Source organism: Haemophilus haemolyticus, from assembly GCF_001679045.1.
GTDB lineage: Bacteria > Pseudomonadota > Gammaproteobacteria > Enterobacterales > Pasteurellaceae > Haemophilus > Haemophilus haemolyticus.
Genome location: NZ_LYCK01000015.1, coordinates 57,672 through 115,342, shown reverse-complemented (window position 1 = coordinate 115,342; position 57,671 = coordinate 57,672). Strand labels below are relative to the sequence as shown.

Annotated in this window: 52 protein-coding genes and 3 tRNA genes (2 of these 55 cut by a window edge); 19 read left to right on the top strand and 36 right to left on the bottom strand. The window is 39.8% G+C overall.

The features are described 5' to 3' along the window. Window positions 1–802 carry the 3' portion of a bifunctional UDP-N-acetylglucosamine diphosphorylase/glucosamine-1-phosphate N-acetyltransferase GlmU gene (gene glmU / locus A8M50_RS08835; protein WP_005644122.1) on the top strand. The gene continues 569 nt to the left of window position 1, outside the view, so the window shows 802 of its 1,371 coding nt (coding positions 570–1,371); the start codon falls outside the window, past its left edge; the stop codon is at window positions 800–802. 40 nt (window positions 803–842) lie between these two features. Here glmU and A8M50_RS08830 read toward each other — a convergent pair whose 3' ends face one another. The 7 genes from A8M50_RS08830 to A8M50_RS08800 all read right to left on the bottom strand — a co-directional run bounded on the left by A8M50_RS08830 (window position 843) and on the right by A8M50_RS08800 (window position 4,707). Next, window positions 843–1,154: a DUF5389 family protein gene (locus tag A8M50_RS08830; protein ID WP_005644091.1), complete on the bottom strand. Its 312-nt coding sequence runs from the start codon at window positions 1,152–1,154 to the stop codon at window positions 843–845. A 97-nt stretch (window positions 1,155–1,251) separates the two neighbouring features. Continuing rightward, window positions 1,252–1,328 (bottom strand) — tRNA-Arg (locus tag A8M50_RS08825). A gap of 56 nt (window positions 1,329–1,384) precedes the next feature. Further along, window positions 1,385–1,461 (bottom strand) — tRNA-Arg (locus A8M50_RS08820). Window positions 1,462–1,481: 20 nt separating this feature from the next. Beyond that, a tRNA-Ser gene (locus A8M50_RS08815) sits at window positions 1,482–1,576 on the bottom strand. A 116-nt stretch (window positions 1,577–1,692) separates the two neighbouring features. Continuing rightward, on the bottom strand, window positions 1,693–2,631 hold the full coding sequence (locus A8M50_RS08810) for an alpha/beta fold hydrolase (protein WP_005644111.1): 939 nt from the start codon (window positions 2,629–2,631) through the stop codon (window positions 1,693–1,695). A 78-nt stretch (window positions 2,632–2,709) separates the two neighbouring features. Next, window positions 2,710–3,825, bottom strand: a complete 1,116-nt coding sequence (asd, locus tag A8M50_RS08805) for an aspartate-semialdehyde dehydrogenase (protein WP_005644082.1) — start codon at window positions 3,823–3,825, stop codon at window positions 2,710–2,712. Window positions 3,826–3,990: 165 nt separating this feature from the next. Further along, on the bottom strand, window positions 3,991–4,707 hold the full coding sequence (locus A8M50_RS08800; RefSeq protein ID WP_005644126.1) for an MgtC/SapB family protein: 717 nt from the start codon (window positions 4,705–4,707) through the stop codon (window positions 3,991–3,993). 151 nt (window positions 4,708–4,858) lie between these two features. Here A8M50_RS08800 and rimO point away from each other — a divergent pair, with 151 nt between their 5' ends. Then, window positions 4,859–6,196 (top strand): 30S ribosomal protein S12 methylthiotransferase RimO, encoded by a 1,338-nt coding sequence (gene rimO / locus A8M50_RS08795; protein ID WP_005644097.1) that lies wholly within the window; start codon window positions 4,859–4,861, stop codon window positions 6,194–6,196. A gap of 62 nt (window positions 6,197–6,258) precedes the next feature. On the opposite strand, the gene A8M50_RS08790 is transcribed toward rimO, so the two are convergent. Next, the gene (locus A8M50_RS08790; protein WP_005644151.1) at window positions 6,259–6,837 is read right to left on the bottom strand and encodes an NAD(P)H-dependent oxidoreductase; all 579 of its coding nucleotides are present in this window, start codon (window positions 6,835–6,837) and stop codon (window positions 6,259–6,261) included. A 178-nt stretch (window positions 6,838–7,015) separates the two neighbouring features. On the opposite strand from A8M50_RS08790, the gene A8M50_RS08785 reads away from it, so the two are divergent. After that, window positions 7,016–7,906: a LysR family transcriptional regulator gene (locus A8M50_RS08785; RefSeq protein ID WP_005644161.1), complete on the top strand. Its 891-nt coding sequence runs from the start codon at window positions 7,016–7,018 to the stop codon at window positions 7,904–7,906. 142 nt (window positions 7,907–8,048) lie between these two features. Here the strand turns inward: A8M50_RS08785 and A8M50_RS08780 are convergent, their stop codons facing one another. From A8M50_RS08780 to waaA, 6 genes are all read right to left on the bottom strand, one after another. Then, window positions 8,049–9,851 (bottom strand): ATP-dependent nuclease, encoded by a 1,803-nt coding sequence (locus A8M50_RS08780; protein WP_005644174.1) that lies wholly within the window; start codon window positions 9,849–9,851, stop codon window positions 8,049–8,051. 26 nt (window positions 9,852–9,877) lie between these two features. Beyond that, window positions 9,878–11,158 carry an ATP-binding protein gene (locus A8M50_RS08775; RefSeq protein WP_005644153.1) on the bottom strand — a complete coding sequence of 427 codons (1,281 nt, stop codon included), beginning with the start codon at window positions 11,156–11,158 and terminating at the stop codon, window positions 9,878–9,880. A gap of 229 nt (window positions 11,159–11,387) precedes the next feature. After that, entirely contained in the window at window positions 11,388–13,403 is a 2,016-nt protein-coding gene (gene rep / locus A8M50_RS08770; RefSeq protein WP_005644181.1) for a DNA helicase Rep, read from the bottom strand. 5 nt (window positions 13,404–13,408) lie between these two features. Further along, on the bottom strand, window positions 13,409–13,621 hold the full coding sequence (locus A8M50_RS08765; RefSeq protein WP_005644190.1) for a YceK/YidQ family lipoprotein: 213 nt from the start codon (window positions 13,619–13,621) through the stop codon (window positions 13,409–13,411). After that, on the bottom strand, window positions 13,618–14,088 hold the full coding sequence (gene coaD, locus A8M50_RS08760) for a pantetheine-phosphate adenylyltransferase (protein WP_005644057.1): 471 nt from the start codon (window positions 14,086–14,088) through the stop codon (window positions 13,618–13,620). The genes A8M50_RS08765 and coaD overlap by 4 nt, the downstream gene beginning before the upstream one ends. Continuing rightward, on the bottom strand, window positions 14,085–15,368 hold the full coding sequence (gene waaA / locus A8M50_RS08755) for a lipid IV(A) 3-deoxy-D-manno-octulosonic acid transferase (RefSeq protein WP_032826457.1): 1,284 nt from the start codon (window positions 15,366–15,368) through the stop codon (window positions 14,085–14,087). Before waaA ends, coaD begins: the two co-directional genes overlap by 4 nt. A gap of 62 nt (window positions 15,369–15,430) precedes the next feature. On the opposite strand from waaA, the gene A8M50_RS08750 reads away from it, so the two are divergent. After that, window positions 15,431–16,195, top strand: a complete 765-nt coding sequence (locus tag A8M50_RS08750) for a glycosyltransferase family 2 protein (RefSeq protein WP_005644036.1) — start codon at window positions 15,431–15,433, stop codon at window positions 16,193–16,195. On the opposite strand, the gene A8M50_RS08745 is transcribed toward A8M50_RS08750, so the two are convergent. From A8M50_RS08745 to A8M50_RS08720, 6 genes are all read right to left on the bottom strand, one after another. Continuing rightward, window positions 16,192–16,755, bottom strand: a complete 564-nt coding sequence (locus tag A8M50_RS08745) for a DNA-3-methyladenine glycosylase I (RefSeq protein WP_005644124.1) — start codon at window positions 16,753–16,755, stop codon at window positions 16,192–16,194. The genes A8M50_RS08750 and A8M50_RS08745 overlap by 4 nt on opposite strands. A 114-nt stretch (window positions 16,756–16,869) precedes the next feature. Further along, window positions 16,870–17,622 carry a DUF3800 domain-containing protein gene (locus A8M50_RS08740; RefSeq protein ID WP_005644144.1) on the bottom strand — a complete coding sequence of 251 codons (753 nt, stop codon included), beginning with the start codon at window positions 17,620–17,622 and terminating at the stop codon, window positions 16,870–16,872. Window positions 17,623–17,633: 11 nt separating this feature from the next. Beyond that, complete coding sequence (aroE, locus tag A8M50_RS08735) at window positions 17,634–18,440, bottom strand: shikimate dehydrogenase (RefSeq protein WP_005644140.1); 807 nt, start codon at window positions 18,438–18,440, stop codon at window positions 17,634–17,636. Window positions 18,441–18,443: 3 nt separating this feature from the next. Next, entirely contained in the window at window positions 18,444–18,995 is a 552-nt protein-coding gene (tsaC, locus tag A8M50_RS08730; protein WP_005644101.1) for an L-threonylcarbamoyladenylate synthase type 1 TsaC, read from the bottom strand. A gap of 15 nt (window positions 18,996–19,010) precedes the next feature. After that, window positions 19,011–19,547 (bottom strand): DNA topoisomerase family protein, encoded by a 537-nt coding sequence (locus A8M50_RS08725; protein WP_005644128.1) that lies wholly within the window; start codon window positions 19,545–19,547, stop codon window positions 19,011–19,013. A 9-nt stretch (window positions 19,548–19,556) separates the two neighbouring features. Next, the gene (locus A8M50_RS08720) at window positions 19,557–21,473 is read right to left on the bottom strand and encodes an ABC transporter ATP-binding protein (protein ID WP_005644034.1); all 1,917 of its coding nucleotides are present in this window, start codon (window positions 21,471–21,473) and stop codon (window positions 19,557–19,559) included. A gap of 173 nt (window positions 21,474–21,646) precedes the next feature. On the opposite strand from A8M50_RS08720, the gene A8M50_RS08715 reads away from it, so the two are divergent. Beyond that, window positions 21,647–24,400, top strand: a complete 2,754-nt coding sequence (locus A8M50_RS08715; RefSeq protein WP_005644239.1) for a YadA-like family protein — start codon at window positions 21,647–21,649, stop codon at window positions 24,398–24,400. Window positions 24,401–24,470: 70 nt separating this feature from the next. Here the strand turns inward: A8M50_RS08715 and glpE are convergent, their stop codons facing one another. The 3 genes from glpE to ilvY are packed head-to-tail and all read right to left on the bottom strand — an operon-like array spanning window position 24,471 to window position 26,577. Then, the gene (glpE, locus tag A8M50_RS08710; protein WP_005644184.1) at window positions 24,471–24,788 is read right to left on the bottom strand and encodes a thiosulfate sulfurtransferase GlpE; all 318 of its coding nucleotides are present in this window, start codon (window positions 24,786–24,788) and stop codon (window positions 24,471–24,473) included. Further along, window positions 24,789–25,667, bottom strand: a complete 879-nt coding sequence (gene rarD / locus A8M50_RS08705) for an EamA family transporter RarD (RefSeq protein ID WP_005644103.1) — start codon at window positions 25,665–25,667, stop codon at window positions 24,789–24,791. Between the two features lie 31 nt (window positions 25,668–25,698). Next, window positions 25,699–26,577 (bottom strand): HTH-type transcriptional activator IlvY, encoded by an 879-nt coding sequence (ilvY, locus tag A8M50_RS08700; RefSeq protein ID WP_032826458.1) that lies wholly within the window; start codon window positions 26,575–26,577, stop codon window positions 25,699–25,701. A gap of 539 nt (window positions 26,578–27,116) precedes the next feature. Between ilvY and ilvC the strand changes: the two genes are divergently transcribed. After that, window positions 27,117–28,595 (top strand): ketol-acid reductoisomerase, encoded by a 1,479-nt coding sequence (ilvC, locus tag A8M50_RS08695; protein ID WP_005644201.1) that lies wholly within the window; start codon window positions 27,117–27,119, stop codon window positions 28,593–28,595. 118 nt (window positions 28,596–28,713) lie between these two features. Here the strand turns inward: ilvC and glpX are convergent, their stop codons facing one another. Next, window positions 28,714–29,727 (bottom strand): class II fructose-bisphosphatase, encoded by a 1,014-nt coding sequence (glpX, locus tag A8M50_RS08690; RefSeq protein ID WP_032826460.1) that lies wholly within the window; start codon window positions 29,725–29,727, stop codon window positions 28,714–28,716. A gap of 160 nt (window positions 29,728–29,887) precedes the next feature. On the opposite strand from glpX, the gene A8M50_RS08685 reads away from it, so the two are divergent. From A8M50_RS08685 to dtd, 3 genes are all read left to right on the top strand, one after another. After that, on the top strand, window positions 29,888–30,106 hold the full coding sequence (locus A8M50_RS08685) for a cell division protein ZapB (RefSeq protein WP_005629924.1): 219 nt from the start codon (window positions 29,888–29,890) through the stop codon (window positions 30,104–30,106). A 107-nt stretch (window positions 30,107–30,213) separates the two neighbouring features. Continuing rightward, entirely contained in the window at window positions 30,214–30,654 is a 441-nt protein-coding gene (gene mioC, locus A8M50_RS08680; RefSeq protein WP_005644138.1) for an FMN-binding protein MioC, read from the top strand. Further along, window positions 30,651–31,085, top strand: a complete 435-nt coding sequence (dtd, locus tag A8M50_RS08675) for a D-aminoacyl-tRNA deacylase (protein ID WP_005644120.1) — start codon at window positions 30,651–30,653, stop codon at window positions 31,083–31,085. Before mioC ends, dtd begins: the two co-directional genes overlap by 4 nt. 521 nt (window positions 31,086–31,606) lie before the next feature. Here dtd and ispF read toward each other — a convergent pair. From ispF to ftsB, 3 genes are read right to left on the bottom strand one after another with little or no spacing between them, the layout of a single operon-like run. Continuing rightward, window positions 31,607–32,083: a 2-C-methyl-D-erythritol 2,4-cyclodiphosphate synthase gene (gene ispF / locus A8M50_RS08670; RefSeq protein ID WP_005644069.1), complete on the bottom strand. Its 477-nt coding sequence runs from the start codon at window positions 32,081–32,083 to the stop codon at window positions 31,607–31,609. Next, entirely contained in the window at window positions 32,080–32,757 is a 678-nt protein-coding gene (ispD, locus tag A8M50_RS08665) for a 2-C-methyl-D-erythritol 4-phosphate cytidylyltransferase (protein ID WP_005644206.1), read from the bottom strand. Before ispD ends, ispF begins: the two co-directional genes overlap by 4 nt. Next, on the bottom strand, window positions 32,757–33,035 hold the full coding sequence (ftsB, locus tag A8M50_RS08660; protein WP_005627159.1) for a cell division protein FtsB: 279 nt from the start codon (window positions 33,033–33,035) through the stop codon (window positions 32,757–32,759). The genes ispD and ftsB overlap by 1 nt, the downstream gene beginning before the upstream one ends. A gap of 226 nt (window positions 33,036–33,261) precedes the next feature. On the opposite strand from ftsB, the gene hel reads away from it, so the two are divergent. Further along, window positions 33,262–34,086: a lipoprotein e(P4) gene (gene hel / locus A8M50_RS08655; RefSeq protein ID WP_005644142.1), complete on the top strand. Its 825-nt coding sequence runs from the start codon at window positions 33,262–33,264 to the stop codon at window positions 34,084–34,086. Between the two features lie 176 nt (window positions 34,087–34,262). Further along, a complete protein-coding gene (locus tag A8M50_RS08650; protein ID WP_005644063.1) occupies window positions 34,263–34,946 on the top strand; it encodes an rRNA large subunit pseudouridine synthase E in 684 nt (227 codons plus the stop codon). Window positions 34,947–35,009: 63 nt separating this feature from the next. On the opposite strand, the gene ppx is transcribed toward A8M50_RS08650, so the two are convergent. The 6 genes from ppx to rraB all read right to left on the bottom strand — a co-directional run bounded on the left by ppx (window position 35,010) and on the right by rraB (window position 44,217). Further along, window positions 35,010–36,539: an exopolyphosphatase gene (gene ppx, locus A8M50_RS08645; protein ID WP_005644099.1), complete on the bottom strand. Its 1,530-nt coding sequence runs from the start codon at window positions 36,537–36,539 to the stop codon at window positions 35,010–35,012. Window positions 36,540–36,546: 7 nt separating this feature from the next. Continuing rightward, window positions 36,547–40,443 (bottom strand): autotransporter assembly complex protein TamB, encoded by a 3,897-nt coding sequence (tamB, locus tag A8M50_RS08640; protein WP_005644168.1) that lies wholly within the window; start codon window positions 40,441–40,443, stop codon window positions 36,547–36,549. 9 nt (window positions 40,444–40,452) lie between these two features. After that, on the bottom strand, window positions 40,453–42,189 hold the full coding sequence (gene tamA / locus A8M50_RS08635; RefSeq protein ID WP_005644225.1) for an autotransporter assembly complex protein TamA: 1,737 nt from the start codon (window positions 42,187–42,189) through the stop codon (window positions 40,453–40,455). A gap of 152 nt (window positions 42,190–42,341) precedes the next feature. Then, a complete protein-coding gene (slyD, locus tag A8M50_RS08630) occupies window positions 42,342–42,962 on the bottom strand; it encodes a peptidylprolyl isomerase (protein WP_005644067.1) in 621 nt (206 codons plus the stop codon). A 55-nt stretch (window positions 42,963–43,017) separates the two neighbouring features. Then, window positions 43,018–43,740 carry an SIMPL domain-containing protein gene (locus A8M50_RS08625; protein ID WP_005644211.1) on the bottom strand — a complete coding sequence of 241 codons (723 nt, stop codon included), beginning with the start codon at window positions 43,738–43,740 and terminating at the stop codon, window positions 43,018–43,020. Window positions 43,741–43,794: 54 nt separating this feature from the next. Next, entirely contained in the window at window positions 43,795–44,217 is a 423-nt protein-coding gene (gene rraB, locus A8M50_RS08620; RefSeq protein WP_032826463.1) for a ribonuclease E inhibitor RraB, read from the bottom strand. A 106-nt stretch (window positions 44,218–44,323) separates the two neighbouring features. Here rraB and truD point away from each other — a divergent pair, with 106 nt between their 5' ends. The 6 genes from truD (at window position 44,324) to mutS (ending at window position 50,970) form a co-directional block, all read left to right on the top strand. Continuing rightward, on the top strand, window positions 44,324–45,343 hold the full coding sequence (gene truD, locus A8M50_RS08615) for a tRNA pseudouridine(13) synthase TruD (protein ID WP_005644078.1): 1,020 nt from the start codon (window positions 44,324–44,326) through the stop codon (window positions 45,341–45,343). A gap of 9 nt (window positions 45,344–45,352) precedes the next feature. Beyond that, window positions 45,353–46,093 carry a 5'/3'-nucleotidase SurE gene (gene surE / locus A8M50_RS08610; protein WP_005644202.1) on the top strand — a complete coding sequence of 247 codons (741 nt, stop codon included), beginning with the start codon at window positions 45,353–45,355 and terminating at the stop codon, window positions 46,091–46,093. Between the two features lie 29 nt (window positions 46,094–46,122). Then, the gene (locus A8M50_RS08605) at window positions 46,123–46,701 is read left to right on the top strand and encodes a YqaA family protein (RefSeq protein ID WP_005629900.1); all 579 of its coding nucleotides are present in this window, start codon (window positions 46,123–46,125) and stop codon (window positions 46,699–46,701) included. Between the two features lie 8 nt (window positions 46,702–46,709). Next, window positions 46,710–46,895, top strand: coding sequence for a hypothetical protein (locus A8M50_RS08600; protein WP_005644134.1), 186 nt, complete (start codon window positions 46,710–46,712; stop codon window positions 46,893–46,895). Between the two features lie 23 nt (window positions 46,896–46,918). Next, a complete protein-coding gene (gene nlpD, locus A8M50_RS08595; protein WP_005644075.1) occupies window positions 46,919–48,250 on the top strand; it encodes a murein hydrolase activator NlpD in 1,332 nt (443 codons plus the stop codon). Between the two features lie 134 nt (window positions 48,251–48,384). Next, window positions 48,385–50,970 (top strand): DNA mismatch repair protein MutS, encoded by a 2,586-nt coding sequence (gene mutS / locus A8M50_RS08590; protein ID WP_005644220.1) that lies wholly within the window; start codon window positions 48,385–48,387, stop codon window positions 50,968–50,970. Between the two features lie 36 nt (window positions 50,971–51,006). On the opposite strand, the gene xerC is transcribed toward mutS, so the two are convergent. Together xerC and A8M50_RS08580 are read right to left on the bottom strand one after the other, a co-directional pair. Then, on the bottom strand, window positions 51,007–51,894 hold the full coding sequence (gene xerC, locus A8M50_RS08585) for a tyrosine recombinase XerC (protein ID WP_005644230.1): 888 nt from the start codon (window positions 51,892–51,894) through the stop codon (window positions 51,007–51,009). Further along, entirely contained in the window at window positions 51,894–52,328 is a 435-nt protein-coding gene (locus A8M50_RS08580; protein ID WP_005644054.1) for a GNAT family N-acetyltransferase, read from the bottom strand. Before A8M50_RS08580 ends, xerC begins: the two co-directional genes overlap by 1 nt. A 165-nt stretch (window positions 52,329–52,493) precedes the next feature. Here A8M50_RS08580 and tpiA point away from each other — a divergent pair, with 165 nt between their 5' ends. Continuing rightward, window positions 52,494–53,285 carry a triose-phosphate isomerase gene (tpiA, locus tag A8M50_RS08575; RefSeq protein ID WP_005644213.1) on the top strand — a complete coding sequence of 264 codons (792 nt, stop codon included), beginning with the start codon at window positions 52,494–52,496 and terminating at the stop codon, window positions 53,283–53,285. Window positions 53,286–53,369: 84 nt separating this feature from the next. On the opposite strand, the gene A8M50_RS08570 is transcribed toward tpiA, so the two are convergent. Next, window positions 53,370–53,693, bottom strand: a complete 324-nt coding sequence (locus tag A8M50_RS08570; protein ID WP_005644242.1) for a DUF4298 domain-containing protein — start codon at window positions 53,691–53,693, stop codon at window positions 53,370–53,372. Between the two features lie 285 nt (window positions 53,694–53,978). Between A8M50_RS08570 and A8M50_RS08565 the strand changes: the two genes are divergently transcribed. Beyond that, a protein-coding gene (locus tag A8M50_RS08565) for a YadA-like family protein (protein ID WP_005644193.1) crosses the window boundary here: on the top strand, window positions 53,979–57,671 show its 5' portion. 1,209 nt of this gene lie beyond the right edge of the window; the window shows 3,693 of its 4,902 coding nt (coding positions 1–3,693); its start codon is at window positions 53,979–53,981; the stop codon falls past the right edge of the window.

Sequence of the window (57,671 nt, the reverse complement as noted above, 5' to 3'; positions counted from 1 at the left end):
TAATGCTCAAGGCGAATATTACTTAACGGATCTTATTGCTCTCGCGAACCAAGATAATTGCCAAGTTGTTGCGGTACAAGCAACAGATGTCATGGAAGTTGAAGGTGCAAATAATCGCTTACAATTAGCCGCACTTGAACGTTATTTCCAAAATAAACAAGCCTCCAAATTATTACTTGAAGGCGTGATGATCTACGATCCCGCTCGTTTTGACCTGCGTGGAACATTAGAGCATGGAAAAGATGTGGAAATCGACGTTAATGTTATTATCGAAGGTAGTGTTAAACTCGGCGATCGCGTAAAAATTGGCGCAGGTTGCGTATTGAAAAATGTTGTTATTGGCAATGATGTAGAAATAAAACCCTATTCAGTGCTAGAGGATGCTGTAGTGGGAGAAAAAGCCACAATTGGTCCATTTTCTCGTTTACGCCCAGGTGCAGAACTTGCAGCTGAAACGCATGTCGGTAACTTTGTAGAAATTAAAAAATCCACCGTTGGTAAAGGTTCTAAAGTAAATCATCTAACCTATGTTGGCGATTCAGAAATCGGCTCAAATTGTAATATTGGTGCGGGTGTCATCACCTGTAACTACGATGGCGCAAATAAATTTAAAACGATCATCGGTGATGATGTGTTTGTGGGATCTGATACACAATTAGTCGCGCCAGTAAAAGTCGCAAATGGCGCAACTATTGGTGCTGGAACAACAATTACACGTGATGTTGGCGAAAATGAATTAGTGATTACACGAGTTCCTCAACGCCATATTCAAGATTGGCAACGACCAACAAAGAAAAAATAAAATAGCATAAAAAAATCCTACGTTTTATCGTAGGATTTTTTTATAAACCGATTTTACAAATCGTCATCAAAACTACATAAAAAATGACCGCACTTAATACCAATAATTTAAAAGCCAATTTTGGCTTTCTCTGATGTAGGCGATATAACATTCGAGCTACCACCGCAAGAATAATAGGATAAATCCAAAAAAATATTGAGAATAAATTAACTTGCCAAGTTTCTAAGTTTGAATTTTTCTCAAATGTAGTGGAAAGCAACAGAGCCATCGGACATAACAATACAGGAGCACAAAAAATAGCTAATCCCCAAGAAAATAAACTAAAACCACGAGGCAAAGATTGTCTTGTCATAATTTAAAAATTTTACAAATAAAAGATAATTACAATATAGCAAATAGTGTGATTATTAGAAAGTAAGTGGAAATCAATAGACTTGAATAAAATAAAATGGCGCACCCGAAAGGATTCGAACCTTTGACCGCTCGGTTCGTAGCCGAGTACTCTATCCAGCTGAGCTACGGGTGCGTAGATGATGCTTTAATTATTCATGACCATTTTTAGAAGATAGAGCCGTTTTAAAATGGCGCACCCGAGAGGATTCGAACCTCTGACCGCTCGGTTCGTAGCCGAGTACTCTATCCAGCTGAGCTACGGGTGCAGAATAAATAAAACAAACAATGGCGGTGAGAGAGGGATTCGAACCCTCGATGGAGCTTTTTAACCCCATACTCCCTTAGCAGGGGAGCGCCTTCAGCCTGCTCGGCCATCTCACCACAATCGGTGTGATCGGTATAATACGTTTTTTAGAAAATATGTCAAACCATTTTTTGAAAAACATACCTGTTTGAATATTTTATCTACACATATAAATATATTATTGAATAAAAATCTACTCATCATTCAAAAATACTAAAATCTTAGATATTGTTTCCCGTCTTAATTCATCTTGCTCAAATAACACCTCATGTTTAGCGTTCAATACAACTTTACATTGAGCATTCGGAAAAAGTGCGGTTAATTTTTCAAGATTTTTGTTATCTACGATTTTTTCTTTTTCAGCTTGTAAAATTAAGATTGGAATTTCAACCTTAGGAATAACTTTCGGCAAACGTTTAATGGCATTCAAACACAAATGCACCCAACGGAACGTTGGTCCGCCAAGATGAATTGCTGGATTTTTACGATTGACACGATTCATCCATTTCATTCTGGTTTTACAGAAACTTAGTTCATTGTATTCCAAATGGGCTTGTTGATAAGGCCCTTTACCAAAAACATAACGCTCGCCCTGCCCTAACATATTCATCAGGGCAATAATCAGTTCATCTCTAATAGGATGCTTTAAAGGAATACCGTAAAAAGGTGAAGAAAGCACTGCTTTATTAATACCATGATCACAATTTGCCAAATAATAGGTTGCAATCAATGCGCCCATTGAATGAGCAAGCAAATGCTGCGTCGAATAGTTAAAAAGTTCTGTCACTTTTTCGATGATTTTTGCCATATCATCGGTATAAAAACGAAACTCATCTAAATGCCCTTTTTGAGGAATAATACGCTGTGAATAGCCTTGCCCTCGGTGATCGAAAAGTAATACATCATAACCTTGTTGGTAAAAATCGTAAGCCAACTCAGTCCATTTCAACATATTTTCAGCACGACCATTCACTAAAATCATCAATTTTCTATCCGCACTTTTTGAGTGGATTAAATGACGATAAGCGATTTGAACGTCATTTTTACCAGTGAAATATTGCGTTGGAAATTGATTGAAAAAAGGTAACAGTTCGGTAAAGACAAATTGAGTAAAGTTGGATTCTCGATTCATAAGTTTTTAGATGGGATACATCAACACATACAAAAGAAAGAAAAAGTGCGTGAGATTTTACCTCACGCACTCTGCCAATTATGCTACCAATTGTTTTAAGATACGGCGAACTGGCTCTGCCGCGCCCCATAATAATTGGTCACCCACAGTAAAGGCTGCCAAATATTCAGGCCCCATTGCCAATTTACGTAAACGACCAACCGGTACGCTTAATGTACCTGTTACTTTAGCAGGGGTTAATTCACGTAATGTGGTTTCTTTGTCATTTGGAATCACTTTCACCCATTCGTTGTGAGACGCTAAAATTTGTTCAATTTCTTCTAACGGTAAGTCTTTTTTCAGTTTGATGGTAAATGCTTGGCTATGGCAACGTAATGCACCGATACGTACGCATAAACCATCAACAGGAATTGGATTGTCGCTTAAACCTAAGATTTTGTTGGTTTCTGCATAACCTTTCCATTCTTCTTTAGTTTGTCCGGTTTCAGGAAGAAGTTTGTCAATCCAAGGGATTAAGCTACCACCTAATGCTGCGCCGAAGTTATCGGTTGGGTAACTATCAGAACGCATTTCTGCAGTCACTTTACGTTCAATATCTAAAATAGATGAAGCAGGGTCTTTTAATTCACTTGAAACCGCTTGTTCTAATAAGCCCATTTGTGAAAGCAATTCACGCATATTTTTTGCGCCTGCACCTGAAGCAGCTTGATAAGTTGCGACAGATACCCATTCCACTAAATCTTTTTCAAATAAACCACCGATAGCCATTAACATTAAGCTTACCGTACAGTTACCGCCCACGAAGGTTTTAATGCCTTTTTTCAAACCTTCAGAAATCACGTGTTGGTTTACTGGATCAAGCACAATAATTGCATCATCTTTCATACGTAATGCAGATGCGGCATCAACCCAATAACCATCCCAGCCTGTTGCTTTTAATTTTGGATAAACTTCATTGGTGTAATCGCCACCTTGGCAAGTCACGATAATGTCTAATTTTTTGAGTTCTTCAATATCGAATGCATTTTTAAGTTCGCCTGCATCCTTGCCACCAAATACAGGAGCTTTTTGACCCGCTTGTGAAGTTGTAAAAAATACGGGATTAAGATTCGCAAAATCATTTTCCTGCGACATACGATCCATTAATACGGAACCTACCATTCCGCGCCAGCCGATAAAGCCTACATTTTTCATTGTTGTTTCCTTAGCTTGTTGTGTTTGAATAGAATTATTAATTACAAGATAGCGTTAGCAAAATCAAGTATTTTTCATGGAAATTTACATTTTGCAAAAGAAATTAAATAAGAAATAAAAAAGAGCGGTCAATTTAAAAGAAAATTTAACTTGACCGCTCTTTTTCTAGTTATCCACTTCAACACTTATCACGCCTTCTTCCGCTTTCAACAATGCATACGCATCTTTCAACATTGTGGAATCAATGGAAAAACAGCGAATTTGTAACCGCACTTCACCACTACTTTGATCTTTCACCTGTATATGTTCAATACGATACTGATTGTTTACTAACAATTGAGTGACTTTTCCAATGCTTTCTGCACCATTGACAAGAATATTGAATTTTGTGCGACGACGTTGTGATTTACGATGTACCCAACGTTGTACCAACGGACTTAATCGAATAGACACCAAAATCATCACAGTGGCGATGACCGCATCGAATACGAAACCAGCCCCAGCAGCAATACCGATCCCCGCAGAAGCCCAAATAATCGCCGCAGTGGTTAAACCTGAAATCGCATCATTTTTCTTATGCAAAATCACACCTGCACCTAAAAAACCGATGCCACTAATCACTTGAGCCGCAAGACGCATGGGATCCGTACGAATATTTTCTGAAACTTGCGCATAATGCTCTGCGGCTTGAATCGAAACAATCGTTAGCACACAAGTGGTGACGGCAATAATGGCGCAAGTTTTCACGCCCACAGGTTTGCGCTTAAGCTCACGCTCTAAGCCAATAACACTACCAAGTACCATCGCCAATAGCATTTTGCTAAAAATAATCAAATGATAAGGATCGAAAAGTACGGTTAAAAGTAAAGATGAATTTTCCATAATGATAAAAATGAGTCCGACATAATCATCTATTCTACATCACTTAGCTTAAAATCTTTACCTTTCCAAGCCTTTAATTTATCGCCTTTCTTACGAAAATTGAGTAAAATCTTGCGTTTGAAATTTTATAGAGCGAAAGAACGGTTATTTTATGCAAAATTCAACCCCAAGCATTGGCTTTGTAAGCCTTGGTTGCCCAAAAAACTTAGTAGATTCTGAACGAATCTTAACGGAACTACGCACCGATGGTTACAACATTGTGCCAAGCTATGAAAATGTCGATTTAGTGATTGTGAACACTTGTGGCTTTATTGATAGTGCCGTGCAGGAATCACTGGAAGCGATCGGTGAAGCATTAGAAGAAAATGGACGCGTCATTGTAACTGGCTGTTTGGGGGCAAAAGAAGACCAAATTCGTGAAGTGCATCCTAAAGTTTTGGAAGTCAGCGGCCCACATAGTTATGAAACAGTGATGGCGCAAGTTCACAAATACGTGCCAAAACCGACACATAACCCTTACACGAGTTTGGTACCAAAACAAGGCGTGAAACTCACACCAAAACATTATGCCTATTTGAAAATCTCTGAAGGCTGTGATCACCGTTGTACGTTCTGTATTATTCCATCTATGCGTGGTGATTTAGAAAGCCGTTCTATTACGCAAGTCTTGGACGAAGCAAAACGTTTAGCCGAAGCAGGCGTAAAAGAATTACTTGTGGTATCGCAAGACACTTCCGCTTATTCCATGGATTTAAAACGCCAAGAGGGCGGTGTAAAAACGGCGTTCTGGAATGGCATGCCAATTAAAAATGATTTAATGACGCTTTGTAAACAGCTTGGCAAACTTGGCATTTGGGTTCGCTTACATTATGTGTATCCCTATCCGCATGTGGATGATTTAATTCCATTAATGGCTGACGGCACGCTCTTGCCGTATTTAGACATTCCATTACAACACGCCAGCCCGAAAATCTTAAAAGCAATGAAAAGACCGGGCAGTATTGACCGCACTTTAGAACGCATTAAACAATGGCGTGAAATTTGCCCAGATTTAACATTACGCTCCACCTTTATTGTAGGTTTCCCAGGTGAAACAGAAGAAGATTTCCAATTATTGCTCGATTTCTTAAAAGAAGCCCAACTTGATCGCGTAGGCTGTTTCAAATTCAGCCCTGTTGAAGGCGCACCTGCAACAGAGATGGCCGACCAAGTACCAGAAGATGTGAAAGAAGAACGTTTCCATCGTTTCATGCAATTACAACAGGAAATTTCTGCAAATCGTTTAAAACAAAAAATCGGCAAAATTCTTGATGTATTAGTGGATGAAATTGACGAAGAAGGCATTATTGGCCGCTCAAAAGCTGATGCCCCTGAAGTTGACGGGTTAGTTTATGCAGATAACTTAAGCGGAATCAATGTCAAAGTCGGCGACGTGATTAAAGTAACCATCACAAATTCTGACGAATATGATTTGTGGGGAAGTTGTTAAATAACAATAACCTCAACGAAATAAACAAAAAATCCATCTTCGTATTGAAGATGGATTTTTTATTAACCAAACACTTTTTCCAAGTGTGCTTGGTAGTATGCTAAGTATTGTTCTACTTGTGGATTTTTAATCACATCGTTACATAAGAATGTCGGCAGACGGGTCAAGCCGATGAACTCGTTGAGTTTGTGGAAGTGCATATACAACGCATCCACGCCTTTGCCTTCGAAGAAGTCGCCTTCACGGGTGAATGCTTCAATCGGCGCATTCCAAGTAACCGAAAGCATGTGTTTTTTGCCATGCAGCAAACCACCTGTGCCAAATCCTTCGGTCGGGCTGACACGATGGCGGCCATCACTGTGGTAAAGCTTGCCATGTCCGGCGATAAATACTTCATCTATGTATTTTTTCACTGTCCAAGGTTCATGCATCCACCAACTGGGCATTTGCCAAATCACAGCATCCATCCACAAGAATTTTTCGATTTCTGCCTCAACATCATAGCCAGCATCAATCACAGTTTCTTTTACATTGTGTCCAAGTTCGGTCAAAACTTCTTTTGCTTTTTTGTGAAGCGTGTGGTTTAACTCACCATGCGAATGGCCGAAATCTTTACCACCGTTTAATAATAAAATGTTCATTTTTAACTCCTAGAATAAATAATTTATAAAAAAAGGATGTGATGTTTACGGATATTGTCTTCTGTTTACTCTCATGAAAGTGCAGTCATTTTATGATTTGTTTTTATTGAGATAAATATGGTTTAGCTTTATTATGTAATGAATTAAATTCACTAATAAAAGAGAGTTTAAAGAGAAAATGCAGAACTTTAACGAACTGAATTATTTTTTGACGTTGGCGCAAACGCAGAGTTTTGTGAAAGCGGGGCAACTTTTGGGGATTTCTTCTTCGGCGTTGAGCCATAGCATGAAAAATTTAGAAACGCGGCTAAATTTGCGTCTGTTCAACCGCACTACACACAATGTGTCGCTGACCGAAGCCGGGAAGCAGCTTTTCGGCCAACTTTTCCCACTTTATCAAGCCATAAACCAAGAAGTCGATGCATTAAATGATTTTTTGAATACGCCATCGGGATTGATTCGCATCAACGCCTCGGCGATGGCAGCGGAAGCCGTGTTGTATCCAAAATTAAAGCCGATTTTGAACCAATACCCGAAAATCCGCTTGGAAATCGTGGTGGACGATCGTTGGGCAGATATTGTGAAAGAAGGGTTTGATATGGGCGTTCGGTTAGGTAACAAGATAGCGAAAGAGATGATTGCGGTGCCAATTTCTGCGCCGCTCAAAATGGTATTGGTTGCCTCGCCCGATTATTTGGCGCAACATGGATCGCCGAGAAATATTGATGATTTGCAGCAGCACCGTCTTATCGGCGCGAAGCTCTCCGCCGAACACGGCTCGGAGATGCAGTGGGAATTCAAATACAAAAAAGAGCTGATTACGTTCACGCCCAAATCGCAGTTTTCCATCAACAATCATCTGCGCCTGCAAGCTGTTTCAGACGGCCTTGGCATTGCGTGGATAGCACATATGAGCGTAGCGGATGCACTCAATTCGGGGCACCTAGTCGAGCTGTTGCCTGAGTATGCTATGACTTACGAACCGCTTTACCTCTATTACCCCAGCCGCCGCGGGCATTCCAATGTGTTTAAGCTGATTGTGGATGCGTTAAAAGTAAAAGCCGTCTGAGATTTCAGACGGCCTTTTTCATAACAAAGTGGGGCAGTTTCTTAGGTGTTTTTTCAAATCATCTTAAAAATTTGACCGCTTGAAGTCTTAACCCGTCTAAACTACCTATTAAAGAAAATATTAGTGTTTAAGCCCATTCAACTTATTCAATTCCTAATTTCTGATTAATAATTCTTCGTACATCATCATCTTTATTCAAGATAATAGGAAATCCTGTTACATCTAATACCTTGCTAGTTATAGATACTTCTAGTTTCCCTCCCTCATCAATTCGATGATGAAATATTGATGATTGTCTACCTAATGAATTCAAATTTTCTGCCCCTTCAGCATAATGGGCATGAATTGGAGAAATAAAGGATAAAAATTCATCTCGAATCGCTCTTGATTCATCAATGGATTCACTATTTGAAGCATATTTCAAGCACTTTATAATGTCTTGGTATCTGCTTTCAAGATTATCTTCTGATAAAGATAAAATTTTTTCACTTTCAACAACAGAAGCATTAACTTTATCTTCAATTACATTATCATCATAATAGGATTCAATAGCTCCTTTTCTTAAAATAAATAACCCTGTCTTTTCAAGAATATCAAATAATGAAGAGAGTCTACTTTTTAGATTATTCCAATCATCATTTAAATTTTGTTCATTTAATACAATACATAAGGCTAAACGTTTTTTATTCAATAATTCATTTTCTGATGACGTACAATATAAATAGTTCTGAGCAATATCAGCAATACTATCCCAGTTATTTTGGACTAAAGAACAGAAGTCGTCATAAATATTCTTTGCAAAATCTAAAATACCTGAATGGCCTATTTCACTAGACAATCCATCCGCATCTTTCCGCATTTGATCATCATGAAAATAAGCACGAACTAGATCCAAACTATCTGCAAAAGCATCTGAATCAACTAAAACAGTTGGCGTTTTACCCATTAGTCTAAATAATTTAACTGTTTCAGGCATAGCTTCTTTTCCATTAATCGGCAATATCTGTGAACCTGCTGCTTCAAGATTTAAATATAATTTATCTGAAAGTGTATTGCAGATAATAACGTCAGATGGGCCCTCAACTAAAAGTGGTGTTCTAGAAAATAAGGCTAATTTGTGTTCTTGCCCCAATCGAGCAACAAGACCTTTTACTTGTTTATTTTGTAACTCTCCTGCATCTTTAGGAATCTGAATAGGTTTTTCTTTTGAATCATTACAAAAAATGAAAGATAACAAATCATCTGTTTTAGAAATCTTGATCATCTCCGTTGAGTGTGTTGCCATCACAATTATTTTTTTATAGCCATCTTCACCAGGAATTCCTGCAACACGTGTAATTTCTTTAAGTAGAAATGCTTGTAATTGTGGGTGTAATGAAACTTCAGGCTCATCAATAAGTAAAACCCCAACTTCATCATCATATAGTGCAGATAAAATTCCAACAAGATGTAATAAACCGGATGCTTCACGAGCAGATGAGTAATAAGTATTACTATCTCCTCCCCTTGAAAAGAAGACTTTTAGATAACCAGAATCCCATTCTATCTTAATATCTCTTTTGAATAATTTTCGTAATCTCTCTTGAACTTTAATAAGTATGTCAGGGCGTTTATAGAGAGTATAGAGATCTCCAGAAATTGATTCTATTTCATGTCGCTCATTAGCTTCAGATTTATCACCAAATTTAGCATCATCAATATCATAATAATATCGGTTTATTTTTGAACGATATTGTTCTAATGGGGCTAACCGTCCAGCAGAAATAAAACGAACTTTTTTATCCGCGGGAATATTAAAACTTTCTTTTAACCCTTTTAATAAATGAGTTTTTCCCGAACCATTCGGACCAACAATAAATGTTAATGGTGATCTTAATTCAATTTCTCTAGAGAAATTACCTTCATGGCTATTGATATTAGCAGTAATAGATAATGGAAATTCCATAATTTAGTTCCTTATTAATTAACATATTAAAAAGCATACAACGGCACATTCACCAGCCAATCCTGTTCCCGATAATCCGCCATTGTAAAGCGAATTGCTTGCTCCGGCTGAAATTGTTCTACATACACTTTCAAACTTTTTGCTTTTAAATTTTCTTCTGCTTTGACTTCAATTGGAATCACTGCTTGCTTACGTTGCAGAACAAAATCGACCTCTGCCGTGCCTTTTTCAGTTGCCCAATAAAAAATGGGATTTTCTTGAGTGGTAATCAATTGTTGCAAGACATATTGTTCGGTTAAAGCGCCTTTAAATTCGGTAAAAATACGACTACCTTCTAGAAGTATGCAGGCATCCAAATTGCTTTGTGCAGCAAGCAATCCCACATCTAAGCCATACAATTTAAAGGTATTACCTTGATAAGCGGAAAGTGGCAAATATGGTTTCTTCACACGAGGCACGCTATGCACTAAGCCGCTGTCTTTTAGCCATTGCAATGCAATTTCGTAGTCTTTGCTTCTCGCCCCTTTTTGTAGCTGAGCATAGATAAATTTTTTATTTTCTTTGGCAAGTTGCTCAGGAATGGAAGCCCAAATTGACCGCACTTTTTGCACAGTTTGACCATCGTGAATATGTTTGGAAAAATCCTGTTCATACGCCATCAATAAATTACGCTGTATTTGACGCACTTCATCAACATTTTGTGTTTCGATAAATACTTTTACCGCTTCAGGCATGCCACCGACAAAATAATATAGGCGGAGTAAATCAATATAGGTGGTTTTCATGGCTGAAATTAGCGACCAGTCTTTCAGCTCAAGCAATTTCACCAAATCTTGTTTGCCAAGTGCGGTTAAAAATTCATGAAAATCCATAGGATAAAGTGGTAGAAAGTCCACTTTGCCGACAGGAAAAGAGACTTGATGATGTAGCGATACCCCAAGCAATGAGCCTGCTGCGACGATATAAAATTGAGGTGCATTTTCGTAAAAATATTTGAGTGAAGATAATGCTTGCGGGACTTCTTGTACTTCATCAAAAATAATCAAGGTGTTTTCTACTTGAATATCGACACCGCTTTCAATTTTCAAACCAAGTATCAAGCGATCAATATCATAGTCGCCAGAAAATAGCGTTTTCATCCGAGGGTTATTATCAAAGTTGATATACGCCACTTTTTCAAAGGATTGATCGCCAAAGTGTTTCATCACCCAGGTTTTTCCTACCTGTCTTGCTCCTTGAATAATCAACGGTTTGCGGTTTGTTTTGTGTTTCCAATTTTCTAATGATTGTATGATTTTACGCTGCATAATGTTTCTCTAAAACAAGGGATGTAGAGTAATTATACATTTTTTCTAACAATAGACAGGAACGAATTAACATTTTTTTGAATGAAAAATGGTGAATTAATACACTTTTTAAAACTAAATATGTTTTTCAGACGGTCTTTTATGTTCTAAAGTGCTGTCAATTGGCAAAACACCTGAAAATCTAACCGCACTTTTTTATTTCTTATTTTGTAATTCAAAGCCAGATTTTCTAGCCTCCTTTCAAAATCGCCCTCAATCTATCAAGTTGGTTTTGTGTTTTTTCTTGTTTTTGCTCGGTGGTGAGTTTTGGTTTATCACGTTCCCATAACACATCGTCATTGGGTAATTCAGCTAAAAATCGGCTCGGTTCAGGACGAACTAATTCACCATATTGACGGCGCTCACGGCATAAGGAAAAAGTAAGTTCTTTTTGCGCTCTTGTGATACCCACATAAGCCAAGCGACGCTCTTCTTCCACGTTATCTTCATCAATACTTGTTTGGTGGGGCAAAATGCCCTCTTCCATACCAATCAAATAAACATAAGGAAATTCCAATCCTTTAGATGCGTGTAATGTCATCAGTTGAACTTGATCGCTCTCGTCATCGTCTTCGCCTCGCTCTAACATATCCCGTAATGTCAGGCGGGTTACCACTTGATTAAGGTTCATCGGTTCATTGGTTTCATCTCCTTTTAACATATCCGCAACCCAATCAAATAGCGTGGCGACATTCTTACTTTGCATTTCTGCCGCTTTAGGGCTTGTCGCGTATTCGTACAAATATTCTTCATAATGAATCGCGGATAACATTGAACGTACCGCTCGTTCTGGTTCAGAACGTTGAATTTCATCATTAAGTTCTACAATCCAACGGCCAAATTTTTGCAATGAATCATAGGCTTTGGGCGTGATGCGTTGAATAAGTTCAAACTCAAAAATAGCATTAAACAAACTGATGTGTTTTTCTTGAGCCAACTCTCCAAGTTTTTGTAAGGTTGAGGTGCCAATTTCACGCTTCGGTGTATTTACAATACGCAGAAATGCTGCGTCATCATCTTGATTCACCACCAAGCGCAAATACGCCATCATATCTTTGATTTCTGCTCGGGAGAAAAAAGAAGTACCGCCCGAAATTTTGTAAGGAATACGGTTTTGCATCAGTACTTTCTCGAGTAATCGGGATTGATGATTACCTCGATACAAAATCGCATAATCTTTATATTTGGTTTTCCGGCTAAAACGATGGGCGATTAGCTCGGCGACAATCCGCTCGGCTTCGTGTTCTTCATTTTTTGCTTCGATAACAAGCAATTTCTCCCCTTCACCAATGGTTGAAAAGAGTTTCTTATCAAACACGTGCTCATTGTTATCAATCAAAATATTGGCGCAATGCAAAATCCGCTGGGTTGAACGGTAATTTTGCTCTAGTTTAATCACGTTCAAACGAGGGAAATCATCGCGTAAACGCACCATATTTTCTGGTCGTGCGCCACGCCATGAATAAATAGACTGGTCATCATCGCCCACCACAGTGAAACAAGCACGATCACCCACTAAAAGTTTAATCAGTTCATATTGACTGGTGTTGGTGTCTTGATATTCATCCACCAACAAATAACAAATTTTTGCCTGCCATTTTGACCGCACTTCTTCATTTTGCTTGAACAACAATGTCGGCAACATAATTAAATCATCAAAATCAAGGGCATTGTAGGCTCGAATTTGTGTGGCGTAACGCTCATAACATTTTGCGAAAGTTTGATATTTAGCATCATGCGCCAATGCAAATGCCTGTTTTGGTGAAATCAAATCGTTCTTCCAGTTAGAAATCACTGAAATTAACTCACGCAATAAATCCTTATCTTCTTTTAACATATCAGCGGTTAGCTCTTTTAACAACGCAAATTGATCATGTTCATCAAACAAGGTCATATTTGATTTAAAACCCAACGCTTTATATTCACGCTTAATAATGTCAAAACCGAGCGTATGAAAAGTAGATACAAGCAAGCCTTTAGATTGTGCTTTGCCAATGGAATGTGCCACACGCTCTTTCATCTCGCGTGCGGCTTTGTTAGTAAAAGTCACTGCGGCAATTTGTTTCGGAGAATAACCGCACTTTCCAATTAAATGGGCAATTTTATTAATGATTACGCGAGTTTTGCCTGAGCCAGCACCAGCAAGTACAAGGCAAGGGCCTGTCACATATTCAACGGCTTGTTGTTGTTGAGGATTGAGTTTCATAAGAATTATTGGGCCCACGCATAGGGCAGTAATACGGTGTCTAATAAAAATGAGAGAGGCAAATCTAAGATTGGCAATCCCCATTGTTGGGCCATTTCAAGATCATAAGCAGCCCCTGCATAGGCGGTATATTTTTCTGTTGGATCGATAAGTTTGACCACGGAACCACAACCAGATAAAGCGATAAGTGCGGTCAAAAAAATAAAGGTTTTTATCATCGTGCTTTTAACGCATTCAACACTGGCACAGGAACTAGCTCAGCGACATCACCGCCATGCAAATAAATTTCACGCACAATGGTGGAAGAAACAAACGCCCATTTTTCTGCGGGTGGGAAAAACAAACTATCTACGCCTTTTGTGAGTAAACGATTAAGGGCAGCTAATTGAAGTTCATATTCAAAATCTGTTGTCGTGCGTACGCCGCGAATAATAGCGGAAATATTGTGCTGCTTAATCACATTGGCCAACAAATCAGAGAAGCCAAAAACCTCCACATTGGATAAATGTGCAACAGATTGACGCACAAGTTCTACTCGTTCATCCAACGAAAATAGCGGTTTCTTGCTTGGGCTATTCGCCACCGCCACTAAAACACGAGGAAAAATTACCGCACTTCTTTCAATAATGTCTAAATGACCGTTCGTAATCGGATCAAAAGTACCGGGATAAATCACGCTCGTCATACATTGCGCTCCAAATAAGGTTTTAATAAATCTAACAAACGCTGTAATGCCCCTCGGTTTTCCATCAGTACTTCATAGCCAGCATTGCCTAAACGTTCGCTCGCCTCTTTTGAATTTAATAAGGCTTCTACCGCGCGTTCCAAGGCATCTGCGGTTGAATTAACTTCCAACACACCTTGCACTTCCACCAACATTCTAAATATCTCAGGGAAATTAAAAGTATGCTTGCCGGTAATCACTGGCATTTTAAACGCAAGAGGTTCTAAAGGATTATGCCCCCCGTGTTTCACAAGGCTTCCACCCACAAAAGCAATATCGGAAACGCCATACATCAACATCAGTTCGCCCATACTGTCTCCCAAAATCACTTGGGTATTTTCATTTGGTACTTCATTTGTGGAACGACGAATAAATTGAAATTTTTCCTTTTTAAGTAAATCAGCCACCATATTAAAACGCTCTGGATGGCGTGGAACGAGCAATAACAATAAATTTGGGTACTTTTCCAATAATTGGCGATGTGCTTGTAAGATAATTTGCTCTTCGCCTTCATGGGTACTCGCAGCAATCCAAATAGGACGATTTTTTACCCAAAGTGCTCGTAAAGCATCAATCTTTTCGCGTAACTCATCCGTGATGGCAAGATCATATTTAATATTGCCCGTCACCTTCAATTTATCTTTGCGATAACCTAAATCCAAATAACGATTGCTACTAATTTTGTCTTGAGGTGCAATTAAATCAATTTGTGAAAACATATTTTGCAAACGCGGTTTAATTTTGCCATAACGGCGCGCTGAACGGGCAGATAAGCGTGCATTTGCCACCACAAAAGGGATGCCACGGCGAGAAAATTGTTGGATTAAATTTGGCCAAAGTTCTGTTTCAATCACAATACAAAGTTTTGGCTGAACAAAGTCGATAAAACGATTAATGGCGTAAGGTATATCGTAAGGCAAATAACAATGGAAAACGCTATCGCCAAAAGCCGCTTTGACACGATCAGACCCCGTAGGGGTAACCGTAGTGAAAGTAATAGGTAAGTGCGGGTAATTTTGTTTGAGTTTCTGCACGAGTGGCGTAGCTGCAATAACCTCGCCCACTGATGCCGCATGAATAACAATACCACCAGTTTTAGGCGGTGTCAGTGAAGCATAAAAACCATAACGCTCACCAAGCCTTTTTCGGTAATTCGGTGCCTTAAATCCGCGTAGCCACATAAAGAGTAGCACCAACGGTTGAATCAGATACATCAAGCTCGTATAAAAAAAACGCCACATAAATGAAATTCGGTTATACTTGAAAAAATTTCGGCTAGTATAGCAAAAAAAGGATTGAAAATATGCCTACAATTAGCGTTGCGATGATTGTAAAAAATGAAGCACAAGACCTCGCCAATTGCTTAGACACCGTAAAAGATTGGGTGGATGAAATTATCATTCTAGATTCCGGTAGCACAGATAACACCAAAGAAATTGCGCTCAGTTATGGAGCGAAATTCTATGAAAATAGCCAGTGGCCGGGCTTTGGTAAACAACGCCAATTAACCCAACAATATGTAACCAGTGATTATGTACTCTGGTTAGATGCAGACGAACGCGTTACACCCAAGCTACAACAGGCTATCTTAAGTGCGGTTAAAAATGCTCGAGAAAATACCGTTTATGAAATTCCACGAGTGAGTGAAGTCTTTGGACGTGAAATTCGCCATTCAGGCTGGTATCCCGATTATGTGGTTCGTCTCTATCGCACAAACTATGCGCAATATAACGATTCACTTGTGCATGAAAAAGTGGAATTTCCTGCTGGCACAAAAGTAGAAAAATTGACAGGTGATTTAGAGCATTTCACTTATAAAAGCATTCATCATTATCTAGTGAAATCCGCAGATTATGCCAAAGCATGGGCAGACCAACGCCAAGCTAAAGGAAAAAAAGCCACACTTTGGCAAGGAATCACGCATGCGCTCGGTTGTTTTGTGAAGATGTATTTGTTAAAAGCGGGTTTTTTAGATGGCAAACAAGGATTTTTATTAGCGGTGTTATCGGCACATTCAACCTTTGTAAAATACGCCGATTTATGGGAGCGCGATCAGCATAAATACTAGCGAGTTTTGCAAGGACAATCATTTAAATGATCGTCCACCAGCCCCATAGACTGCATAAACGCATAGCACGTGGTTTCGCCAACAAAGACGAAACCACGTTTTTTTAAGGCTTTAGAAAGAGCTCTAGATATTTCCGGTTTAGCCGGCACATATCGCAAATCAGGCACATCATTGACGATCGGTTTATGATTTACAAATGACCAAACAAAATCACTGAAATTTTCACCGCACTTTTCCATCTCCAAATAAGCTTTCGCATTTTTGACAATGGCCTCTAACTTGGCTCGATGGCGAATTAATCCTGCATTTTTCATACAAGCATCAATATCAAGTGCGGTCATTTTTGCGATTTTTTTCGGATCAAATTGATGAAAAGCCTCACGGTAAGATTCACGTTTTTTCAAAACCGTAATCCACGAAAGCCCCGCTTGCTGCCCTTCCAAACAAATTTTTTCAAATAGCTTTTGGCTGTCGAATTCAGGCTTTCCCCATTCCTTGTCATGATAATCAATATAAATAGGTTGTTCGCCAACCCAAGGGCATCTGGTTATTTGTTGCATATTAAAACTTGACAAAATAAAATGTTTTGATATATTCCGAGCCAAGTGGATCGAGGGTGCTTGGTCGGCGTCATAGCTTCAGTGAGTTTCATTGAGGCTTTTCGCTTTTTAGGACTAAGGAAAATGTTTAAGCCCTTTTTGATCAAAATTTTCCCCCAGTATTTTTCTTCCACCTTCACAATAAAATTTCTTTTTAAGAATCTCAAAGGCTCGATTTGGCTGGTTACTATCTAAAATATATCTTCCGATAGGTCTTGCTACCAAATCAGCCACCTGTAGTCCTACAGAATTAATCTGCTTTGGCACAATCTTTACTTGAAAAGGCAAAGGCTTTTTGAATTTATTTTGTCCGTCACAAATACGTAAAAATTCCAGCTCTAACTCTCTATCCTCATTACGTCCACGGCTTTCCACGGCAACAAAAGTGATTTTATCTTCTTGATGCTTTTCACAAACAAATTCGTATAGGGTTTCTAAGCAATGTTTGAGTGAAAAATGATAAGGGTGTGTTGTTTCATTTTGTGGCATTTTTCGCTTATCAATCGCACAGGCAGCAAGAATAAAATTAGTATTTTCAATAATAGATGAAATACGTTCCATAAAACCTTCACGCTGTTCACGAGAAGTAAAAATATTAAAATCGCCTTTTTCTTTACGGATTTCATGCTCATGCAATATCACCATATCATGACCAAAATAATCAAATTTTAGCTTCTGTATCTGTGGAACAATATTATTTCTATAATGATTTTTATAAAAAATACAGAATGCAAGCACAAACACAGGGTAGTTTTTGTCGATTGACTGTAAACTATGGTCTCCACTTTCATCGACATACACCATAAAGTCGCTGTATTTACTTTTCATTGTCAATTACCTTATTTTAATTGCTCATAAACCGCGACAAAATCTGGCATCACCCCACGCCACAAATGGAATGAATGAGCCGCTTGCGCGACCAACATACCAAAACCATCGCTGACATTGGTTAAACCTAAACTTTTGCATAATGCGATAAATGGCGTGTCTGCGCCTTTCGCATATTGCATATCATAAAAAGCTGAACCCAATTTTAAAGTTTCAGCATCAACTGGAGCCGTTCCACCACTTAATCCAGCGGAAGTTGCATTAATCACTACATCATAAGTTTGTAGTGGAATCGAATCCATAGAGACAGCTTGAATATTACCGTAAGGCTGAAATCTTTCAGATAATTCTTTTGCTTTCGAAAAAGTGCGGTTGGCAAGGACAATATTTTGTTGAGCTTGTAAAAGTGGCAATAATACGCCTTTTGTTGCTCCGCCCGCCCCCAAGATTAATACGCGCTGATTTGGACGAAGCCAATTTAAACGAGCTAAATCCGTCACTAAGCCAATCCCATCAGTGTTATCCGCATAAAGTTTTCCATCATCAAGTTTTTTGAGAGTATTACAGGCTTCCGCCAATTTTGCTCGTTGGCTATATTCGTCTGCCAGCTGATAAGCTCGTTCTTTAAAAGGCGAAGTAATATTGCAACCTTTCGCACCATCCTCGAAAAATGCCAAAAGCTGTTGTTCAAAAGCATCAAGATCGCCTAATTTGGCGATGTACTCTATGGTTTGATGCGTTTGCGCAGCTAACTGACTTTGAATTAATGGCGATTTACTTTGCTCAATCGGATTGCCCCACACAGCATAAAGATCCATAAATTATCCCTGTCTAAAAAGTTGATTTGTACGCAAGTCTCGAATTTCGGATGGATTATGCGCCCCGCCTACCATTTCATCCAATACAGGAAAATCTGCACCGAATTGTGACCGCACTTCATCGGCGGTGCGACAAGGTGGCTCACCAGTCAGATTGGCGCTGGTCGAAGTTAATGCAAAACCCGTGAGTTCACATAAGGCTTTTACGGAAGGGTGATCGCACAAACGTACCGCGATGCTATCAAATTTTCCTGTGAGAAAATGCGGGGTTGTTGATTTTGCGGGAACAATCCAAGTAGTTGGGCGTTCATATTTACCTTGCAGGCGAGAAAGCTGCTCATCATTAATCTGCTCAAAATCAACAAAAGGACGGAAAAAATCCAAGCTAGGTGCCACTAAAATCAATCCTTTTTCCACTGGACGTTGCTTTAAATCGAGTAATTTTTTTACCGCACTTTCACTTTGCGGATTACAGCCCAAGCCAAATACAGCTTCAGTGGGATACGCAACCACTTGATTTTGTCGAAGGGCCTCGGCAATTTGTTCTCTATTCATTTCACTCTTTTACTTTTATTGCTCAAAAATATGACGACAAGTTTTATTTGCACACTGAAAAATTTGTTTTTCCCCATCTTCACTTTTTAATAAAGAAAGTGGGAAATGGCACGTTGGGCAAGACACGGCATAAGGCTTAGCAGGCAAAGAAAATTTACATTTAGGGAAATTATCACAGCCGTAAAAAATTTTTCCTTGACGACCCCGACGAGAAATCAAATGCCCCGTTTTACATTCAGGACACGTAATTTTTTCCTCAGATTCAGATTCTTCCCGCACCACAAAATCGCATTCAGGATAATGGCTACAACCAATAAACATCCCAAAACTGCCTTGTTTCAACTGCAATAAATTACCGCACTTCGGGCAAATTTCATCAAGTGTTTTTAATACTTTATGTTCCGCCCGTTGCAAAGGACGCAAATAATCACATTCAGGATAAGCTGAGCAACCTAAAAACAGTCCTTTTTTGCCTTGTTTAATTTGCAAAGGCGCACCACATTGAGGGCAATACTCCTGTTGTTTGCTATGATGAAAAAGGCTTTGATTCATAATCTGTCCTTATGCTTGAAGCATTTCTTCCAATTCTTCCTGAGCAGTCATCCATTCCATTTCTACATCATCCAATGCTTTCTTCACATCCACTTGTTGTGTCAAAAGTGCGGTCAATTTTTCTTTATTTTCGGCATTATATAATTCAGCATCTGCCAGGTGATTTTCTATGCTCGTAAGCTCAGAAGAAAATTTATTCATTTTTTCTTCTAATTGCATGATTTTTTTACGTAATGGCGCAGTTTGTTGGCGTAACTCTGCTTCACGGCGTTTTTGTTCCTTACGATTTTGAACCGAATTTTCATTATCGCCAACTTTTTCTGAGACTTTATTTTCAGGCGTGCTGTTTTGTTCACTCAGCCATTTTTGATAGTCTTCTAAATCGCCTTTGAATTCTTCCACTTTTTTATCGTGAACTAAATAAAATTCTTCTACGGTATTGCGTAATAAATGACGATCATGAGACACCACCACCAAAGAACCTTCGTAATCCACCAGCGCTTCGGTTAATGCTTGACGCATATCCAAATCCAAATGGTTAGTCGGCTCATCAAGTAGTAACAAATTCGGGCGTTGCCAAACAATCAAAGCCAACACTAAACGAGCTTTTTCACCACCAGAAAAAGATTTCACTGCTTGATTTACTTTATCGCCGTGGAACGCAAAACTGCCCAAATAATCTCGAACCTGTTGCTCTGTTTGCTCGGGAGCGAGTTTTTGCATATGCCACAGGGCAGATTCGTCTGCGCGCAAAGTATCTAATTGATGCTGGGCAAAATAGCCAAGTTGAACACCTTTTGCCAACTGCACTATGCCTGAAAGTGCGGTCAGTTCTCCCGCTAAAAGTTTAATCAAAGTTGATTTTCCCGCACCATTTTTACCGAGTAAACCAATGCTCGAACCTGGCACCAAATTCAGTTTAATTTTACCTAAAATTTCTACCGCACTTTCTCCACTACCATAGCCCGCACTCGCCTGCTCAATCATTACTAACGGATTCGGCAAAGATTGTGGCGGACGAAATTCAAAGGTAAAAGGATTATCCACGTAAGCAGGTGCGATCAGTTCCATGCGCTCTAAGGCTTTCATACGGCTTTGCGCCTGTTTAGATTTGGTCGCTTTAGCTTTAAAACGATCAATATATTTTTGTAAATGGGAAATCTTTTGTTGTTGCTGACGATACATGGCTGTTTGTTGTGCCAGCTTGGTTGCCCGTTGCACTTCAAAGGAAGAATAATCGCCCGTGTATTCGTTGAGCTTTTGATTTTCGATATGAAGGATTTTTGTCACAATCGGATCGAGAAAATCACGGTCGTGAGAAATTAATACCAAGGTGCCTTGATATTGCACTAGCCAACGTTCCAACCAAATAACCGCATCCAAATCCAAATGGTTGGTCGGTTCATCCAGTAATAATAAATCCGATGGACAAAGCAGAGCTTGCGCCAAATTCAAACGCATCCGCCAACCACCCGAAAAGGCTTTCACTGGCTGAGTTATTTCTTCTTGGCTAAATCCTAAACCATGCAATAAAGAAGCAGCACGAGATTGAATTGTCCACGCATCCAACATTTCTAATTGCCCATGAATACGCGCAATAGCGTTACCGTCATTGCGTTCATTTGCATGATCAAGCTCTTGTTGCAAACGGCAATATTCACGATCCCCTTGAATTACATAATCAATAGCAGAAATATCCAATGCGGGCGTTTCTTGATTCACCCAAGATACCCGCCAATTTGATGGGTAATTTACCTCTCCGCCCTCTGGCGTTAATTCTTTTTTTAATAAGGCAAAAAGCGAAGATTTTCCACAACCATTCTTCCCCACCAAGCCGACTTTTTGCTTGGGATTAATCGTAGCAGAAGCATTTTCGAGCAGTTCCGTTTGCCCTCGTTTTAAGGACAGATTACTAAATACAATCATTGTTTAAATACATCTTAATTTACATCTATTTGGTTACATTCTACTCAAAATATAAAAAAAAACACAAGCAAGATCACAAAACAGATAATTCTATCGATATTTTAATTTAAAAAAAATATATAATCTCGAACCAATTATACATGTAACCTAACATTATCATCCTGGGGGATATTTTGAAAAAACGTACTGCTTTGACTACTGCAAAAAGTTCAGTAGCCTTATTACTCTTTACATTGCCTTTATCTTCTAACCTTGCCTATTCTGCCCCATCCACAACGGGTGAAGGGAATATTGTCACCGGAGATCATGGCGTTGCAACTGGCTATAACAATGCTGTAACCGCTAAATATGGTTTAGCACAAGGTAATGATTCTGTTGCAACTGGTGGCAATATTTCTCGTGAAGAATTTAAGGCTATTCTTGAAAAAGAAAAGCAAACGTTTGCCGATAAGGGTATGGCGAACGATGATCTTTCCAAAATAAATATAAAAATTGAAGCTAACAATAAAACTGAAACAGAACTAAGCAAAAAAATCAAAAAATTAGAAGAGTTAATCTCAAAGCATAATAATGATAAAACAAACAAAATAGATTCACTAAATAAAGATTTAAATAACAAAAATAAAGAATTAGATGATTTAAAAAAAGAGTTTGATGAAGCCCAAAACAAACTAGGTTCCATCTTGACATCAATCAATTCAGGCGACAAGTTGGTCTGGATAACTTTTAGAGAACAAATTAAAAAACTTGATTTCACTAAACTTACAGATTCTTCAGAGGGAACAACTGGACGTCAAAAACTAGCAGAAGATTTAAAAAAAGAAGTTGAAAAGGCTTACCCTAATTACTCTGAAACGCTTAAAAAATGGGGTATAGATAAATATGAAGGCGTTATTAATGGATATATAAATGCTGGGACATTATTTGATGCTAACAAAACAAAGATACAAAAAATTATTGAATCTAGAAATCAAAAATATTTACTTAACTTTGGTACAGCAAGGGATCTAGGTATATACGCTAATCCCGATGTGGGAATTGTTCCAGATTTACTAGAAAAAGTAAATTCGGTAGTTCCTACCACTCTCCCAAAAGAAGAAACAATACCAAATAAAATGACAAACAGTTTCTTTTCATCTGACAAACAAAAACGTTATGTACAATATTCTACTTTACTAAAAATAATAGATGAGGAGAATATAGTAAGCGACTTAAATAAAAGTTATAACCTAAAAAAATCAGATAATAATTTTGATAAACCTAATAATGTGGCAAACCTAGTATTTTATCTTCCACCATTAAAAAATAATCAAGATAATAAGGATCAAGTAAATCACAGTGATTTTTTGTTAACTGACCATGTATATGGTGCCTATAATTATAATATCGGTGCTAGTGGATACGAGGTTGAGGATAAAGATAAAGAGCAAGATAAAGATTCTATCTTCGAGCATACGGGTGAAGGAAATATACGTACACCCCATAAGGTTGAAGATACAACCAAACCTTTATTCTATTATTATAAAACGTCAAAATTTTTCGATGATATCTTCAATAGCGGAGAAGGCGCTGCCATTAAAGAGGAGCAGGCAGAGAGATTAAATAAATGGGTAAATAGATTTTACAATCACTTCTATAACCTAATCGATCGCAATGCACCTGAGGATAAGTGGCTTTTTGATAAAGATGATTTTCTTAAACAACTTGACGTTGTTGAAGGGTTTGCAAAAAAAATATCAGATTTTCTTGATGCTCGAAATAAAGAAATCAAATCCCCAACTACAGAAAATTCTAAAAAAAGAGAACTTCTTGCTCGTGAAATAGCTAAAGAGATACACAAGCGTGAAAATTATTACGAAAATATTGAATTTAAATTTAAAGAATCCACTAAAGATTTATGGAATAAATATGCTAAAAAAACAGCAACAGAATTAACTGACTGGGCTAAAAAGTTAAAACTTTATGGTCCTTATAATGAAGTCGTTGAAGGGGTAACAAAAGAATATGAAGACGCCCAAAAAGCCTCAGATGAAGCTAAAATAAAATTTGAGAAGAAAAAACAAGAAATAGCTGATCTCACAGATAAAATTAAAGAATTAGAATCGTCTGATTCAAATAATTCAGAGGAGTTAAGACAAACACAAGAAGAACTTACAGAAAAACAAGCAGAAAAAGAAAAGCTTGAAAAAGAGCGAGCAGAAAAAGAAAAAGAATTAAAAAAATTGGAGGAAAAACTCACTAGTCTCTTAGGTAAGACTGGTGAAAACTCAATTGCTGCAGGGAAAGAATCCTTTGCGAGTGGTACAAACTCAATTGCTATCGGCACCAAAAATGAGGTGACGGGTAATAATTCTGTAGCGATTGGTGCGGAGAATAAAGTTGCATCACATAATGTGATGGTATTAGGCAATAATGTCACTGTTGATGCAGGGTTTGATGGTGCTGTAGTATTAGGTAACGAATCTGCGCCAAGTAAGCCAATGCCAGTAGAAAGCATCACTATTCAAGGCACAACTTATAAATTTGCTGGTACAAATCCAACATCAACTGTCAGCGTAGGTGCAGAAGGTAAAGAGCGTCAAATTACGCACGTTGCAGCAGGTCGTATTACCAGTACATCAACGGATGCGATTAACGGCTCTCAACTTTATTCTGTTGTCGAGGCTATTAATCAAAAAGTTACCCAACATAATAAAATGCTGAAAGCTGGGATTGCTGGTTCTGCTGCAATAGCTGGATTACCACAAGTGCGAGGTAATGGTAAATCGATGGTCTCTGCGGGCGCAGGAAACTTCAAAGGACAAAATGCTATCGCAGTGGGATATAGCCGCTCAAGTGACAACGGTAAAGTGTTATTCCGTTTAAGCGGAAGCACAAATACACAAGGCGATGTGGTGAGCTCCGTTGGCGTAGGCTACGAATGGTAAGCTAAGAAACAACAAGTGCGGTGAAATTTCACCGCACTTTTTTTATCAAATCAACTTTATTTAAAACACCTTAATAAGCCGTATCAATTGGTAATTCTGCTCGACACCAGCCATCAAATCCACCAATAATACTAAACACATTTTCATAGCCTTGCTCCACTAGAAAGGTCGCTACATTTTTACTGCTCACGCCATGATAGCAACTCACAATGATAGGGGAATCAAAATCTACTAACTCTTCAAATTGCAAAAAACTTTGATTCGTTAAATGAAAAGCACCTTTAGGATGTGAATTGGTAAAGCGGACATCATCGCGAATATCGGCTAACACCGCCCCTTGCTGAACCATTTCCCACGCTTGTTGTGGCGTAATTTCTTTAAATGACATTTATAAACTTCCTTTTGCGTGCTGTTTGTACACACCATCAATCACAACAAGAATCATAGCGAGCACTAAACAAATAAAAAGCGGGTAACTTTCGGCGTCAATTTGTTCACCGATAAAAAACGATACGAAAATCATCATAATGGTTTCCACATAGCCAAGTAGTCCAAGTAAATTCATTGGTAACATGTTGCTGGCAATCACATAAGCTATCAATGCCGTGCCACTAATTAATCCAAGCAACACAAGCAGCCCCCAAATATTAGGATTACTTTGTTCGACCACAGCGAAATCTGTTTGTAACGCAAAATAAATGCTAATTGGGATTAGACTCAACATCTCTAAACAAAAAGAGGCGAGATCACTATTTTTTAATGCTTTTCGAACGGAAAAATAGGTGGTATAACCGACACAAATCACAATAGCTTCCCAAGAAAGCCCACCTTTTAGCACGATATTAGAAATCACACCCAATGCGGCAATCACGACTGCAATAAATTTGAACGTTGAAATGCGTTCTTTAAAAATTAAGTGACCAGCTGCCACCATCACAATTGGCAAAAGCAAATAACCAAAAGACACGCTCAACGAACTGCCATTATTCGGCGCCCAAAGAAAAAGCCACATTTGAAAACCCATCAATAAGCCGCAAAAAAGATAGGGCAATGCCAAGTGCGGTTGTTTTTTGATGAGTTTTAAGCGATGAATCAACGCATTTTTCTGCTTAAACATAAACACGGAAAGGACAACAAAGGGAAACGTAAAAATCATCCGATAACCGAAAATATCCGTGCCACTCAAAGGTTTCAACAACGTAGAAAAATAATACATATAACCAAATAGAAATGAGGCAAGTAATGAAACGAGAACACCTTTAAACATAAGAAATCCTTATTCTAAACAGCTAATCATTCTATTCTAACATCGCCCAAAATGCACGGATTAAGGGCTGTTCGAGATTCCTTTTTTGGGTACAAATAACCAATTCAAAAGGTTCAATAGGCTTATCGAGATTAAGTCTGGAAATTTGATTATTCATTGGGCTATTGTCAATCACCGCATCAGGCAACATCGCTAATCCGAACCCCAATCCCACCATGGGAACAATCCCTTCATGCCCCGCAACGGTAGCATAAATTTTCGGATGTTTAATATGTTTCTCCCGTAGCCATTGTTCAATCCGTTGCCGAGCATGCCCTTCAACAGGGAAAATAAAAGGCATTTGCTGCCAATTAATGGGTTTTTCTTGCAGTAATTGTGTCGCCAAACAAGCCACGCGCGGAGCAATTAAAGACAAACTGATATCATCAATTTTATGGAATGCCACACTGGATGGCAGATTATTCGGCTTACCCGCAATAGCGAGGTCGACTTGTTGCGTTTGAATTAACTCTAATGCAAGCGCCGGATCACCCGTCGTCAGCTGAATTTCCACTTTAGGATAACGCTGGCGAAATTGTTTGAGTACCTGCGGAAGATGACTATAAGATGCGGTTACAGAGCAAAAAAGTTTAATTTCACCGCAAAGTTCATCTGATTCATCCTTGAGCTGTTGTTTAAATTGTTGCCAGCTTTGCCATTCTGTTTTAGCAAATTGCAAAAATTTCTCACCATATTCAGTAAGTTTGACTTGACGATTGTCACGGATAAAAAGTGTCTTCCCTAACTCGTCTTCCAACCGTTGAATTTGACGGGAAAGCGTAGAGGGGGACATGTGGTTTTGGGTGGCGGTTTTGGCGAAGTTTTTTGTGTCACTAAGGTGGATGAATATTTGTAGGTCGGTAAATTCCATAACTTTTTTATCTATAGTAAAAATTAATTTCTTCGTTTTTTTGTACTGCCAAATCTCCCCTACCCCTCTTTGCTAAAGAGGGGAATTATTTAATCAATTACTAGAAACTGGCTCATTTATATTTTTATATCATAATTACTTATCTACATATTTCATTTGGATTACCGTAAAAATCAAACAAAGAATCAAGTTTTTAATCTAAAGGGAACTTTAGTCAATTGATGATAACTGATTCCGTTATATTATTTATCACCGTCATTAGCATATTTAATGTTAATTACTGTAAAGATAAAACGCTGATCTTTGTGTTCTGTAAAGAACAATCCCCTCTTTAGCAAAGAGGGGTAGGGGAGATTTGGCAGTACAAAAAACGAAGAAACTCATTAATAAAAGCTCCAATTATTGCACAAATCGCAACATTACATTCCCATAATATCACTTTACGCAATAACAAAAAATCCTATAATCAAACCACAACAAAAAAATATGCAAACACAACATCATACAATTATTCACCTTACACAATTAAGGACAACAAAATGGCTAACTATTTCAACACATTAAATTTACGTCAAAAATTAGACCAATTAGGTCGTTGTCGTTTTATGGATCGCGAGGAATTTGCAGATGAAGCAAACTTCTTAAAAGGCAAAAAAATCGTTATCGTGGGCTGTGGTGCACAAGGTTTAAACCAAGGTTTGAATATGCGTGATTCTGGCTTAGATATTAGCTATGCCTTGCGCCCTGAAGCGATTGCAGAAAAACGTGCATCATTCCAACGCGCAACTGAAAATGGTTTTAAAGTAGGTACTTATGAAGAATTAATTCCAACTGCAGATTTAGTCGTAAACTTAACACCAGACAAACAACACTCTAAAGTCGTTGCTGATGTGATGCCTTTAATGAAAAAAGACTCTGCATTTGGTTATTCACACGGTTTCAACATTGTTGAAGTTGGCGAAGAAATTCGTAAAGACATTACGGTTGTGATGGTTGCGCCAAAATGTCCTGGTACTGAAGTACGTGAAGAATACAAACGTGGTTTCGGTGTGCCAACATTAATCGCGGTTCACCCTGAAAATGACCCGAAAGGCGAAGGCATGGCGATTGCAAAAGCATGGGCTGCTGCAACAGGCGGTCATAAAGCGGGTGTTTTAGAGTCTTCATTCGTTGCAGAAGTAAAATCTGACTTAATGGGTGAGCAAACTATCCTTTGCGGTATGTTACAAGCAGGTTCTATCGTGTGTTATGACAAATTAGTGGCAGATGGTAAAGATCCAGCATACGCAGGTAAATTAATCCAATACGGTTGGGAAACGATTACCGAAGCATTAAAACAAGGTGGTATCACATTAATGATGGATCGCCTATCAAACAGTGCAAAATTACGTGCATTTGAACTAGCTGAACAAATCAAAGAAAGCCTTGGTTTCTTATATTACAAACACATGGATGACATCATCAGCGGTCACTTCTCTGCAACAATGATGGCTGACTGGGCAAATGGTGATAAAGACTTATTCGCATGGCGTGAAGCAACAGGTAAAACCGCCTTTGAAAATGCACCAAAATATGATGGCAAAATTAGCGAACAAGAATACTTTGATAACGGCGTATTAATGATCGCAATGGTGAAAGCTGGCGTAGAATTAGCTTTTGAAGCAATGGTTTCAAGCGGTATTTATGAAGAATCAGCTTACTACGAATCACTTCACGAATTACCATTAATTGCGAACACCATCGCACGTAAACGCTTATACGAAATGAACGTGGTAATTTCTGATACTGCAGAATATGGTAACTACTTATTCTCTAACGTAGCGACCCCAATTCTTGCAAAAGAAATTATCCCTAACCTTCAAAAAGGTGACTTGGGCGAGCCAACTCCAGCAGTGGAAATCGATAACATCACCTTGCGCGATGTAAACGATGCAATTCGTAACCACCCTGTTGAATTAATCGGTCAAGAATTACGTGGCTATATGACGGATATGAAACGTATCGCAGTTGCGGGTTAATACTGAATTAAGCAAAATTAAAAACCGACTTTGTGAATGCAAAGTCGGTTTTTTTATTTTTAATCAATTTTTAAACCAAAAGTGCGGTAAAATTTTTCCGTATTTTTGTTTGTTCCAACTAAATATTCAAAATCTTATAAATTTCAGAATCTTTACGATCTAGATAATGGATGGATTGGATTTTACGAATTGTGCGAGATTTTCCACGAATTAAAATTGTTTCAGTGCTGGCTAAATTGCCCTTTCTAGAGATACCTTTAAGCAAATCGCCATTTGTGATACCTGTTGCGGTAAATACAAGGTTGTCATCACGCACAAGATCTTCAAGTTTTAACACTTCATTGATTTTTACGCCTAATGCTTCACAACGCTGAATTTCATCGGCAGCAATTTTTTTATTTTCTTCCGTATCACCTTTTACTTCGTTACGAGGAAGCAAACGAGCTTGCATATCGCCACCTAATGCACGAATTGCCGCTGCAGCAGCCACACCTTCTGGTGCGCCACCGATTCCGTAAAGAAGATCGACTTCGGCATCAGGTAAACAGCACAATACGGAACCTGCCACATCACCATCAGGGATCGCCATCACTCTCACGCCCAAGTTATGCATTTGTTTAATTACCGCATCATGGCGTGGTTTTGCTAATACCATTACGGTGAGATCAGAAAGGGATTTTCCTAGCTTAGATGCGACACGGCGAAGATTTTGTTCTAGTGGTAAAGTTAAATCAATCATGCCTTTAACATCGGGACCAACCACCAATTTTTCCATATACATATCTGGTGCTTTTAAAAAGGTATTTCTGCCGCCAGCAGCCAAGACAGAAATAGCATTAGACTGACCCATAGCAGTCATACGCGTGCCATCAATAGGATCAACAGCGATAGAGACCAATTCTCCCATGCCAGAACCGACTTTTTCACCAATATAAAGCATCGGCGCTTCATCAATTTCCCCTTCACCAATCACGATTTCAGCATCCATATGAATTAAGTTCAGCATATAACGCATGGCTTTCACTGCTGCATCGTCAGCTGCATTTTTATCCCCTCGACCCAGCCACATATGAGCCGCTAACGCAGCTGCCTCAGTCACTCGTGAAAATTCAATAGCCAATGCACGATTCATCATTATTCTCCTTCTGCTTACTTTTCTAGATCATGGCAAAATGACGTTATTTTATCACTGCGTAATCGTTTGCATAATAATTTTTTCTACAACGCTTTAAAAAGGCAAATTTACTGGGTAAAATACTCTCAAACTTACCCATATTTAAAAGGAAATCATTATGTCTTTAGAAATTTTAAACCAGCTTGAAGAAAAAATTAAACAGGCGGTAGAAACTATCCAATTACTTCAATTAGAAGTTGAAGAATTAAAAGAGAAAAACGCAGAATCTCACAGAAATATCGAAAGTTTACAAACTGAAAATGAACAACTGAAAAACGAACACCGCAACTGGCAAGAACATATCCGTTCATTGCTTGGCAAATTCGATAACGTTTAATCATAATAAAAGGCTTAGAAAATCTAAGCCTTTTTATTTTCATCATTTCAAAAATATTTTTTACTTTTCCCTATGTTAGGGAATAAAAATAAATACAGGATAATCAAATGCACATTTGCATTCTCTCTGGCAGCACTTTAGGTGGTGCAGAATATATTGCCGAACATTTAAACGATGTTTTAGAAACTCAAGGTTTTTCCGCCGCTCTTTTTCACGGACCAAGTTTATCCGACATCGAAAATGAAAAAATTTGGCTTGTTGTGACTTCAACTCATGGTGCAGGTGAGTTGCCAGATAATTTAAAACCTCTATTTGATGAATTAGCTAAAAATCAAAGCGATTTTTCAGATGTTCGCTTTGCGGTCGTTGGATTAGGTAATTCTGATTATGATACTTTTTGCTATGCTGCGGATAAAGTGGAACAAGCGCTTGAAGAAAAAAGTGCGGTAAAAATTTGCGAGACTTTAAAAATTGACGTGCTAAACGTGGATGATCAAGAAGGCTATGCCGAAGTATGGTTACCGAATTTTGTTGAGGGATTAAAATGATCGCCTTAATCCAGCGTGTCACCCAAGCAAAAGTTGATGTAAACGGTGAAACAATCGGGAAAATTGGCAAAGGTTTACTGGTTTTGCTTGGTGTAGAAAAAGCAGATAATCAAGAGAAAGCGGATAAACTTGCTGAAAAAGTGCTTAATTATCGAATTTTCAGTGATGAAAATGACAAAATGAACTTAAATGTTCAACAAGCAAAAGGGGAATTACTTATTGTTTCACAATTTACATTAGCGGCAGATACACAAAAAGGTTTGCGTCCAAGCTTTTCAAAAGGTGCGCCCCCAGCATTGGCTAATGAATTATATGAATACTTTATTCAAAAGTGCGGTGAGAAATTACCTGTTTCAACTGGGCAATTTGCAGCGGATATGCAAGTGAGCTTAACAAACGATGGCCCTGTTACATTTTGGTTGAATGTATAAATATAACGGTTGATTTAGTAATAAGATTCTTAAGACTTTTAGAAAATTAAGAACGCTAAATAGCTTAACTAATGGAATATCTGCGTTAAACGTACATATTCCATTAGTCAACGTCAACTAACAACATAGTACCTAACAACAAGGTTGGTGAGCAAAAAGGCGAACTGAAGCCCTCCATTGCTCCCTCGTCCATAAATGGACGTTTCCTCTCACCAATGGCCACTTTAATAACAAAGGTGAATTATCACCCACTGCCATTATCACTGATTAGGGACAATCGGGAATGTCAGACAACAGCCCGCCAAACCCAATAGGCAAAGTGCACAGCGCAATGCCAAATGGCACAAACATCCATTCTTGCGCCTAAATCTTTTCATTTATAGTCTGTGTTATCAGCTACAAACTCACTGTACAAGAATATGGTATGCCTTTTCATAGGTTAAAACTGTGATCTAGATCACAAAAATAAAAATGCAGTGAAATTCTTTTAAAAATTTCACCGCACTTTTAAGAATAAACAATTATTGTCGGATTAAAAGGGCAACGGCTTCACAAGCAATTCCTTCTTGTCTTCCTGTAAAGCCTAGTTTTTCAGTAGTCGTTGCTTTCACATTGACTTGCTCAATATCGCATTGTAGGTCTTCAGCTATTTTGGCACGCATGGCATCAATATGTGGACGCATTTTAGGTGCTTGTGCAATGATAGTGACATCGACATTACCAATTTTATATCCCTTTTCTTGCACTTGACGAAATGCTTCACGCAATAGCCCACGACTATCAGCATTTTTATATTGCATATCGGTATCAGGGAAAAGCTTTCCAATATCACCTAGAGCCGCGGCGCCCAAGATTGCATCGGTTAAGGCATGTAATGCCACATCACCATCAGAGTGCGCAATAAACCCGGTATGATAAGGCACGTCTACGCCACCAATAATTAATGGGCGATTTTCACCAAACGCATGAACATCAAAACCGTGTCCAATTCTGATCATAATTTATTCCTTGTTAAATAAAATTCTGCTAAAGCTAAATCTTCTGGACGAGTCACTTTTAAATTATCGCTACGCCCAGCCACCAAGTGCGGTCGAAATCCTGCGAGTTCCATTGCCGATGCCTCATCCGTTATATTCGCACCTTGTTGAATCCCTGTGGAAAGCGCATTTCTTAATATATCTACTGGGAAAAACTGTGGTGTCATCGCTTGCCAAAGTTGACGACGATCTTCTGTTTTCACAATGCATTGCCGATTATCCGCCCGTTTAATCGTATCCGTCGCTGGAATTGCCAAAATAGCACCATGTTCATCTTCAATGGCTAGCAATTTATCAATGTCGGTGTGTTGTAAAAAAGGACGAGCAGCATCATGAACAAGCACCCACGCATTTTTTTCCTCAATTGCGTTTAAACCATTTAATACGGATTCAGCTCGTGTTGCGCCACCTTCTACTAACTGAATTTTAGGGGCGAGTGATAGCTTATCAATATAAGGATCATCTTTGCTCACCGACAAAATAATCTTAGATACGGCAGGATGAGAAAGCATAACATCAAGTGTGTGTTCGAGCAGTGTTTTGCCAAGTAGCGTTAAATATTGTTTCGGTTTATCTGCTTGCATTCGAGAGCCCACACCAGCTGCTGGCAATACCGCAATAATTGAACGAGCCATTATTTATTCTCTTTCACAATGTGATAAAACACTTCGTTTTCTTTTACCATGCCATGCTGCATTCGCGCACGTTCTTCAATGGCCTCAAAGCCTTTAGTTAGACCTTGAATCTCCGCATTAATACGCTGGTTGCGCTGAGACAGTTTTTCATTTTCCGCTTGGTTTTCTACAATCTTTGCGGCAGTGTCGCGGTAATCGAAGAAACCATTACGGCCAAACCATAAGTCATATTGAAACAAAGCTAATACGGCAAAAAGAATGAGAATAAGAAGTCGCATAAAAATGTTGGTGATGAATAAAATTGCGGTTAGTTTACCGTGAAAAGGGGGGAAAGGCGATAGGATAAAAAAAGAAAGTGCGGTAAGTTTTACATCTAAATCTCGCGTTAAAAATGTGACGAACATCACAAATTTAATAGAATTACCAAGAAAACGCCCCAAAAAATAAAAAGGCTTGCTATACTCTCCCCGTTTTTACTAACCCTAAAGTTAAAAGGAATATAACATGAAAACAACTTTAAAAATGACCACACTTGCAGCACTTTCTGCTCTTGTTTTATCTGGCTGTGGCGTACACAAAATGAAGTCAGAAGAACACGCAAATATGCAATTACAACAACAAGCTGTTCTTGGCTTAAACTGGATGCAAGATTCCGGTGAATATAAAGCATTAGCTTATCAAGCATACAATGCGGCAAAAGTAGCATTTGATCACGCAAAAGTAGCAAAAGGTAAGAAAAAAGCGGTTGTGGTTGATTTAGATGAAACCATGTTAGATAACAGCCCTTATGCTGGCTGGCAAGTTCAAAATAACAAACCATTTGATGGTAAAGATTGGACTCGTTGGGTAGACGCGCGTCAATCTCGTGCAGTTCCAGGGGCGGTAGAATTTAACAATTACGTAAACAGCCACAAAGGTAAAATGTTCTACGTAACAAACCGCAAAGATAGCTCTGAAAAAGCAGGCACTATTGATGATATGAAACGCTTAGGTTTCAATGGCGTGGAAGAATCTGCATTTTATTTGAAAAAAGACAAATCAGCTAAAGCAGCTCGTTTTGCAGAAATTGAAAAACAAGGCTATGAAATCGTACTTTATGTAGGCGATAACTTAGATGACTTCGGCGATACCGTATATGGCAAATTAAACGCAGACCGCCGTGCATTCGTTGATCAAAACCAAGGCAAATTTGGTAAAACTTTCATCATGTTACCTAACGCAAACTACGGTGGCTGGGAAGGCGGCTTAGCTGATGGATATTTCAAAAAAGATACACAAGGCAAAATCAAAGCTCGTTTAGATGCGGTACAAGCTTGGGATGGTAAATAATTTTCCATTAAAAAATCGATTTAAATATCGATTCTAAAAATTTAGTTTGGGGGCTAAGCTCAGTTTTTACTGGCTTAGCCTTTTTAGTTTTTTAGATTAACTCAAGTAATCATCATTACTACAGCTTGAAGTTTTGCTATGATGTTGCAAATCGTTCAAAGTAGAAATCAAATTCAATGAAGAAAAATTTTTCGGCAGGAAAATTGCCGTCTAAAGGAAAAAGTGCAGTTAATTTTCACCGCACTTTTAAGCCTAAATCAAAACCTAAAACGCTGTCGTTGGATGAAACCAAGGTTATGTTATTCAATAAACCTTTTGATGTACTCACGCAATTTACCGACGAACAAGGGCGTGCTACCTTAAAAGATTTTATCTCAATTCCAAATGTTTATGCAGCAGGTCGATTAGATAGGGACAGTGAAGGATTACTGATTTTAACCAATAATGGTGAATTACAACATCGTTTGGCCGATCCCAAATTTAAAACAGAAAAAACCTATTGGGTGCAAGTGGAAAGCATCCCTGAAGAAAGCGATTTAGTACAACTCAGAAAAGGTGTAGAACTCAAAGATGGCATGACTAAACCCGCTAAAGTGCGGTTAATTTCAGAGCCAAATTTATGGCAACGCAATCCACCTATCCGAGAACGGAAAAATATTCCCACAAGCTGGTTAGAAATTAAGATTAGTGAAGGACGTAACCGTCAAGTGCGAAGAATGACTGCGCATATTGGTTTCCCCACCTTACGATTGGTGAGAGTAAGTATGGGCTCATTATCTATTAATGGATTAGCAAATGGCTCATTTAGATTATTATCATTGGATGAAATAAAAGCGTTATTTCAGACCGTTAAATTATAAAAATAGGGCAAGTATTTAGCTTGCCCTAAATTTTTCGCTCACAAACATTGAGCAGAAAGATGATTAATAAAAAACTAAACTGCTTTCAAACTCTTTCAGAAGATTACTTTCTGCTCGCAATTCATTCCAAATTAACGGGTTACGGTCTAAGTATCCGCTTTCAAAATTCAATGTCCAATCATTCAAAGTGCGGTGCATTTCAAGGGTGAAATTTTTTGCTGTTTCTGTTGCTTGACGGGATTTATTGAGAATAACTGCAAGACGAAGCAATCGCATTAAAGCCATCACATCTTGCTCGCTATAACGTGCAAATTTAAAAAATTCAGCAGGTTTAATTGTGCCAATATGCCAACGCACTAACGCGGTAAGCAAACGTTGCTGTTCACGATCAAACCCTGGTAGTTCCATATTTTGTAAAATATACGCCGAATGTTTTTGTAAACCTTTGTGATTAATCACAATGCCTACTTCATGCAAGCGCGCTGCCCAAAGCAGGATTTCGCGCATTTCTTCAATAAATTCTGTCGATTGCCAATCTTTATATTGTGCACTGAGTAAATTAGCACTATCGGCAACGCGGTGAGCTTGGGCTTGGTCAATATTAAATTGTTCGCTTAACCCCCAAGCTGTGCGCGCTCGAATATCTGCTACTTGGAAATTTTTCTCTAGGCTATAAATGACGCCTTCGCGCAATGCTCCGTCAGAATAGCGCATTTGTTGAATATGAAAAACTTCAAACACCGCACTTAAAATTGCTAAACCGGGTACAAAAACATCCACACGGTCTTGGTTTAACCCATTAATATTTAGCTCGGTAAAATGTTTAGCTTGTAGCGTTTGCTCAATTAAAGCATTTAATCGCTCGGCTGTAATGGTTCCATTTGGATCAAGATTAGTCGCAATGACTTGCGCTACAGTTTTAATCGTACCTGATGAGCCGAGCACAGATTGCCAACCTAATTTGCGATATTCAAATCCTAAATCTTCGATTTTATTGACCGCACTTTGGCTCGCTCGTTGAAAGTTTTCTGGAGAAATGACACCATCGGTAAAAAATTGAGTCGCAAAACTTACACACCCCATGTGACGGCTTTCAGCCACAAGCGGCGTGAAATCATCACCGATAATCATTTCTGTCGAGCCACCACCAATATCCACAACGAGCTTACGACCTTTTTCTGGTTGCGTATGGCATACGCCTGCGTAGATGGTTTTAGCTTCCGTTTGCCCACTAATAATATTAATGGGATAGGGGAAAACTTTGGCTGCTTGACGTAAAAATTCGTCATTATTCACCGCTCTTCGTAACGTATAAGTGCCAACTACATTGACATTTTCAATAGGAAATCCTTGTAAACGTTCGGCAAATAAGGCTAAGCAATTTACACCACGCGTAATGGCCTCTTGATTAAGCACCGCATTTTCATCTAAGCCTTCCGCGAGTTTAACTTTTTGTTTTAAGCGAGAAAGTACTTGGATTGAGCCGTTCACAATGCGTGCCACAATCATGTGGAAGCTGTTTGACCCGAGATCAATCGCCGCAATTTCACGTACATCGCTGCGGTGCTGGGGTTCTAAAATAGGGTGATTCATAAAATTCCTAAAATTCAAATTGATAAAGTAAGTCAAACACCTGGTTTGTACTAGAAATGGATTGAAAATAAAGTTGTGGCATTAAGCGGTAACGTAAGGTTACTTCTGCCAAGCCATCAAATAAACCTACACCATATTTTATTTGTAAGCGGTTGGTGAGATTTCCACTGACGGTCACTTTGGATTTATCACCCACACCCGATGTGCCAAGATTTAAATCTTGGATACCAAAAGCCTCGCCGATACTTCCCACTAATTTACCGCTCTTTGAAAGCCCTAGGCCAAGTAATGCAGCCCCCACGGATCCACTAGATCCAGCCTCACCACTATTTTCTAATGAACGACCTGTTAATAAATAGGAAAGTGCTTGATCTTGTGGTTTGCTTGGTTCGCTAAAGATGGTGACATCAGGTCTATCAGCTGTACCTATTACTCTAACACCAGCAGTAATTTTGCTGTCTTCCATTGCTTCTGGATTGCGAATCGCTTCAATGTTTAACATCGGTTGTGACGGTTGGCCTGAAAAGTTAATTTGTCCTTTTCGAATTAATAAATCTTGTCCAAAAGATGCATAGCGACCTTTGGTTAAATTAATTTGCCCGAATAAACCTAAATTGCCTTTATCTTGTTTCACAGAAAGTAAACCGTCAAGATTGGTTTTCAAGCCATAGGCATCAAGGCTAACGTCTTTACCAATATTGATACGTAAATCAGAGCGAATATCCATGCCTGATTTTGTTTTTGCCGCAAATTCACGTCTAATCAGTTCTTCTTTGCTCTTATGAGGGCCATTTAAAATAACTTCATCTTCGCTCACTGGCTCAGCAGTGTCTGGTAAGCTATCAATTCTAATTCGAGCCCAAGGAATATCCACCGTTCCGCTTAAATTCAATTCTTTAGGATTCGCTTTTACTGTGATATTTGGACTGAAACGTAGTTTCGCCATAGAAGGAATATCCACGTTGAAATTATTTGCCTGAGCGTTTAATTCTGTTGTCCAATGTTCAATATTCGCCCAGTTTGCTCGGCCAGTTAAATTTAAACGACTATCGCTAGTTTCAATTTTTCCCTGTAAGGTGGAATTATTACCGTGGAAATGTACGGCAATATCGCCATCAGTAATATTGACTGGCATAGATTTTAATTTGGTACGAATATTACGAATATTGAAGTCGCCATTTAATAATGGTTTCTCTAAATTCCCGCCGAAACTCAACTTCGAGACTACCTCACCATTCACTGATTCACCGCTAGTAAGTAGCTGATTTGCGATCGACAAGTTTAATCGTTCTATCGCAAGAGTTCCGCCAAGTTGACGATTTTTAGCCAGGTCATTTAAATGAATATCGCCAACAATTCTGCCTTGGTTATGCACATTAATGTCTGTTTTTAAAACCAAATTGTTATTTTGAATGTCGGCGTTAAGGGTTAATTTTGGAATATCCAATTTAAACGTACGGTAATCCAATTTTTGAGAGAAAGCTAAGTGATTGCCATCTACTTTTGCGCTAAATTGGAATGGTTTATCCGTAAACCAAGCAACATTACCTTGTGCCTGCAAGTTTCCTTTGAGGCTATCTTGTTCAATAAGTTTATTCACTAAATCCAAATTAACACGTTTAAATTGGAAAGGAATATTCCCTTGCTTGCCCACATTGAAAGATTGTGGAAAACATAACTCTACATCTGTATTTTGCCAACAATGTGCGGCAATATTGGCTTGTGTTTGTTTGTGATCGTAAGACACCGCAATAGCTTGGTTGGATTTTACATCGCCAATAGGTGTATCGAATTTTACTTGGGAAAGTGTGCCTTTCCACATCTCCAAAGTGCGGTCAAAATGACCGTTAATTTGTAAATTTGCAGCAACAGGCTCACCTTGGGATTTAAGCGTTAACAGATGATTTTGTTCATCGCCAGATAAGGCGAGATCAAGTAAACGGAGTTTAACACTTTCACCATAATGAAGTTGCTCAGCCTTAATATTGAATTGCCCTTTAGCTAAAGGATCGCTTTTGATATTCCCTTTCGCGCTCGCTTTAGATAATTGGAAACCTTGCAAGTGTAAATTAGACGAGGTTAAATCAAGATCAAGGTTTGGAGTGGTAAACTGACCAGAAATAGCCGCATGCCCTTTCACATTGCCACTTAAATCAGACCATAAACCACGCAAATTCGGTGCATCGACATCTAATACAAAATCAGAATGGTCATCTAATACCCCTCTTGCGTTAAGATGATTTTCACCATATCTCACCTGCAAATCAGGTACTGTTAGAAGTACATTTTGATTAAGTGTTGCGGAGCCTTTTAAACTGATGGGGTTTGAAGACAGTGTTCCATTTAAATCGGCTACTGGCACTTCAACTTGCCAGCCTTGAGAGCCGGCAAAACCACGCGAATACAATTTACCAGATAGTGTTGCAGGCATAACAGGTACATAAAAACCGATATTCATTTTTTCTAAATCGGCTTGTACATCCCAGTTTGCACCCTCTTTCCAGCTTACAGCCCCCGCAAATTCACTTTTACCGTCTAACGAAGTTATCCCCAATTTATTGACAGTTACTTCATAAAGTTTGCCATCGGCATTAAGGTCCACTTTAGATGCGGGAATATAATCCATTCCATCTACGCCACCCTTAAGTTCAGCATGGTAATTCAGTAAATCCCCCGTGAGCTTAAGAGTCACATCATTAATTTTAAGTGGCGCCATTGTGTTTACAAAAGCGTATTGTCCTTTTACCACATTTAATGTGAGGTTTAAGGGCATTTTGTCTTGTGCTAATTGCACTTCGCCATTCAGTTCAGCATCTAATACGCCTTTTGTTTTTAAAGAAAGTGCGGTGGATTTTTTCAATGATCCCGAAAGTGTAAGATCGACATCGCTCGCTGGCAGAATTTCTTTTCCATCGGATTTCAACGGCTCCAAATGGGATTCTAAAGTTAAATCTAGTGGCATATCGCCATCAAGTTGTAATTTACCTTGCGAATAAAGATTACCCAACGAGCTTTCTACCGCTAATTTTTGTAATTGAAGTTGGTTATCGACGGTATCCGCCTGTGCAATCAGGCTTGGGATTTCAATAGATTGAAGTGTTTCACCTCTTTCATTCACCGCTTGATAACGCCAGTTTTTGCCTTTAATCGCGGGAATGTGTAAATCAAAAGGAAGAATTATTTCTGATACATTGCCTAAAAAAGCAGGCGTTAAAGATTGCTCAACCGCATCCCAATCTACTGGCTTATTCGGCTGCTTGGCTTGCGGCTCTGATTTAACTTCAGGCAATTTTTTTGAAATAACTGAAATATCGTTAATTTCAGTCGGCGCAAGAGTTAAGCCTTTTTCATTATTTAAACTTACCGCACTTTTAAAATGACTGAGAGTAAGATGAGTCTGATCAACATTTACGGATAAATCTTGCACTACCAAATTTTCTGCATTGATATCAATTGGCAAGGAAATGCGTTTCATCGGGCCAGACTTTGAATCATCAGACGTAGATGGAGGCAGTAATGCTGTATTAATCGCAATCGTCGGTTTATTTAGGGTGAAATCGCGTAAACAAACCTCACGTGAAAGCAAACAACCGAAATCAAGCTGTAAACGTGCTTGTGCTATATGAGTATCAATCCCTGCGGTTTGATAACGAACATTACTCAGCACTAAGCCATTTTGTAATCCGCCTTCAATTTGCTCAACGGAAAAACTATCGAGCATTTTATCGGCAAGTTGAATTAAACCTCTTTGCCCCGCATCGAAAGAAAGTGCACCGACAACACCTAAAACGGGCACCAAAATGACCGCACTTCCGATACAAACAGCCTTGCGTACCCAGTGTTTTTTATTAGGTTGCTCAGGTGATTTTGGTGAAGTTTCTGATGGTTGTAGTTGTTCTGTCATAAATTCACCTTAAATTTCTGTACCAAGTCCGATGTAAAATTGAATATTTTTGCTGTTATCTTTATCACGAATCGGGGTGGCAATATCAAATTTTATTGCGCCTACTGGTGATGCCCAACGGACACCAACGCCTGCGCCATAACGCAATTCTTTAGTGGTGTAATCATTGGCTGCTAATCCGCTATCTGCGAAGGTCGCTGCCCACCAATTCGGATAAACTTGATATTGATATTCTAAAGAACCTGCAAGTAATCGCGAGCCACCAACCAATTTTCCGTTTTTATTTTTAGGCGCAATTTTTTTATAGCCGTAACCACGCACACTGCGATCGCCACCAGCAAAGAAACGAAGTGCGGGTGGAATTTTTTCAATATCTTTTGTATGTAAATACCCAACTTCTGCACGAGCAACAATACGGTGATTTTCTGCATAAGTACGAATCCATGCGCTAGAGGCTTGCACTTTTACGAAAGACGCTTCCGATAACCAAACTTTGTTACCCACATCAAAAGTGATTTTTTGTACGTCGCCCCAAGTTGCAAAAGAACCGCCACGTAATCGGGTGCGAGTAAATCCGACTGTTGGATAAAGGAGGAATGTTTTATCGGTTATATCGGCTTGTGTAAAACTGTCGTATCGCGCACGAAGTCCGCCAAAATATTGCCAGCCATGCGCGTTGTTCCAATAACGTAACGCGGACAACGTAAGCGCTCTTGTATTGGTATCATTCTCTTTTTCACCTTCCCAACCGACAGAGTAATCATAGTAATAATTTAATGGATTTTTAAGTAAAGGCATTCGATAAGTTGCCTCTAGAGTTTGTTTTGGTGCAGAGAGATAAAGATTGGTGCGGAAACTATGTCCACGGCTATTAATCCACGGCTTTGTCCAACCAATTTGAGTGTGCACGCCACCATCAGTTGCAAAGCCCACACCTAGTTCCATCGCATTTTTTTTACGTGGATAAAGAATAATCTCCACATCCACAGTTTTGCTTTTATGATTAACATTAGGCTGAACTAATACTGAGCTAAACCAATTTGAAGATGAAAAATTGCTGGTTAAATCCGATAAGTTATTCATTAAATACGGATCACCAGGTTTGATGTTAAGAATATTATTTAAGTAATCATCACGAATTTGTGAATGGCTAAAAGTAATATTGCCATAATGATAACGAACACCGCTATCAAATAACATTCGCCACCATGCTTGATGGGTTTCAGGGCTGATTTCTAAACGTGAAATTTTAAATTCCCCATCAAAATATCCACGATTTAATGCTAAACGTGAGATCGCTGTTTTGTAATCATCGTAACTTTGGTGTTCAACCAAAACGCCTTCTTTCGGCAAGTTTTTACGTAACGCATCAAAATTTTCATCTTGTGCGGCTTCCCCTTCAATTTGCACATCAGTACCCGCAATTTTTGTTGGCTCGCCAGGTGTAACATGAGCAATTAATAAATCGCGTTTGCCTTGACGCTGTTTTCGTTCAAAACGCACGGAAGATTCATAATAACCAAACACACGCAAACCACGATCCACAGCTTGAGTGACTAAATGTTGATAGCGTTCGGAGCCATCCATTTCTTCTTTGTTAATCAGATGAACATTGAGATCCGTATTACGAACAGCACGGAAACCACGGATGCCTTGAACTTCAATATCAACGGTTTGTTCAGCAAATGCGGAAAAGCAACTTAATGCTAAAAAAAGTGCGGTGAGTTTTAGCGATTTTTTCTTCATTTTAAGGGGCTAAAATTTTTTAAGTAAATTGCGCTATAGTCTACCGAGAAGTTCGTTAGGATCCAATATTTTCAGCGCATTTTGTCGGTTTTTTCATAAAAAAATACCGCACTTCATTGCTAAAGTGCGGTAATGTTTTCGGCTGTTTTTAATTAATGACCGCCGCAGCCACAGCTGCCGTGACCATGTCCGTGCCCGTGACCACCGCCACAACATCCGCTGTGCTCGTGATCATGGTCGTGATGGTGGTGATGACCGCCACAGCCACAACCGTGACCTTCTTCGTCATCATCGTGGTGGTGGCTATGCGCACCATGAACGTGGCCGTGTGCAATTTCTTCTAACGTTGCTTCACGAGTTGCGACAACTTCAACGGTAAAGTGTAATTCTTGACCAGCTAACATGTGATTTCCATCAACTACAACTTCATCGCCATCGATTTCAGTAATCACCACTGGAACAGGACCAATGTCAGTATCCGCTAAGAAACGCATGCCGACTTCAAGTTCATCAACACCTTGGAATACATCTTTTGGTACACGTTGAACCATATTTTCGCTGTACGCACCGTAACCTTCTTCAGGTTGTACACGTACTTCAAATTTGTCGCCTACTTCTTTGCCTTCAAGCGCTTTTTCAAGACCGATCACTAAATTATTGTGGCCCTGTAAATATTCTAGTGGTTGATTCGCTGGAGCTTCATCTACCAATACGCCATCTTGTGTGCGAACTTGGTAAGCAATGCTCACCACTACATTTTTTGCTACTTTCATTATGTTTTCCTTATAAAAAAATCGGTTAAAAAAAGTCGTACCATTGTAGCGAAAATTATTCCGCGCGCAATGCAATTCGCGCACTAATGCGTGCTTTTATTTTCTCTTTACCATTTTCCAGATAAGCATCGCCAGAAGAATCCGCCGCACTCATATCGGCAGATTTTGCCATCGCCATCATATAAGGTCGTAGGCTAATGGTTTGTTCATTCACGGAAGATACATCTAAATCTAAAATTTGATAGCCTTTCATATTCAATGAATTTTGAATTAATGTGGCTTTGTTTTTAAATTTATCCAATGCGGCTTGAGTTAATTCATTTTCTAAACTCATTAATTTTTCTGATGAAATAAGTGCATTCGTACTTTCCACCGCCATAATGCCATCAAGCTCGCTGATCACTTTGGAGATGGCTTGGAAATCTTTGCTTTCTAATACAAGTTCTACACGGTCAATCCAGCCAGATTGCTTGCCTTGATTGTTATAACGCACACTGGTATGACGAAAATGATCTTTAATTTCTACCGCACTTTCGTTTTTCGCGATAGAAAGCGCTTTGCTTAATTTCTCATTAATCGTTTTATTTAAGGTTGAAAGTGAAGTGCCTTCCGCTTGATAAAAAAGCGTAACCTGTAACAAATCTCGTGAAACTTCTTTTTCGACTTCAGCATTGAAAGAAACAATATTATTTTGCACTGCACTTTGAGGATTATCCGCCAAGGCAGGCACAGCAAAAGGCAACACCAATAACGCTAAAGAAAGAGATTTTAATTTCATATTGAAACTCCTAAAAAAATAACCGCACTTATCAAGTGCGGTTAAAAAGAATGATTAATGCACACGAGGCTCTTCGACATCTTCATCATCAAAAAATTCCCCATCATCGCCGTATTCATCGTCATCGGCATTCGGATCTTCAAAATAGGTGCCCCAACCATCATAAATGCCTTTATGTTTTTCTAATAACGGAAGGATTTCTTTTTGTTGCGCATCAATAATTTCCGCTTTTAATTCTACTTCACTGATAATGTCAAAACAGAAAATTGGTTTGCCATCATCATCTTCAAATTCTTCTGCTTCGGAAACTTCATAACCGGCTTTAAATGCATCTACCGCGATTTTTTCTAACAAATCAAAATCGTGATGAGCAATGTGATGCTCAATAATATAAAGCGCGTCCGGGTCACTACCATCGTTAAGTAAATCAGTGATAATTTCACGGGTTTCTGCTTGTAATTCAGCCAATTTTGACATAATAAAATCCTTCAACAAGAACAAAATTGCGGTTATTTTAGTGGATAAATCACCAAAAGTCGCATAAAATTTCGCGCAATTATTTTCTATAAAAAAAACCTTAACCATGCTCGAACAACTCCCTTATTTGGCATTAAAAACACCGCCAAAAACCACCGCACTTTTAAAGGCTGAATGTGCGGATTTTATTGTAAAAGAGCATTTAGGCTATGAAATGTCAGGCCAAGGGGAATTTGTTGCGTTGTATGTACGCAAAACAGATTGCAACACCTTATTTGTTGGCGAAAAATTAGCTAAATTTGCTGGTGTTTCTGAACGCAATATGGGATATGCTGGGTTGAAAGATCGTCGAGCAGTGACAGAACAATGGTTTTGTTTACAAATGCCTGGAATGGAAACGCCCGATTTCAGTCAATTTGAATTAGATGGCGTAGAGATTTTAACGGTTACTCGACATAATCGAAAAATTCGCACGGGTAGCCTTGAGGGAAATTATTTCGATATTTTATTACGCGGAGCAGAAGAATCTGATGGGCTTAAAGCGCGGTTAGATTTTGTGGCAAATTTTGGTTTCCCCAATTATTTTACGGAACAACGTTTTGGTCGGGATGGTCATAACCTCACGCAAGCATTGCGTTGGGCGCAAGGGGAAATCAAGGTAAAAGATCGCAAAAAACGCAGTTTTTATCTTTCCGCTGCGCGCAGTGAAATTTTTAATCTAGTTGTGGCTGCACGTATCGAAAAGGGCGCAACAAATCAAGTTTTGCCAAACGATATTGTGCAATTAGCCGGTTCGCACAGTTGGTTCAAAGCGGATGAAAAAGAAGACTTAAATGCCTTGCAAGTGCGGTTAGAAAATCAAGATATTTTACTCACCGCCCCTTTAATTGGCGAAGATGTGTTGGCCGCAAGCGATATTGAAAATGAAATCGTAAATCAACATTCAGTTTTCGATCCTTTAATGAAACAAGAAAGAATGAAGGCAGCACGTCGCCCATTATTGATGAAAGCAAAAGCCTTTTCTTGGGCATTTGAGCCAGAAGGCTTACGTTTGAAATTTTATTTGCCTGCGGGCAGTTATGCCACGGCATTGGTTCGTGAGTTAGTAAATTATACAGAAGCATAAGGAAATACAATGCGAATTTTAGTCAGTAATGATGACGGTTTTCACGCGGAAGGCATTCAAGTTTTAGCAACAGAATTAAGAAAAATTGCAGAAGTCATTGTTGTTGCACCCGATCGTAATCGAAGTGCAGCATCAAGCTCGCTCACATTAGTGGAGCCACTACGCCCACGCCATTTAGACAATGGCGATTATTGTGTGAATGGTACACCAGCAGATTGTGTACATTTAGCGTTAAATGGATTTTTATCTGGCCAAGTGGATTTAGTGGTATCAGGCATTAATGCGGGTTGTAATATGGGCGATGATACGATTTATTCTGGCACATTAGCAGCAGCCCTTGAAGGTCGCCATTTAGGGTTACCTGCTATTGCGGTTTCCTTAGATGGTCGTCAACATTATGAAACAGCAGCGCGAGTCGTGTGTGATCTCATTCCAAAATTACATCATCAATTATTAAATCCTCGTGAAATTATTAATATTAATGTGCCAGATTTACCTTTTGAAGAATTAAAGGGTTACAAGGTATGTCGTTTGGGTTACCGTGCTTCGTCTGCAGAAGTCATTAAACAAAGGGATCCTCGTGATGAAACCATTTATTGGATTGGCCCTTCAGCATTACCTGAGGATGAAAGCGAAGGAACAGATTTCCATGCAGTGAAAAATGGTTATGTGTCTATCACGCCAATTCAGGCAGATCTTACTGCACATCATTCACTTTCGGCTTTACAAGATTGGTTAGAGCAGGAATAATGGCGCGTTTTATTAAATAGAGAAGAAATATGAAAATTTTCGGTACGATGTACGATAAAACTATGCAATGGTCAACGCACCGCTTTGCGACTTTCTGGCTCTCTTTTGTTAGTTTTATCGAGGCGATATTTTTTCCTATTCCACCTGATGTGATGTTGATCCCAATGTCTATGTCAAAGCCCAAAAGTGCGGTGAAATTTGCATTTTATACGGCAATTGCTTCTGTCATCGGTGGAGTTATTGGTTATGCAATTGGTTATTATGCAACGGATTGGGTAGAAAACATTGTGCAACAATGGGGATATGGTGCGCATTGGGCAAAAGCCATAAATTGGTTTGAGCAATGGGGCGTATTAGTTGTGTTTGTGGCAGGTTTTAGCCCAATTCCTTACAAGGTTTTCACACTCTGCTCTGGCGTAATGCAAATGGCGTTTTTCCCTTTTGTTATCACCGCATTTGTTTCACGTTTAGCGCGCTTCTTGCTAGTGGCAAAATTAGCCGCATGGGGCGGTGAAAAATTCGCAGCAAAATTGCGGAAATCTATTGAAATTATTGGTTGGTCAGTGGTGGCACTGGCTGTTATTGCTTACTTTATATTGAAAAACTAGGATAAAAAATGAATAAATTAGGTCTTATTTTAATGACTGGATTCGTATTAGTTGGATGTGCATCAGAACAAGTAAAAGATCCAGATGCGTTGCCAAACGGCATCATGCAACCAGTAGAAGGCACTGGCGCTGTTGCTGGCGGTAGCTTTATGCCAGAAATTCAAAAAAATACAATGCCAGCGCAAACGAAATAATAAAGGAACAATAAGGAATTACTATGAAAAAATCATTTCTCTTACTCCCTTTGAGTCTTGTTGTATTATCGGCTTGTACCTCTAATTCTCCCGCTCCAATCAGCAATGCTGATGGCAATCTTTCCCCTGGCATCATGCAACCCGTAAATGGAGAAAGTGCGGGTGGTTCTTGGCAACCTGAAATTCAAAAAAACACAGTACCAGCGATGGGCAGTGTACCAACAGGCGTGCAAACTCCACAGCCAAATTTCCAACCAACCTATCAACAGCCTGCCATGCCAGCAGCGCCAGCTCAACCGGCATTCAAACCTGCGCAGCCAGCTTTTCAGCCTGCGCCAAAACCAGTAGCGCCAACACCAGCTCCCGCGCCAGCTGTGCAAACAAAAACCATCACTAAAACAGTTTCTGATTGCGTAGGTTCGCAACATATTAATGTTCCGCGCAACCCAAATACCAATGCACCAGATTATAGCCAAATTGAAAAAGGCTCTTACAAAGGCAATACCTATAAAGTAAACAAAGGCGATACCATGTTCTTAATCGCTTACTTGGCGGGGATTGATGTAAAAGAATTAGCAGCATTGAACAACATGACAGAGCCTTATAGTTTGAGCCTAGGTCAAACTTTAAAAATCTCTAATTGTGGCACAAAAACAGTGACAACAACGGTTCCTGTAAAACAACCTGCAGTAGCAACGACAACAACTACGGCGGCTGCACCGACAGCACCTGCAGAACCAGCCGTCACCTATACGCCAGGTGCAAATGGTACGCAAATGGGCTCTGATGGCACAATCATTGGACCAATTAAATCTGGTGCAGGTGTAGCGAATGGCGCACCAGCAATGGTACCGGTTGCAACAACACCTGTTGCCCCTGCGACAACACCATCAGTACCAACAACACCATCAGTACCAACAACACCAGTAGATAACACCAATAGCACACCGATTAATGCCAATGTTGTTGCACCAATCGCATCGAATGTGGCATGGCAGTGGCCGACTTCAGGTAATATCATTCAAGGTTTCTCCAATACTGATGGCGGAAATAAAGGGATTGATATTAGTGGTTCTCGTGGACAGGCTGTTAAAGCGGCTGCATCAGGTCGCGTCGTGTATGCTGGCAATGCTTTACGTGGTTACGGTAATTTAATCATCATCAAACATAATGATGATTTCTTAAGTGCTTATGCGCATAACGACAAAATTCTTGTAACCGATCAACAAGAAGTCAAAGCTGGTCAAGAAATCGCAAAAATGGGTAGCTCCGGTACAAATACCGTGAAACTCCACTTTGAAATTCGCTATAAAGGTAAATCAGTGGATCCTGTACGTTACCTTCCAAGACGTTAATTTTCCTCTAAAAAGAGCGGTGAAAAATCTCAACAAATTTTCACCGCTCTTTTTTATCTAGCTTTTTCCCCTTTCGGCACCTAAAATAGCCGCCACAAAACCTATCTTTATTCAGTTTCAAAGCAGGTAATTAGATGATTTCCGAAGAAAATTTCCAACAACATACGCCAATGATGCAACAATATCTAAAACTCAAAGCAGAGAATCCAGATATTTTGTTGTTTTATCGCATGGGGGATTTTTACGAGTTGTTTTATGACGATGCGAAAAAAGCGGCGGCATTGTTGGATATTTCTTTGACGAAACGAGGTCAATCTGCAGGGCAACCAATTCCAATGGCAGGGGTGCCTTATCATGCGGTGGAAGGTTATTTAGCAAAATTGGTTCAGTTGGGTGAGCCTGTGGCGATTTGTGAACAGATTGGCGATCCTGCTACAAGCAAAGGGCCTGTGGAGCGCCAAATTGTGCGAATTGTCACACCAGGTACGGTAAGTGATGAAGCACTTTTGCCTGAGCGCCAAGACAATCTGATTGCTGCGGTATATCAAGAAAAAGAAAAATTTGGATTAGCCACTTTAGATATGACCTCTGGCCGTTTTCAGCTTTGTGAACCTGCAGATAAAGAAACATTGCGTGCTGAATTGCAACGTATTGCCCCCGTAGAATTGCTGTATTGTGAAGAATTTAATGAAATGGCTGCGATTGAACATTTCAAGGGATTACGCCGTCGCCCGATTTGGGAGTTTGAACTCAGCACCGCCATTACGTTACTGAATCGCCAATTTGGCACAAAAGATTTACGCGCCTTTGGTGTGGAAAAATCCCCTCTAGGCTTAAGTGCAGCAGGTTGTTTATTGCAATATGCAAAAGAAACGCAACGTACTGCATTACCCCATATTCAAAGCATTAGCTTAATTCAAAACCAAGACTGCATTCAGTTAGATGCAGCCACTCGCAGAAATCTTGAATTGACACAAAATCTTGCGGGTGGCACAGAAAATACGCTAGCGTCTGTATTGGATAAATGCGTTACGCCAATGGGCAGCCGCTTATTGAAACGTTGGATTCATCAGCCTATTCGTGATGTGGAAAAATTAAAACAACGCCAACAAGCGATTGCAGAAATTCTGAATTTTGATTTGGTCGATGAACTTCAGCCTTATTTGCAATTAGTTGGCGATATGGAGCGTATTTTAGCGCGTGTGGCGCTACGTTCAGCGCGTCCACGCGATCTCACCCGCTTGCGCACGGCATTAGAACAAATTCCTGCATTACGCTCGATTGTGCAACAAAAAACACCGCCATTTTTAACCGCACTTTTCAGCCAAATTGCCGATTTCAGCGAGCAATGCGATTTATTGCAACGTGCATTGATTGAAATGCCTCCGCTTTTAATTCGGGATGGTGGCGTAATTGCTGAAGGTTACCATGCCGAGTTGGACGAATGGCGTATGCTGTCTGATGGTGCAACGCAATATTTGGAAAACCTAGAAAAACATGAGCGTGAAAGCACGGGCATTGACACCTTAAAAATCGGTTTTAATGCAGTGCATGGTTATTACATTCAAATTAGTCAAGGCCAAGCGCATAAAGCGCCGATTCATTATGTTCGCCGCCAAACCCTGAAAAATGCAGAGCGTTACATTATTCCTGAACTCAAAGAATATGAAGACAAAGTGCTGAAATCAAAAGGTGCAGCGTTAGCATTAGAAAAGCAACTTTACGATGAATTATTTGATTTATTATTACCGCACTTAGGTTCATTACAACTGGCGAGCCTTGCACTTTCTGAATTGGATGTATTGGTCAATCTTGCCGAGCGCGCAGACACCCTCAATTACGTGATGCCAACATTCTGTGATGAAGTGAGCGTAAAAATTGAAAATGGTCGCCATCCTGTCGTGGAACAAGTATTGAAAGATCCTTTCATCGCCAACCCAGTGGAGTTAAATCACAACCGTCATTTGTTAGTTATCACTGGGCCAAATATGGGTGGTAAAAGTACTTATATGCGCCAAACCGCATTAATTACATTGCTGGCGTATATCGGCAGCTTTGTGCCGGCAGACAGCGCGCGAATTGGGCCGATTGATCGTATTTTTACTCGAATTGGTGCGTCTGATGATTTAGCTTCAGGGCGTTCAACCTTTATGGTGGAAATGACTGAAATGGCAAATATTCTTCATCAAGCGACTGCGCAAAGTCTTGTGCTTATTGATGAAATTGGACGTGGAACATCCACTTATGATGGCTTATCCTTAGCTTGGGCTTGTGCAGAATGGTTAGCCAAAAAAATCCGCTCGCTTACATTATTTGCCACCCATTATTTTGAATTAACCGCGTTACCAGAACAGCTAGAAGGCATCGCCAACATTCATTTAGATGCCCTTGAGCATAACAACACCATCGCCTTTATGCACGCTGTACAAGATGGTGCAGCAAGTAAAAGTTATGGTTTGGCAGTTGCAGCTTTGGCTGGCGTGCCACAATCTGTTATTAAACTGGCAAAACAGAAATTGACACAATTAGAAAAAACATCATGCCATTCAGCTGATCAACAAATTCAGGCATTGCGTGAAGCCAATCACACTCAAGGTGAATTATTGTTTGAACAAGAAACGGATGCACTAAGAGAGGCAATCGAAAGACTGGATCCCGATGATTTAAGCCCTAAACAAGCCTTGGCGTATTTGTATCAGTTAAAGAAAATGGTGGGGTAACATCTTACAAAAGTGCGGTGAAATTTCACCGCATTTTTACTTTTTACGTTTCGCTCTTGGATGAGCCTGATCGTACACTTCCGCCAGATGTTGAAAATTTAAGTGAGTATAAATTTGTGTGGTGGAAAGGTTGCTATGCCCAAGCAATTCTTGCACGGCGCGTAAATCAGAACTGGCTTCCAACATATGCGTCGCAAAAGAATGGCGCAATTTATGTGGATTAAGATGGCTGTTTAAACCTTGACGAATGCCCCAAGTTTCCAAACGTTTTTGAATGGCTCGATGAGAAATGCGATTTCCAAGCTGGCTAACAAATAACGCCTCATCTTTTGGGTTAAATAATGCCCGCACTTTTAACCATTCTTGAATGGCATGCGACGCATAACGCCCAAACGGCACGACACGCTCTTTGTTGCCTTTCCCAATAACACGTACTTCCCGCACACGGGTATTAATGCTGTTTAAATCTAAGCCTTGTAATTCAGATAAACGTAAACCAGAACTATACATTAATTCCAAAATAGCACGATCACGAATATCAATCGGCTCTTTGCTATCGTTAGCAAGCAACTGTTGAACTTGTTCACCATCCATATTTTTCGGTAAATGTTTTCCTTGTTTCGGTGCGGAAATACCTGTGGCGGGATTCACTTTCAATTCGCCTTGTTGCACCAAAAAACTGAGAAATCGCCGTAGTGCCGATAAACGCAAAGCCAAGCTTTTTTCTTTTAAGCCTTGTTTTTTACTTTCCGCCAAAATAAAGCGCACTACGCTGGGTGTCACTTGTGCCCAAGCGTGAATATCTTGTTGCGCTAAGATTTTGATGATGGCATCAAGTTGATGTTGATAATTGGTGAGCGTGTGAGGGCTCATTTGGCGTTCAATCCGCAAATAATCCCAATAACGATTTAACGCTGTTAGCATTACAAACTCAATTCAAATAAACGTTCTTTCGGGTTTAATTTAAACCCTTCCGATTCCAACATTGAATATTGATTTTGCTCCAATTCCGCCACTAAACGATTGGATTGCGTGAAATGCACAAAATCTTTTGCTTTAGAAATCAACGCTGCATAAATTTCTGTTTGTTGCGTATGTTCCAACACAAAAATATCAGTGATTTGCCAATAGCGTTGTAATTGTAAAGAAGAAAGGCGAGGGAAAAGTTGCACAAAGCCGATAGCCTTTTCATTTTCATCCACCGCAATAAAAAACAGACTTTCATTAAAACGCATGCGATTAGTTAAAAAAGCCAAGGTGCGTTCTGGATTCTCTGCTTGTCCATAGGCTTGGCGATAGGCTTCAAAAAGAGGAAGAAGTACGTCAATATTCCATTGTTCAGCTTTGAAAAGTTTCATAATTGGTTATTTTTTATTGGTTCCATACAGGTAATTGTAGCTTTTTAGCACAAGATAATCATCTTTCTGTGAGAATTTTTTTAATTTTATGATCTTCTGCAAAGAATCGTGGCGAAATTTTGGTATAGTAAGCGAGTTAATTTTATCAACTATGGAGAAACAAAAATGGCACGTCGTCCTTTAGTTATGGGTAACTGGAAATTAAACGGTTCCAAAGCGTTCACCAAAGAATTAATCGAGGGATTAAAAGCAGAATTACATGATGTAACAGGTTGTGATGTGGCAATTGCCCCCCCTGTTATGTATTTAGGTACGGCTGAAGCGGCACTTTCTGGTTGTGGTTGCAGCTGTGGCGGTAAAAGTGTAATTCAATTAGGTGCACAAAACGTAGATATCAATGTGAAAGGTGCATTTACTGGTGATATTTCTAGCGAAATGTTAAAAGATTTCGGTGCAAAATACATCATTATTGGCCACTCTGAGCGTCGTACTTACCACAAAGAAAGCGACGAATTCATAGCGAAAAAATTTGGTGCATTAAAAGAAGCTGGTTTAGTACCAGTATTATGTATCGGTGAAACTGAAGCTGAAAACGAAACAGGCAAAACAGAAGAAGTGTGTGCGCGTCAAATTGATGCGGTGATCAACGCATTAGGTGTAGAAGCATTCAACGGTGCAGTGATCGCATACGAACCAATTTGGGCGATTGGTACTGGAAAATCTGCGACCCCAGCACAAGCGCAAGCTGTTCACGCATTTATCCGCGGTCACATCGCAGCAAAATCACAAGCCGTGGCAGACCAAGTGATTATTCAATACGGCGGTTCTGTAAATGATGCAAATGCCGCTGAATTATTTGCTCAGCCAGACATCGACGGTGCATTAGTGGGGGGCGCATCATTAAAAGCCCCAGCATTTGCTGTAATTGTAAAAGCAGCGGCAGCAGCGAAAAATTAATTTTTAGTTAATTAGAATAACAACAAAAGTGCGGTGAATTTTCACCGCACTTTGTTTATGAATTCAAGCAAACTGCATCGCCAATTACTGCCCATTAGTTTGATCGAGAATTTTCGTCACCACTTTCAAATACTCAATCGCCAAGCCCTGTTGAGCAACACTGGCGTTAAAAACTAAGTCTTCTGAAAGTACGCCGCAAGGTTGGTCTTTGGGTACTTCGCCATTTTCATAAGCCTCGAAATCCTCTCGCCAATCGCCCTCGAAGTAATAATGTTCTAGGCGTTTCATTTTGGGCAAAAACGCCTGCCATTTTTCCAAAAACTGTTCTGCCTCGGCAAGAAAGCCATTTGCTTCATCTAAAATACTTTCCATTTCGGCAAGTTGGGATAAACGTTCTTTTGATAGCATATTTTTCCTTATTAAATAGTGATCTGGTCGGAGCAGATTGTATCCCACTTTCATCATTGAGGTATTTTATCTATATTTCAGAAAAAATGGGGTTAAATAGATTAAAAATTTAATGTAAATCTTTGTAAAGTTTGGTAAAGATACTTTCTATTTAATTTGATAGTCTGTAAAATGCCGGCGACAATTTAAACAAGGTATAGATAATATTTAGTCATTTATCTATTATTTTTCACAAGTCGAGCAATGGACTGACATTTATCTATTCAATTTTAGGAGAAAAACTGAATGAACAACATTTTCAAAGTAATTTGGAATCATGCCACCCAAACTTGGACTGCTGTAGGTGAATTGGCATCAGCCAAAGGCAAATCAAAATCAGTAAAACTAGTAGCAATTTCTACCGCACTTTTTTCTACTGGAGTATATGCCGCCGTACATACGGCTGCGGACGATTTGGTCGCCATAGATAATGCGGCTGCAGCCCCCATTCCGGCTAATGAAAAACCGCAAGCACTCGGTAAAAATGCGATTGCCGCCGGAAGAAAGGCAAAAGCAGAAACCAATAACTCGGTAGCCATCGGTCCGAGCGCCGAAGTGTTGCAACAACCTGGAGTAACGCACAATTCAAATAGTATTGCCATCGGTGCGCAGGCGCGTATCGAGCCCAAAGTTAACGGCAATGCCGAATCAGACACTTTCCACAATTCGATTGCAATCGGTACGCGTGCACTTGCAACGGCAAGTCATGCCATTGTGATCGGCCGTGACGCAAGCGGTATGCGCAATCAAAATGCCGCAACTTATCAAAGTGGTGAAAATATCATTGCCATCGGTAACAGCGCCAGAGCAGACTGGGAAAAAAGCATTGCCATCGGCACAAATTCCAGCACCGTCTCCCCTGAAGGGATAGCGGTTGGTACCAATTCCATGGCATCCGGCGGCGAGGGCAAAGGCGGTGTCGCCATCGGCTCGATTGCTCATGCCAATCAGGTCGGCACAGTAGCCTTAGGCTCCGGTTCCAATGCAAGTAATAACAACAGCATGGCAATGGGTTTTCAAGCCAGCTCCGTCGGTCAAAATACAGTTACGGCAGGCCCTAATGCTTTCAGCAAGGGCAACAATGCCGTAACCATCGGTGATGGCGCAATGTCCGGCTGGAACAGTGCAAACCGTGCGGTTACAGTTGGTGCCAATGCACATACTGTAACGGATGACGGCCTGTCCGTCGGATATAATGCATTTGCCGGTAATTTCCGCTCTACTGCGATTGGTAAAAATGCCGTCAGCTATGGCGAGCAAGCATTGGCTTTGGGTTCTGCAGAAGCAGGTGGCGGCGTAAATAACTCAGCTGCTGGAACTACTACCTACCAAAAAAGCACGATGGCCATCGGCAACAATTCATCTGCTTTAGGCACAAACTCTATTGCCACAGGCAACAACAATATCGCATTCGGTACCGGAGCAACAGCCGGTGTCGCGCAAGCATCTGTCAGCGACATCAAAACAGCTTATACGAATTATCGTACGGCATACGAGACATACGCCAATTTGGACAAAACGGCTGAAAATGCAAAAGCCAATGCTGGCGCACTCAAAACTATCGTTGCCGACCTTTCGACCAATCTAAAAACATTCTATTATAACTATACAGATGCTGGCGCTTTATACAAACATTCCGCTGAGTTCAAAGCTGCCTTGCAAACGGCAAATCTCAGCTTTGAACAGCTGGGAGCACTGACGAATGAATTTGCAAAAGCCGCAGACACCTCAGATGCCAATATTGCAAAAGTCCTTGCCAAGAAAGCCGATATTGAGAAATTTGCTAATATCACTGATACTCAGGTTGGCGGGAAAAACGAAAAATTGGCCCATCTTGTTGCCTTGGCGAAAAAACTGAGCAACAAGATTACCGAGTTGGAAAAGGCAAATACTGAGTCTGCAGCAGCAGCCAAAGCATTCTCTGACGGTAAAGCCGCACACGATGCTGCTAAAACAGCGTTTGAAACAAGCTATGCCGGCAAGAATGCAACCAATGCCATCGCAATCGGTGCATCTTCTGAAACTGCATCTAACAGTTCTACCGCAATAGGCCACGAAGCCAAAGTACACGGTACCTCACCTAATGCAGTGGCAATCGGTAAAGGCGCAAGCGCAGGTCAATCAGGCTTCATTACCCGAGGAACCAAACGATACTTCACGACCGATGCACCCAATGCAACTGTCGTAGGTTCAAGCAGCCTGGCTGCTTTAGAAAACTCTACTGCCGTTGGTTACGACAACATGGTAAGAGCCAAAAATGCAGGGGCATTTGGTGCTAAAAATAGAGTGGGTCAAATGAAGTTAGATGCTTCAGGTGCCAATACCGCTTCTGCTACTCCTAACGGTGGCGAAGGTTCATTCGTTGTTGGTTATAACAACCGCGTATGGACAAACAACGTAATGGTGCTGGGTAATAACGTCAGCGTCAGAGGCGACACACCAGAAAAACGTGAAAATGCCGTAGTGTTGGGTAACAACAGCGACGGCGGCCCGACCGTGAAAAAAGTCAACTCCGCCAATGTAAACGGTATGGTGTACAGCGGTTTCAAAGGCAACCTGGGCGCAACCAAAACAGATGGCTCTGAAGCTGAAAAAGCAGATAATGAATTGCAAGGCCGTTTTGTTTCTATCGGTGCAGCGACTACAGATAAAGACGGCGCTACCGTTTACGGCGAACGCCAAATCAAACACGTTGCAGCGGGTGAGATTTCTTCTACCTCAACCGATGCAATTAACGGTTCGCAACTTTATGCAGTCGCTTCCGGCTTGCGTGATGCCTTCCCTGTGGTTTATACCGATGCAGACGGCAATAAAGTCGTGAAATACCCTGACGGCAAATACTACCCTGAAGGTACGACTTTTGATGCAAACGGCAAACCGTCCAAGCCAGCTGTAACCAATGTTATCGCCTCCATGAACAACCCTACTAACACCGCGGGCAAAGCTGGCGATAACGTAACCTTAACCAACGTGGCACCGGGTGCGAATACTTACGAATTCGATAAAGACGGCAACCCGTTAGTCAAAATCGGGGATAAATACTATGCTCAAGGCGATGTAGTAAACGGTACACCGAAAAAAGATGCTCAAGAAGCTACTCCGGCAACCGATGCCGAAAAAGACCCGTATGAAAAAGCTGCTACAGGCTTGGCTAATTTGGAAGGCTCCAAAGACAGCAATGCTCTGACCGTTGCCGATGCGAAGAAAATGGGTTGGGTGGTTTCTGCTAACGGTAACGATTATGCCGATAAAGTAACCAATGCAAACGAAGTTCGTTTTAATGGTAAGAACGGCATTAAAGTAACGGGTGAAACCGATGAGGCTACCGGCATCCGCAACATCAACATCGAGTTGGAAAAGAGCGATGTAGTTAAAGCGGGCGAATACAAAATCGGTGATAAGACTTACGTCAATTTCGACGGCAAGCTTTACGACAAAGACAGTATCGATCCGAAAACCAATGAGCCGAAAAAAGATGCGAAACCGTCCAACTACGTAGTACAAGACGGCAAAGTCATGGACAACACCGATGCGGCAAAACCGAAAGAAGTAGCAGGCGTGGATAACGGCAGCAACTTCGTTAACGGCAATACCGTTTACAAAGCAATCCAAGAATCCGGTTGGACTGTAGGTAAAGCGAAAGATGCTCTTTCAAACGACAAATTTGAAAATAAGGATGAAAAAGTCAATCCGAATGATGAAGTTCGTTTTGCCGACGGCAAAGGCATCACAGTAAAAACTGCGACTGTTGATAAAATCGATGCTAAAGGTGACAAACAAACCACAACCGTGGTGAAATTTGATACTGATTTGCCTATTAATTACGCAAACGTAAAAAATGCAGCGGGTGATAATTTAACGCAAGCAAATGATGGTAACTGGTATAAAAAGGCTGATGTTAATCCTGACGGAACAGTGAAACTCACCGATAACAAACCA

Excerpts from the sequence above, each read along its gene's own strand:
- A8M50_RS08830 (WP_005644091.1), bottom strand. The coding sequence starts at position 1,154 with ATGACAAGACAATCTTTGCCTCGTGGTTTTAGTTTATTTTCTTGGGGA.
- A8M50_RS08810 (WP_005644111.1), bottom strand. The coding sequence starts at position 2,631 with ATGAATCGAGAATCCAACTTTACTCAATTTGTCTTTACCGAACTGTTA.
- asd (WP_005644082.1), bottom strand. The coding sequence starts at position 3,825 with ATGAAAAATGTAGGCTTTATCGGCTGGCGCGGAATGGTAGGTTCCGTA.
- A8M50_RS08800 (WP_005644126.1), bottom strand. The coding sequence starts at position 4,707 with ATGGAAAATTCATCTTTACTTTTAACCGTACTTTTCGATCCTTATCAT.
- rimO (WP_005644097.1), top strand. The coding sequence starts at position 4,859 with ATGCAAAATTCAACCCCAAGCATTGGCTTTGTAAGCCTTGGTTGCCCA.
- A8M50_RS08790 (WP_005644151.1), bottom strand. The coding sequence starts at position 6,837 with ATGAACATTTTATTATTAAACGGTGGTAAAGATTTCGGCCATTCGCAT.
- A8M50_RS08785 (WP_005644161.1), top strand. The coding sequence starts at position 7,016 with ATGCAGAACTTTAACGAACTGAATTATTTTTTGACGTTGGCGCAAACG.
- A8M50_RS08780 (WP_005644174.1), bottom strand. The coding sequence starts at position 9,851 with ATGGAATTTCCATTATCTATTACTGCTAATATCAATAGCCATGAAGGT.
- A8M50_RS08775 (WP_005644153.1), bottom strand. The coding sequence starts at position 11,158 with ATGCAGCGTAAAATCATACAATCATTAGAAAATTGGAAACACAAAACA.
- rep (WP_005644181.1), bottom strand. The coding sequence starts at position 13,403 with ATGAAACTCAATCCTCAACAACAACAAGCCGTTGAATATGTGACAGGC.
- A8M50_RS08765 (WP_005644190.1), bottom strand. The coding sequence starts at position 13,621 with ATGATAAAAACCTTTATTTTTTTGACCGCACTTATCGCTTTATCTGGT.
- coaD (WP_005644057.1), bottom strand. The coding sequence starts at position 14,088 with ATGACGAGCGTGATTTATCCCGGTACTTTTGATCCGATTACGAACGGT.
- waaA (WP_032826457.1), bottom strand. The coding sequence starts at position 15,368 with ATGTGGCGTTTTTTTTATACGAGCTTGATGTATCTGATTCAACCGTTG.
- A8M50_RS08750 (WP_005644036.1), top strand. The coding sequence starts at position 15,431 with ATGCCTACAATTAGCGTTGCGATGATTGTAAAAAATGAAGCACAAGAC.
- A8M50_RS08745 (WP_005644124.1), bottom strand. The coding sequence starts at position 16,755 with ATGCAACAAATAACCAGATGCCCTTGGGTTGGCGAACAACCTATTTAT.
- A8M50_RS08740 (WP_005644144.1), bottom strand. The coding sequence starts at position 17,622 with ATGAAAAGTAAATACAGCGACTTTATGGTGTATGTCGATGAAAGTGGA.
- aroE (WP_005644140.1), bottom strand. The coding sequence starts at position 18,440 with ATGGATCTTTATGCTGTGTGGGGCAATCCGATTGAGCAAAGTAAATCG.
- tsaC (WP_005644101.1), bottom strand. The coding sequence starts at position 18,995 with ATGAATAGAGAACAAATTGCCGAGGCCCTTCGACAAAATCAAGTGGTT.
- A8M50_RS08725 (WP_005644128.1), bottom strand. The coding sequence starts at position 19,547 with ATGAATCAAAGCCTTTTTCATCATAGCAAACAACAGGAGTATTGCCCT.
- A8M50_RS08720 (WP_005644034.1), bottom strand. The coding sequence starts at position 21,473 with ATGATTGTATTTAGTAATCTGTCCTTAAAACGAGGGCAAACGGAACTG.
- glpE (WP_005644184.1), bottom strand. The coding sequence starts at position 24,788 with ATGTCATTTAAAGAAATTACGCCACAACAAGCGTGGGAAATGGTTCAG.
- rarD (WP_005644103.1), bottom strand. The coding sequence starts at position 25,667 with ATGTTTAAAGGTGTTCTCGTTTCATTACTTGCCTCATTTCTATTTGGT.
- ilvY (WP_032826458.1), bottom strand. The coding sequence starts at position 26,577 with ATGGAATTTACCGACCTACAAATATTCATCCACCTTAGTGACACAAAA.
- ilvC (WP_005644201.1), top strand. The coding sequence starts at position 27,117 with ATGGCTAACTATTTCAACACATTAAATTTACGTCAAAAATTAGACCAA.
- glpX (WP_032826460.1), bottom strand. The coding sequence starts at position 29,727 with ATGAATCGTGCATTGGCTATTGAATTTTCACGAGTGACTGAGGCAGCT.
- A8M50_RS08685 (WP_005629924.1), top strand. The coding sequence starts at position 29,888 with ATGTCTTTAGAAATTTTAAACCAGCTTGAAGAAAAAATTAAACAGGCG.
- mioC (WP_005644138.1), top strand. The coding sequence starts at position 30,214 with ATGCACATTTGCATTCTCTCTGGCAGCACTTTAGGTGGTGCAGAATAT.
- dtd (WP_005644120.1), top strand. The coding sequence starts at position 30,651 with ATGATCGCCTTAATCCAGCGTGTCACCCAAGCAAAAGTTGATGTAAAC.
- ispF (WP_005644069.1), bottom strand. The coding sequence starts at position 32,083 with ATGATCAGAATTGGACACGGTTTTGATGTTCATGCGTTTGGTGAAAAT.
- ispD (WP_005644206.1), bottom strand. The coding sequence starts at position 32,757 with ATGGCTCGTTCAATTATTGCGGTATTGCCAGCAGCTGGTGTGGGCTCT.
- ftsB (WP_005627159.1), bottom strand. The coding sequence starts at position 33,035 with ATGCGACTTCTTATTCTCATTCTTTTTGCCGTATTAGCTTTGTTTCAA.
- hel (WP_005644142.1), top strand. The coding sequence starts at position 33,262 with ATGAAAACAACTTTAAAAATGACCACACTTGCAGCACTTTCTGCTCTT.
- A8M50_RS08650 (WP_005644063.1), top strand. The coding sequence starts at position 34,263 with ATGAAGAAAAATTTTTCGGCAGGAAAATTGCCGTCTAAAGGAAAAAGT.
- ppx (WP_005644099.1), bottom strand. The coding sequence starts at position 36,539 with ATGAATCACCCTATTTTAGAACCCCAGCACCGCAGCGATGTACGTGAA.
- tamB (WP_005644168.1), bottom strand. The coding sequence starts at position 40,443 with ATGACAGAACAACTACAACCATCAGAAACTTCACCAAAATCACCTGAG.
- tamA (WP_005644225.1), bottom strand. The coding sequence starts at position 42,189 with ATGAAGAAAAAATCGCTAAAACTCACCGCACTTTTTTTAGCATTAAGT.
- slyD (WP_005644067.1), bottom strand. The coding sequence starts at position 42,962 with ATGAAAGTAGCAAAAAATGTAGTGGTGAGCATTGCTTACCAAGTTCGC.
- A8M50_RS08625 (WP_005644211.1), bottom strand. The coding sequence starts at position 43,740 with ATGAAATTAAAATCTCTTTCTTTAGCGTTATTGGTGTTGCCTTTTGCT.
- rraB (WP_032826463.1), bottom strand. The coding sequence starts at position 44,217 with ATGTCAAAATTGGCTGAATTACAAGCAGAAACCCGTGAAATTATCACT.
- truD (WP_005644078.1), top strand. The coding sequence starts at position 44,324 with ATGCTCGAACAACTCCCTTATTTGGCATTAAAAACACCGCCAAAAACC.
- surE (WP_005644202.1), top strand. The coding sequence starts at position 45,353 with ATGCGAATTTTAGTCAGTAATGATGACGGTTTTCACGCGGAAGGCATT.
- A8M50_RS08605 (WP_005629900.1), top strand. The coding sequence starts at position 46,123 with ATGAAAATTTTCGGTACGATGTACGATAAAACTATGCAATGGTCAACG.
- A8M50_RS08600 (WP_005644134.1), top strand. The coding sequence starts at position 46,710 with ATGAATAAATTAGGTCTTATTTTAATGACTGGATTCGTATTAGTTGGA.
- nlpD (WP_005644075.1), top strand. The coding sequence starts at position 46,919 with ATGAAAAAATCATTTCTCTTACTCCCTTTGAGTCTTGTTGTATTATCG.
- mutS (WP_005644220.1), top strand. The coding sequence starts at position 48,385 with ATGATTTCCGAAGAAAATTTCCAACAACATACGCCAATGATGCAACAA.
- xerC (WP_005644230.1), bottom strand. The coding sequence starts at position 51,894 with ATGCTAACAGCGTTAAATCGTTATTGGGATTATTTGCGGATTGAACGC.
- A8M50_RS08580 (WP_005644054.1), bottom strand. The coding sequence starts at position 52,328 with ATGAAACTTTTCAAAGCTGAACAATGGAATATTGACGTACTTCTTCCT.
- tpiA (WP_005644213.1), top strand. The coding sequence starts at position 52,494 with ATGGCACGTCGTCCTTTAGTTATGGGTAACTGGAAATTAAACGGTTCC.
- A8M50_RS08570 (WP_005644242.1), bottom strand. The coding sequence starts at position 53,693 with ATGCTATCAAAAGAACGTTTATCCCAACTTGCCGAAATGGAAAGTATT.